The organism is Methanosarcina sp., assembly GCF_049706645.1.
In the GTDB taxonomy this organism is placed as follows: domain Archaea; phylum Halobacteriota; class Methanosarcinia; order Methanosarcinales; family Methanosarcinaceae; genus Methanosarcina.
On record NZ_JBNAKP010000001.1, the window covers coordinates 1 to 57671 of the forward strand.

Here is a 57671-nt window from a genome sequence, read left to right on the forward strand (position 1 = left end):
CTTTCTGCAGAATTAGAGCATACATTTCTACAATCAGAAAGAATAGTTTGCCTGTTATAGAGGGTATTCTTGCGGCGCTCAAAGGAGCGCCGCTAACTATACCCTGAATAGTTACAAATAAAGAATGGATCCAAACAGGACATGATGAAGCCAGGGAATTAAAAAAAATATATGAGATGATGCTTTTTATTGTTATTGGAATAGCCATAGTTTATGGCTTCTTACGACTCATTTTCAATATTTGAAAAGGTTTTTTACGCTATTGATTATTTTTCTTGGTTAACTTGTGTGATTTAAAGGGCTAAACTCTCAGGTTAAAGTATAGGCTTATTCTCGGGCTCTCGATACAATTTTTCCTTAAGGGTATAACGAATTTATAGTCTGGGGGTATTTTTAAAGCGTCTTAGATGGGCTTATAATTGTTCAGTCTCTTGATAGCAATTTTATTACAGTTTTACTTCATAGTTTACTATAAAGCATAAACTTATATGCTATTTACTAAATAGTATACTATAAAGTAAGATATAAGGAGCGCTACAGATGATCTACACAAGAGAACTGGCAAGGATTAAAGCGACTCAAAAAGCATGGGAATACAGACACTACGGAAGACCGACACAAAGATCGACTCCTGTGTAATTCAAAGAATGGCTCAAGCAGAGAATCGAGAAATGCCAAAAAGAGCAGGGTTTTACTTTTGAACTCCTGACCCCTGGACTAATCCGAATTAAGAGGCCTGGGCAAAATGCCTTACTTCGAACGGTTGCAGATTTTGCGAAAGAATACAGAGAGGAAAACCTCTATAAGTTCAATTCTTGTTTTTTCGAAAACGTCTTAAGTTGTGCTCTGAATGTTAAATGAAGGTACAGAGATGAGGTATCATAAAAATATAATATGCCCATATTGTAAAGAGGCGTTCACTAGATACGAGAAGTTAAAACAGCACATAGAAGAATCTCACAAAGGGCAACAAATACCGGAGTGGATATTAAAAGAGGTTAATAAATGACTGAAAGAAAACGAAGGCAAGGACAGAAGGGAGTAAAAACGATAAAAGAAATCTGCCCGAAGTGTGGCGAATATCTGAAACGAACTTATACACGGGAATTAGTGGATGGTAAACAGCGTTTTGTTAAATCCGGCTGGTCCTGTCCTTCCTCAGCCTGTGAGTATGTTGTGAAAGATTATGTAGAGCTTAGTGAAGGTGAACCTGTGGATAATGTAAAAAACTTTGCAGAAGCTTGCTGTGATCAGAACAGCTTAAAAGAGCTTAAAGCAGCTCTTGCAGGAGACGCAGACGAAACCGATATGAAAACATGGCACCTAACCGAAGATCAATGGCGCAAAGCTCTAGAAGTTGCCATAATTGCAATGGAGAACAATCTCAGTGTAGACGAGGCAATTAAGTGTATTTGTGATGAAGAGGACCAGGAGGCTTAAACCGTGCTTATAACAATTCAAGCTGGAGATATCTACCGGACGTATAACACCGAATCCCTAGATGATTATCATCAAAAATTACTTGAAAATCGAGTAATGGAACTTATAGAAATGGCGGATATTTGGTATGGGAGAGAAAGCACAGAAGAAGACCAGGAAGAATAAAACAGTAATTACTTTTTTCTTTCCTTTTTGTCCTACTGTTCATCTGCGGATCTGTGCAGGCCTGGCGGGATATCCGTCTAAAATCAATGTCTCGTTACCTTTCCTATTTACGATAATACTTTTATAAAGATTTGTGTGACGAATCGGATTCGAACCCACGAATACTTTCGTAACGGATATTAAGTCTGTCGCCTTTAATCTGACTTCTTGCCGTAACTCACAAGAAACGAAAACAAAATTAGTAAATCAAGAGAAAACGAGAAATAAGCGAAAATAGAAAATTCTAATAAGTTTAGTGCGGGAGAAGGGATTGTTAATTGGAGTGTAATCTATGGGGGCATGTTTATAGTTTCAGTTGTAATTCCTGTCTATAATAAAGAGCCACATGTTAAAAGAGCGTTAAGATCTGTTCTGAATCAAACAGTTCAGGATTTCGAAATGATTGTTATTAATGATAGATCAACAGATAAAAGTTTACAGGAAGTTAAAAGTTTCAGTGACCCTAGAATTCGATTAATTAGTCAGGAGAATTCAGGCGTTTCAATCGCGTGCAACAGAGGAATTGATGAAGCTAAATCCGAACTTATAGCTTTTCTGGATGCGGATGACGAATGGATACCAGATTATCTTGAAACGATTTTAAGGCTTCGGGAAAGTTATCGGATGCAGGCATGTATGTAACTTCACTGAAAACTGAGTTAACTGATAATGTGTTGATGGATAAAGATGAAGAATTAAGGAAGCTTATTCCGGACGAAGGGTTACTATTAAATTATTTTAAAGTATGCCTGAAAAAAACCGCATCCGAGCGTGAACTATTCAGTACCTGTTCAGTAACAGTTCCTAAAAAAGTGTTTTCAGAAATTGGAGGATTTCAGACCGTCTTCTGGTGGGGTGAAGAGTTGATATGTAGGGCAGGATTGCCCTGAAATGCCCCATTGCATACAGCAGTCAGGTGTGCGCCATTTATTATCAAAACATTGTCAATAGTGCTTCACAAAGAAAAAAGCCTGTAGAGATTCATCCTTTTGTAATAACGGGAAAAGAGTCTCTAATGCTTTGTGGGGTGCCACATGAAGTTATAACAGATTTAGAGGAATATATAAAACACGTTGAAATGTCTACAGCAAAACACAACAAGAGGCTGGTGATAGAAGTCTGGCTTTTAATCTTCTAACCAGAAATGATACCAGGTTAGCCTACAAAAAATCTTAATTGGAGTAATTCTCTCAACGACCATCGAAAGGAATTTCCCGATGTTTTCTAAATTTGTACTAAAAAATAGTATTTTTGTGGAGATCCTTTCCGGCTTGTGGTAGATGATACAAGAGGCTTAAGCCTAAAGGCTTAGGAATTCCTTTTATTATCAGCTGAGAAACAGGCGCAGACAATTAATTTTTATTGTCCTTCTAAGCAGTACACCGAAGAAGAAGCGGAAGAAGTAAGAATGGAAATATTAGAACGACTTTCAAGGATTAGAGAAGGGCAAAGGTTGCCAATTATCTAAATATATGATCCTGTTACAATTTCTCTAAATCGCCACGTTGATTATATTTACCACTATAGAAAAGTCTAATATCTTACTAACTGTCTATATGATATGAAGAAGTTAAATCTTGATGAAATTATCATTTTGAATATAACAATATACCTGATATTTGCTACAACGATAAAGGATTTTATGCCTTCTGATGCTGATTATACTGAATTTTCAAAACTCATGTCTAATTATTATGGGCAGGCGGTTGTGGCTTTAATATTTGCATATATGTATACTAAATTTGATTTTGACTATCTTAATTTGAAAAAGCGGTATTTTGATCGGGGTTTATTTCTCAATTTGATTTTAACTAACATTTTATTTTTTATTATAATAAAGTACCCTTCGGATTCAATTAAGCAGGTTGCGTGGCTAATTGAAACTGCTTTATTAATGGCTTATACTTTAGGAATACCAGGGTTACTTGGAGGATTCTCGTTTCTTATGATGATATCAATAGCAGTTAAGAATATAATTTCTCCACTATTTAGAAATAAAAATGTAAGAAAACATAAAATTAGACTAAAATGAGATCAGGTGTCACTGAGTAACCTTTTTTCATCTTCTATTTGTGGATATATAAGGAAGTTTCATTACGAAAACTTCCAGAAAGGCTTTTTTTTTCCCCGGGCACTTTAATGACCTTCTGATTAATCAATGTTTGAACCTGCAGGAGATAATTATTATAGGTGTGTTTAAGGTTATCTTCTCTCTGGCTGTCCTTCTCAATTATCTCTAAATATTTTTCTTTGTGGGCTTCTTCGAGATTATTTATTTGACAAATTGCAATTTACTTAATATTATAATTGTCTGAATAAAATAGAAATGTTTAATTTATTTTAAACATTGGAGTTAAACGGAGGGAATTTGACACGAAAAAGAAGGACCCCAATAGAACACACAGAGAACATTCACTTATTAGAGTTTTAGGAATAACAGTTCTGTTGCTAGTAACGGCAGTGAATATTGCAAGTGCAGAACAGACTATAATTGATAGTATAACCACAGATCCAGAGCATCCGAGATATGTTTTTCAAAGAACAGGGTTATATTACTCTTATTTTACTATTATAGTTCACGTTACTAATCCACCTCCGGGAGGACAATTGTATTATACTAACTATTGTCTCTATGGACAAACAACAATAGATGATAATGGGATGGCATCATTTCCTGCAACTTTGCAGATCAATATTCCATACGAGCATGAATGTCTACCTCATTTTCATCTAGAAGTCTCTGATGCTGCTGGAAATCTTGTAGCGAGTGCTGAAAAATCTATAACAATTTACAGGCCTGGTGAAATTCCTGAATTTCCTTCGATTGCTTTGCCGTTGGCTTGCATAATTGGATTGATTCTGGTTGTAGGACGTAGAAAAGAATGATTGATAGTTGATCATGAAATTATTTTCTTCTCATGTCACCAACATTTCCAAAATTGCTTTTTTTCTCCAAGCGCTTCTATCTGCTTAACCTCTACATTCTTGAAGTAATGGGCGAACATATCAAGCCTGCTTACTTCTCTTGTAAGGTCCTCTATTCTCATATCCCTCTCTCTTCTAGTAGTATTCGTTTATCCAGTACTCTAAAAAACCTCTCTAAAAGGCTCTAAATCTCACATTCTCTTATTATCGTTTTTATTTTTACAAGTAAAGTATATAAACTTTACTGCTTATAAAGTAAATAGAGGTAAAATAATGAGCGCAACAGGATACACAAGAGAACTCGCAAGAATTAAAGCAACTCAGAAAGCATGGGAATATAGAAAATATGGCAGACCAATGAAAAAGCCGGAACCAATGAGCTTTAATGAATGGCTCCGGGCTGGAATGGATCACTACAAAAAAGAATATGGGTTCACCTATGAACTATCGACCCCTAGCATGATGAGGATAAACAGCCAGGGCAAAGCAGCATATTGAGAACATGTGCAAACTTCAGAGAGGAATACGAGACTGACTACCTCTCTAAATTCTAAATTTTTGCCTTTTCGAAACTATCTTTGTTGCGCTCAATGTAGATAGAAAAGACGGTGTAGAACATGGCTAAACTAACAGCGACATACAATGGGCAGACTTTTAAGAGATCAACTGATAGAACTTACACACATGTACTGATTACCAGGGACGAAGGCGAAACCTGGGAAGCTAAATCAAGGGCTGGAAGCCTTACCCTTGAACAGAAAAGGATAAACGAGTTTACCAAGGAAAACCGGGAAGTAAAAATTATTTCGGTCAACTCCTAAATTTTGAGGCATGGATGAAAGATAAAAGGCGCGAACCCTACAATACTCCGAAGAATTCAAGGCGGCTGTCATGGCTGCCTTTCCCTCTTCTGAACGCATGCGGCGAATGCTGGAAGAAAACGCTTTTTCTCTCGGGTATTCCCTTTCCGAAGGCGGGATAAACTCCATAGATCCGTCTCTGGTTGATGCATGCCAGCAGGAAAAACTATTAAGGATTGCCCGTGATGCGGTGGAGAAAAGGCGATTATATGAGATGTGGCAAAACGAGGTATACGAATGACTGAACGAGCACCTAATAGACCAGGTAAAGCTGAACCCTGGCCAGCACGACAAAGAAAACTGACTATGCAGCTGCACCCATCGGATAGAATATTTTTCAGGTCCGTTAATGCTCGGGGTATCCCTGCGGGAGTCGGAGCCGGGAACGCGGGGAAGGCATGCACAGTGATTATAGGACACAAGCAGATAGAAGGGCTGGAGAAGGTCCGGAGCTTCAGGGACCTGGAAGAATTCTCAGGCTCTTCTGTGGAGATCTTCCCGGAAGACCTGGCGTTTTCTTGCCTGGTTGATTCTGTAGGGGCTCCCTATTCTGTGGGAATTCCGAATAAGGGAAAGGATGTTACAATTATAGTCCATGGAGAAGAAGAAACGGAGGAATAAAAGCATGAAAATGTCAATAATTGAAGCACTTGAAAAATTAGCAGAGCTCAACAACTACGAAGAAATTTTAGTAAAAATCAAAGATGACGAACCCACTCCAATTGATTTAGAAATTCATGATATCCGGAATTTCGCGGATGATCCGGACCAAAAATTTGATTTGATAGTCACAGAGTACACAATCCGAGAGCTAGATGAAAATGGAAAAGAAAAGTTAGGAGAACCTCTTTATAGAGTGGTTAAATAATCGATTCTTTCTTTCCTTTTTGTATTCTTTCTCTTGCTTCCTTTTTTCTCTTTCACCTGGTTGGATTCCCTCCGGATCCGTGAGGACCTGCAGTAAAATGTTATCCCTTTTGTGTTAAAATAGAAGGCATGTATCTGTCAGGCCTTGCAGTATATCAGGCTAAAAACAGTAAAGGCTTTCCAGATTGGAGAACGCTTTTAAAAAAGAGTAAATCATTTGTCTTATCAATCCGGTCGGAGTGTAACACAGGTTCTGTAAAATCGCAATAGAAGAGAAACTGAGAAAATGCATATGTCTTCGGGTAAAACCTATGCATATCTTTGCTTCTGAAATAACTAACCTTTTCACCATAAAGATAAACCAATTTTATAAAACTTTGAGTAAAATGAGAAAGTTTAAGACTGTAATACAGGTTTAAGTTATTAAGATATTACATATAAAATTAAATATATGAGTCTAGAATAATGGAACCCAACAATAATAGTGAAGAGTCCTCTATTGAAATATCTTAATACGAGTTGGTAACAAATTTTTAGGACTGGGGGACATGAGTGATAAAATACCAGTGCAGTTTGATAAGCCAATTGAAACAGAATTGAAAAAAAAGAGAAAAATGTCGTTTCCCGCTTTCATCTGTTGGCTCATAATTGATATTCTACTTTTAGGATCTGGGCATGCTATTTTATTTCTTCTGGTTTCGACGTTGTTATTGTGGGGGGTTGTAGCAAAAAAACCTCTAGACCAGTCAAATAATGTTTTAGTACCACCGGTAGAGTACACATTATCTAAAAACAAAAAATATGACGAAATACCAGCATACAGAGTAGGAAATACACTTGCAGCACGCCCAGCAAAATATAAAGAAGGTCCAGGATACAGATTAGTAGAAAAAGTACAGTAAAAACAGCACAATACACATTCGCTGAAATAGATGAAATGGATGGATTTAAATTCGAAAAGTATATGAAGCAGGTTTTTGAAAGCTTAGAATATTCAGTACATCATACCCCGTTATCAGGTGATCAGGAGTGCAGACCTTGTTTTAACATCAAACGAGGGAATAAGAACTGCTGTTCAGGTCAAAAGGTATTCAAGTAAAGTCTCAAATGGTGCAGTACAGGAAGTTGTAGCTGCAAAAGGTTTGTACAAATGCACTCAAGGCATGGTAGTTACAAATAATTATTTTACTGATTGTGCCAAACAATTGGCTAAAGCGAACGGTATTGAGTTAATTGATAGAAATGAGCTTAGAAAGCTGATCAATAAAATTTCACATACTGTAAATCAGGATCAAGAATGGTTACGACATTTTCATAGATCCTCATCATTATTAAACGCCTATTTGCCAAGAATAAAAACTGATTTTAAAAATCTTAGTTATACAACTCTCGCAAGCTTTGACAGCAAGATACAAAAAGCCATGGACGAGAATAGCGAATATACTGCTTCTTCTAGATTTGTAGATGCTAGAAAGGAGTGGGGGGCAGCTCTTCTAAATTTTAACGCTGCTGGAGTATATTCGACGTTACACCCAAACGGAGGGAAAATATGTGATGTAACTAATCCAGAAGCCTGTGCAAATTTGAAGGCACTTCTGGAATCATGCTTTAGCCATCTGAATAGGACAAATGCAGCCATAGAAGTTGCAGTGTTAGACAATCTCAATCTAAACGAAGAGAATTATTCTGAAGAGAGAGCCTCCTCTATAGAGGATACATTGAAACTTACTTTCAAATAAAAACATCTCTTTATTTTTAATAAGAAGTTAACTCTTTATCTAGCGGGCTACCTTTAATCTGACTTCTTGCCGTAACTCACAAGAAACGAAAACAAAATTAGTAAATCAAGAGAAAATGAGAAATAAGCGAAAATAGAAAATTCTAATAAGTTTAGTGCGGGAGAAGGGATTCGAACCCCTGAACGCCTGCGCGAATAGATCTTGAGTCTACCACCGTTGACCGCTTGGTTACTCCCGCCTGTTGTCGAGTTATCTGTTTTGTCTAAATATTATCCCGTCTTCCGGATATATCTTGAACCTACCACTGTTGACCGCTTGGTTACTCCGCTTTTTCCGGAATCCAATAAGGTAACGATAGAACTAGCATATAAAGCTAATCCTGTAAGTAAGCTATCCTGAAGTTATGTTAATTCTGTAAGTAATAATCTTTCCTGTAAAAACTTAAATTAAAAATTTAAATTCGGGAGATCTTGAAATACTATTAAGTTTTTAATTATTTTTTTCGGCTCAGAATTTTGGGCTCAGAATTTTCAACTTCGGATTTTTCGGCTTTAAATTTTTCTATTTAAGCCTTCCTGCTTAACACTTTAAGCCCGCCTGATTTTCAGGCCCCTTCTCCTGAACTGTTAACGTGAACCCAGTCAAGGTACTCCCGTTCTCCTTCAATTCCCCAGAATTCTATTGCAGGCATTTCATACGTGTGTAATGACTTTACAAGCCTTGTAATTTCTTCAAAGCGTGAAGAATCGGTTTTTACAAACAAAGCGATCTCGTTGTCTTCTTCGAGCTTTTCATTCCATCGGTAGACCGAAGAGACGGGAAACATATTCACGCAGGCTGCAAGTCTCCTGGAAACCAGTTCTCTTGCGATCTGCGACGCATTCTCCATATTTCCGGCAGTAATATATACAATTCCAAGCATGGGCAGAAACCTCACGGAAACCTGATATCGCGAACAATATAATGTAAAGCACATTATTCCTATGTAACTAGTATCTATCGCCTCTTGCTATAGTTATCTACCGCCTCTGGCCACAGAATTTATCGCTTCTGATCCTAAATATCGCCTTTAGCCGTAGAATTGGCTTTCAGGGCGGCCGGTTCATGCTTCCACAGCCATTTCACATAAACTTATACGATCATTTCACATAAGCTCATACAATCATTTCACATAAGTTTGTATAACCGTTTTATATAAACTTCCATATACGTTTTTATATAATTATGATGTATTACTATGTATTACTATGTACCTTTTTCCAGATAGGAGCCTTTTGAAAAAGGAATGGCAATATGTATCGATTTAAAATAGTAAGGCATACTATAACATTTTTATATCATATGGAGCACTAAAGCTCAACATGATGAATTAATTGGCGCAGACGCAGAGTTTTATATCAACCATATTAAAATTATAGATATATGCTCTCAACAGCTATAGACTTAAGCTAATTCAAAATTCATATTCATTTAGCTTAATTAATAGCCGGTTCAGCTAAATCAATAAGAGGCTAAACTTGATTTATAACTGACTCAACTTAATCAGTAATTGTCTAAGCTTAATTCATAACTGGTTGAGCTTAATTCACAATCGGTTAAGCTTAATTCACAATCGGTTAGGCTTAATAGTTTCGGAGAATTTCCTTGAGTGGCACAAGCATTGTACTGGGTATTTTTTTAATGTACTGGTTCCTTATCTCCTTTCTTGATAGAAAGGGGATTCTGGAGAAGTATAACATAAGCACATTCGGGCCGCTTCCCATCCTCATGATCAGAACAACAAAAGGGCTTAAACTGCTGGATGTTCTGGCCCGCCCGAAGCTTTACTGGAGGAGCTTTGCAAATCTCGGGATCCTGCTGATGTTCGCAGGCATGATTGCAATGTTCCTGGTCATAGCTCTCTCGGACCTTGCGCTGTATACTTCTTTCCTTAATGGAAACGTACCGGAGCCGGGAAAATACAATGCTCCGAGAAATATCCTGCTTATCCCGGGAGTAAACGAATTCATTCCTTTTACCTGGGGAGTTATTGCGCTCATAGTCACGCTTGTCGTGCACGAATTCTCGCATGCGATACTTTGCAGAGTTGAAGGCATCAGGGTCAAATCAATGGGTATCCTGTTTGCTCTGGTTCCTGTCGGAGGTTTTGCAGAGCCTGATGATGAACAGCTTTTCGGGACGAAGGAAAAAGCGGAAAGAGAACTTCCTCTGACAGCCACGATTGAGGAAATCGAGGAATGGGAAAAGGGAGAGAAAATAGGGCGAGACACTGAGGAGTTGAGGCCTGAAGAATCAAAGCCTAAAGAGGCGGATTCCGGCCCTGTAATAGGCGCTACAAGGACTCAGAGAGCCCGGATTCTTGCAGCAGGCGTTATGGCCAATTTCACTGTTGCTTTTATCGCTTTCCTGCTCTTCTTCGGGCCTGTACTCGGGGCAATTGCACCTTTAAGTGATGCCATGGTCTTAAACGTAAGTGAAAGTTCTCCGGCTGACCTAGCAGGGCTAGAGGAAGGTATGATAATAACACAGATTAATGATACGGATATCACAACAGCCGTAGATCTGCTAACCTATCTCGAAACAACCAGTCCCGGAGACACTGTCCGTATCTATGCTGAAAAAAACGATACTGTCTCCATGCATGATTTAAAGGTTGTTTCCGTCCCTCCGGACTACATTGGCGGAGTGCTTGTAGGAGGTGTTGTCCCGGAAAGTCCTGCAGATGATGCAGGAATTGAAACCGGAATGACAATGGTCAGGATCAATAATACGGAAATGCAGAACATTGCAACTTTCGTAAGCTTTATGGAAACCACTCAGGCAAACCAGACCGTAAAGGTAGAGCTGCTCCCTCCTGAAAACTATACAGGCAACCTCACTGAAAACGGCACTGTAGTTTTCGATGTGCAGCTGTCTTCCAATTCTCCGGAAAATGATCGAGGTTTCCTCGGAGTCATTTATGGGAATAACGGAGTTGCGGAATTCCCTATGTTCGGGGTTTCAATATGGATGCCGCAGGCAAAAGTGTATCTTGACGCCCTCAAACAAATTCCATCCCTGCTAACCGTGCCTGCAGGCTGGATTATTCTTTTCGGACTTCCTATCTACGGATTTGCAGGTGAGGGATTCCGGGGCTTCTCAGGTACCATCATGCAGTTTTATCAGCCTGTGGGCTGGGCAGAACCTCTGGGAATAGGGATCTTCTGGATTGCAAATACCCTTCTCTGGGTTGGCTGGCTGAACTTTTATGTCGGACTGTTCAACTGTTTACCTGCTGTGCCTCTGGACGGAGGGCATGTATTTAAGGACTATACCTATTCCTTTATATACCGGCTTACAAGGAACGACTCAGTCTCGGAAAAGATCTCAAACTCTATCACAGCGAGCTTTTCGATGTTGATCCTGTTCTCGTTTATTTTCATGATATTCGGGCCTTTCATAGGACAATGGATTTGACTGACTTCGAAATTTCCGATTAAACCCTGGCCTTCACAAAAACCATAAGGCTTTGGGTTTTTACTTCCTTTTCCGGTTTTTTTATTAAGGTCGGTTTCCTCAATTTCCTTTCCCTTTTTATTTTTTATCTTTATCTTTATCTTTATTCCTTATTCCCCCACATTTAATCCCGAGGAAATTGTTCTGGTAAAATTATTCTGTAGAAATCGGTCTATAGAAATTGTTCTGTAAAAAATTATCCTGCGTAATATTATTTTTCCAAAAAATTATTCTGTTAAACTGGAGATATATAGATCTATCAGTAATAGCTATAAGACGTTTCAGTTCAATCTTTATCAGGGAAACTCAGGCAGGACTTCAAAAATGTTTACTTCAGGGAGAAAGAGAGTCGGTTTCATAACAGGGGTTCGGAAAGCACTCCGCAGGCATCCCCATATTGCATACAAAATAGCGGCTATGCTCCTGTTTGTTATATATGTCCTGACTTTCGAGTATCTCATGATCCTTGAGAACCAGCCCGAAAATGCAAATCTTATTACCGCTATCTACTGGGCCACAACCACCGTTGCGACGGTTGGGTACGGCGACGTGGTCTTTACTTCCCTGGCAGGAAGGCTTTTTACTATAATCGTACAGGTTCTTGGCATAATTTTGATTTCGGGTTTTCTTGTAACTTATATTGTTACCCCCTGGATGGACAGGGTTATCAAGTTCAGGCTGCCAAGAAGGGTCTCTTCAGGCATGAAAGATCACATAATTATCTGCGGATACAATCAACTGGTTGAGACCCTTATAGACGAGTTGACCGAACAGGATATGCTTTTCGTAGTAGTAGAAGACGAAGAAGAACTCATCAGGGAACTTGTTTATAAAAACATTCCCTGCATTTTCGGATCTCCGAGTGATAAGCAAACCCTTAAGAACGCTGGTATAGAGAAAGCCAAACTGCTTATTGCAAATAAATCGGATGAAAGAAACGCGAATATTGTTTTGACGGCCAGGGAATTTCAGCATATAAACATTATTGCCATTGTTGAGGATCGATCGAACTCGAAATACCTCAAATATGCAGGAGCTGATACGGTTGTCTCTCCCAAATCGATGTTCGGGCAGTTTATCGGAAAAAAGGCAATGGACAGGCTTGTAAGCCGGGTTACGGGGGCTACTGAGGTTTTTGAAGGGATCCATATTGTTGAGTTTCCTGTTTACCTCAAAAGCCCTCTTATAGGCAAGACGCTTAAAGAAATTTCCAGCCAGCAGCTCACGGGTGCAAAGATTGTAGGAACCTGGAAAAGCGGAACCCTTTCCTTTGATCCCAAGGAAGAAGATATTGTCAGGGAGAACTCTGTTTTGCTGGCTGTAGGAACCCGTGAGGAGCTTTCAAAACTGAAGAAACTTACACATTAATCCGGTATCATAACTAAATAAATTGACATATTAATCCAGTATTCAAAAGTGAAGGAAATTAACAGACGAGAAGGAAATTAACAGACGAATCCGATAATTTGATATATACAATAAATTTTATCCGTATGGGCAAGTAGAAGAAGGTAAAATTCAGGAATAGGAATGAAAACTTGAACTGAACTTGATAAGTGCAATTCAGAGGATTCGGGGTCAAAAATGGAGTCAAAAGGACATCTGGTCGTACTGGGATATGGAGATGTCGGAAAAAGCATAGTAGATATACTCTCTGGAGGCCCTTTTCGTTTTGTAGTTGTGGATTCTAATGACAAGGTATTTGAGAATGTCGACTTCGAGCATCTGGTTGGGAATGGGGCGGATGAAGACGTATTGCTTGCAGCCGGAGTAAAAACAGCTTCTTTTGAATTTGTGGCTCTTAATGATGATACCAATGTTATTTTCGCAACTCTTATTTCCAGAAGCCTGAATCCGGAACTTACCATTGTGGCAAGGGCAAACTCCGTAAAATCCATTGACAAGATCTACAAGGCAGGAGCGGATTATGTAGGTTCCCTTTCCATAGTAGCTGGCCAGATGCTTGCCAAAATGACTGCAAACTGCATGGGAAAAAGCTGTAGAATCGATGAGGATATAATGCTCTACGAGGGCATAGAAATCGAAAAATACCGTGTTGACAGGAGTTCTTTCCTTGATGGTAGGTCAGTAGAAGAACTTGATCTCGAAGGGCAGATCGGGTGTACTATAATAGGCATCGAACGCGGAAAGCTCGTCATAACGGCAATTAAAAAGCAAACAACAATAAGGGCAGGAGATACCGTTGCAGTTGTGGGAAGCAGCAAGCAGATTTCAGAGTTTAAGAAAAGGTACACTAATTAAAGGGACCTGTTTTTAAATTTGTTTAATTCTTTACTTCTAACTTACTCAATTCTGTTTTCAAAACTTATTTAGCTCTTGTTTAAAGCTTATTTAGCTCTTGTTTAAAGCTTACTAACTCCATTTTAAAACTTATCTAACTATTTGGGGAAGAGTATATCACTTAAGACATATTATAATAAATCAGAAACTTACCTGCGTTTAAGATGTGATAATATGGAGAGTTTGTCTACAGGGATAGAAGGGTTGGATACGCTAATGGATGGAGGTTACCCTAAAGGAAAAAGTATTCTGGTTACGGGCCCTCCCGGTGCCGGGAAAACTATTCTCAGCATTCATTTCCTGTACAGGAGCTGCAAGAAAGGCAAGAAATGCATACTGATCCTTACAAGAGAACTTACGGAAGATATCCTCAGTCAGTCCCGAAGCCTTAACCTTGACCTCAAACCTTTTCTGGAGAGCGGACAGCTCAGTATTAAGAATATCTTTGAAGACAAAATGAACAAAATCAAAAGCGCTTCCAAATTCGGAAAAGGGCTCTGTGCTGTGGACACGGATATAATCGAGTACCTCAGTTCCATATCTTCACAAGTTGATGTCATGGTTATCGACAATATAGGGGTAATGGCTATAAGTCACGATATAAAAGAGTTTGCCGATGAATTCAGTTCTATAAGTATTATACTTCTAAAGAATGGATGTACAAGCCTTTTTATCATGGATGAGGATTCTTACAACCTTACCCACAGGCTTACCGGCTATATGGTCTTCGGGCTGATCCGGCTCACCTCACAGGAGAATTTCAGCTCTGGAAAGACAAAAAAATATCTTTACATTGAAAAAATGAGGGATAAAGCTGTCCCTGTCAAGTATTCTCTATTTGATATTACCCCTGAAGGAATGAGAATAATTACGAGCATAAAATGAACTATTAACAAGCATAAAATTAACTGTTAACAAGCATAAAATTAACTGTTAACAAATAAGCATAAATTAGCTATTAACAAGCATAAAATGAACTGTTAATAGGCATGAACGTTTATTAGAAGCACGAATTAGTTAATGCGAAAGAAATAAACAGAGTAATAGAGGAGGCATCAATGTCTATAAAGGCATGAAATAACCTGCTTTAGGGATCTGGTCGTTTTTCAATCTGATGCTTCTGGAAAAAGCAGGTTTAAGAAGCCTGAGTAAAATTAGGTCTTACACTCCCTTTATAAGAAACTCACAGCAATCATTCCTGTTCCCTATAGTCTTCAGCGCTTCAACACTGAAATCAGGATCCACTTTAAAAGTTACATTTGAGAGAATTTTCCTGGTCAAAGTGCACAAAATAGGATTTTTGCGGGCTTCTTCTCCTCTCCAGGGACATTTTGTCCCCCTTACTATCCAGGAACTTTCTCCTTGACCCCTTTCTGAAGAAAAGTTTCCACCCAGCTGGTTCATAATTTCGGCACAGATCTCGCCTGCATAAGAGAAATCCATCTTCCTGTTTTCAAGGTGATACAGCTCAAGCAGCGTTTTTTCGACCATGCCTGTCATCTGGTTAATTATGACTTTCTTTTCCTCATTGGAAACAACCTGGAGCAAAGTGGGAATGATTGCAGTAAGGATATTCTGTATCCGGTTTTTTATCTCAAGGTTGTCGCGGTCAGCCATCAGCCGATCATGCAGGCATTTTACCCTGAGTAGAGACTTTACTCTGGTCCTGAGCTCAAGCCTGTTTATGGGTTTTGTAAGGAAGTCATCAGCGCCGACTTCAATTCCCTTTATCCGGTCTTGAAGTTCGGAAAGAGCCGTAAGCATCAAAACCGGAATGAACTGAGTTTCGGGATCGTTTTTGATAATTTTGCAAACATCATAGCCGCTGATCTCAGGCATCATCACATCCAGGAGAATCATATCGAGTTTCTCTTCCTTTAATTTCTGGATAGCTTCTTTTCCGCTACTGGCAGTACTAACTTCATAGGGTTCCATTGAAAGGTAGGCTTCCATAAGCTCTACATTCTCAGGCATATCGTCGACGATGAGGATTTTTGGTCTGCTATTTTTATTCTGCAAGGTTTCCTCCCCCAGACTCATGAATTTTAATCCCTTCGGATGTGATTTCAAAAATAGACATTTCAGGAGAAATAGGAGTGCTGCGCATTTTTGGTATGCTCAGGTAGCGCTCCATTTTTCCAAGATAAGAATTTTCTCTTACAAGCAGGCGGATCGTCCCATAAACCGAATATTCAGCGAGCTGGTGGGTTATATTGTGTGCAGATTCGTCCATAATTAAAAGAGCAGTGCAGCCTCTTTTTCTCACCAGGTAATTCAATGCGTCAAACTGATCCCTCAACTTCTTTATAGAGATTTTGAGAGCAAAGGTGCCTATGTTATCTATAACGAGGCATTCCGTTCCCTCCTGTATTAATTCTATAAGACTGGGAATTTCGATATCCAGACTTTCAGGCTTGAATCCGTATCTGGTCTGACCTATCATCTGCGAACGGTTCTCAAAGACTTTTTCTATAATGAGCTGTCCGCTCTCCAGAAAAGGTTTGAGGTCGCGCCCCAGCAGGCTTGCCTGGTAGAGAATATCCTCAGGAGTTTCCTCAGTTGCGATTATCATACATTTCTTGCCTTCAAGACAATTTTTATAAATGAAATGGATCCCGAAGATTGTTTTCCCACTACCTGCTATACCTGTTATAAGTGTTACTTTATTTACAGGATAACCCCCAATAAGCTTCCTGTCCAGCTCCCCTATGCCTGTCGAAACCCTCTCCATTTTTTTAGACCCTCTTTCGTTCTGTATTCTATCTTTATAGCTTCCCGCACTATGAAGTTATATAAGATCATTAGCTTGAAATTGTTAGAGCAGTTTCCAACTGACCCTGGTATTTCGAAACTGCATATAAAGAGAAAAAATATTTTCTATGTAATTCCACTTTATGGATAAGGCCCTGTCAGCCTTATGGTTTGGCCTTAATCCCGTCTATCTGACCAGTCCGGAAAATCTTTTTCCATTCTGTTTTCATTAGTTTGATATTACTTTTTATGAAATATTATCTGTTCAACTCTCTTATTTAATGGACACTGTTATTCTGTCAGACGTACTATATATTTTTATTTACTCTTCTGTTATCCTTGTCCAGTTGGAACAGTTTATACGGAAGTTTCAGGATAATCTCTTCCAGTTTAGGGTGTTTAAGATCAAAACTTTACTTTCTACCTTCTTTCATCTTCTTTAATTCCCTCCAATCTCTTCTGTCTCTTCTGTTCTTTATGCTCTCTTTCTTTAACTTCTATCTTCCTTCTATCCTGTTTCTCTCCCGGCTTCTATTTCCTGCGGCCTTAATTTTGAGAGAAAAGTTTAATATGGATAGCTTCTATCAATAGTGCTGCACCGCGGGCTCGTGGGGTAGCCAGGATATCCTAATGGGCTTCGAAGTAAGATTATTACGAAGATACCCATTGACTCGTGTTCGAATCGCGGCGGGCCCGCTAACCTATCTTTATCTGTCTCTTTTATTCCGCGAAAGTAGTGATTCTTTTTAGTTCATTTCTATCAGAGACGCAACACACGATCCCTACCCTGGAGTCAGGCGGTAAACCGGGTATCTCTTACTAGGGACGAGCGTGAGCAAAGAACGCACCCGATGGTGGCGAAACTGAAAAGCTGGTACATACGCCGCTTTGTAGAGTTTCTTTATGATTTCTTTCTTTGCACCAGGTGGTATTAAGGAGAGGCTTGAAGTCGTCTAAGGCTTTGAAGCGCTGTCCCGGTCTTGCAGTTCTAACCGCTGCTAAAGCAACATGACCCAACACTGGTCCTGGACAAAGCGAGAAACCCGAAAAGTAGTCCCACGGGACCTGAGAAGATCATGAAGCTTCTGGAAATAATTAACTTGACAAATAAATTTTGATGTTTGAACACGCTTAAATTTTTTGAAAATCTCAAATCGTATTCTCTGGATAACTATTTATCATCTGAGTAAAATTCTATATCATGAGCTGGTACGGAATAGATGCAGCAGACAGAGCTCTCTCAAGGACAAGAAAAGCTCTTTTTGAACCTTTTGATTTCTGGAAATGGGCAAAACTCGCAATTATCATTTTTCTGTTAGGCGGAGTTGTCTCGAATTACGGAGGTTCGACCAATTACAGGATGGGGTCGGAAGATTTAGAAGATAATTTTCCGGTTATTGAGCCTGGCCAGATACCTGTATTTCCTTTTGGCGCGGAGGAGCTTGGGATCAGTTATATCCAGTCTGTATCTCTCTCGGCAGTTATAATAGCAGCAATAGTTTTTATTTTTCTCTTAGCTTTGATTTTCTCGTATATTTCCAGTGTCATGGAATTTGTTTTTGTAGAGTCCCTTGTAAGAAACGAAGTGAAATTCTGGGCTTATTCACGGAGGTTTATGGAAAAGGGATTTTACCTTTTACTGGTGCGTCTAGCCCTTGGGCTGGGATTTCTGGCACTCTTCGGAATAGCCCTTCTTCCCCTTATCCCCGCTATCCTCGAAAGTTCCTCAGACTTTACCTGGCCTGCCCGGCTTGGAGGAATTTTATGGGTTGCAGGAATAATTAGCGTGCTGTTCCTGCTCGCAGCTGCAATAAATTCCCTTTTAAGCCTTGCAATTCCGGTTTCCATCTACCGGGATAAAGGAATTCTTCCGGCTTTCCGCATGGTCTATCGAAATTTCAGAAAAAGCTGGCAGGAAGTTGTTGTTTACTGGTTTATCAGGTTCTTGCTCGGGATAGGAGTGGCCATTCTTGCAATTTTCTTCTTTGTGCTGGTGATGCTGGTTTTAGGGCTCGCTTTCCTTATCTTTGACGCGGTTCTGTACTTCCTATTTTCGTCCCTGGTATCGGAACCCCTTCTCTGGATACTCCTTATACCCTTTATCGTTATAGAACTGGCTCTGATCCTGGGAGCCCTGCTTTTCCTTAATGTACCCCTTGCCGTTTTCCTGAAATACCATCTCTTGAGCTTCCTTGAAGCCTGGTTTCCAGATGCAGATATTCCTTTTTTTGATGCCTCTGCCCTGGAGCCTAAAACCGGGTTTAATGAACCTGAGCCGAATTTTTGAGCTAAAAGGCGGAATATTTAGAGCTCTGAGCAAGTAGGAAAGCTTTAGGGCTCTGAGCCAAGCTTTTAAGAGAAAAAAGACGAAGCTCGGGACTTTGGGGACTTTGAATTGTTGCCTCAGCCGATTTTCCGGTTTTCGGATCAGGTTTTCGGATCATTTTAAAATAAACTTTAATAGCCGCACCCTTTAACTTCCGGATAAAGAAACTGAGTTCAGAAACCCTGTTTTTTTAAATATAATATAGTTCCTGAAACTAACTATATCCTGAAAATTGTTTCTCCGGGATTCATCCGGAAAAGTAAAAATCGGGAGTTGAAAATAATGAAGCAGGAGTTCATTGAAAAGTATTATCTGGGTAAAGAAGTCGAAATTGATATTGGAGGGAATACCACATACAGGGGAATTGCCGCAGAGTGTAATGATGGAGTCCTCAGCCTTAAATGGACTATAAAAGAAGAAGGCTATACCCATATAGAGATAGAGAAAATCGCTGCCATGTGGAGAACGCTGAAAAAATAATAAATTACTTCACCAGGGCTTCGGGCCCAGGTTCCTTTTGTACCGGTTGCTTCTATAGTTAAGCTTTAAATCAGGAGAAAATCCTCTCCTTTTTTTCCTAGAATTAACCTGTTCTTATCCTCATCTGCCTATTAACTTCAAAGTTCACTGTCTTTAGACATAAATTACCCCTCTTGAGCAAACAAAGTGAGCGAAACGGCTCCGTGCTGTTGCACTTGCAGTGCAACTCCCCGAAAATCTTCAATTTCCTGTGCTCCCGAAGCGGAACTCGGGCGAGACAGAACTCGGGTGACAATTCGGGCAATTAGTCCTTAAGCATCATTAATAAGGCAACGGAAAGAAACAGAATAACGTTTTTCTGCCTGCGTTACAATAAAGCTTAAATCAAGTACCGCAATTACTGAATAAAATGATTGGCGTGCGGAAGATCCGTTTCTTTCAGGACAGGCAAAGGTTTTCTTTCCCGAGTACGGATATTGTGTTCGTTAAATACTTATTTGAAGTTTAATATATAAGCGGCCGGTAGTAAAGTTTTCCAACAGTCCACCGGTTAGAAATTCATTACTAATACTCGTCGGGCAGCTGCAGGATAGGACCGCACTGACCGCACTGATCGCACTTTCACTTCAGCTAATCTTTCTTCAGGGAGACCCCTATATGATAAAAGAAATCACTGCCAAGTATAACGCAGAGCAAATCGAAAAAAAGGTAACGCAGCTCTGGGAAGATAGCGATGCTTATCGAAAAACTCGGGAGCACCGCAAGACCGGAAAAAGGCTTTTTTTTGTTGACGGACCCCCATATACGACCGGACATATCCACCTGGGGACTGCCTGGAACAAGATCATTAAAGACTCTATTCTTCGCTATTATTCCATGAATAACCGTAATATCCTCGAGCGCCCTGGCTGGGACATGCACGGCCTGCCAATCGAGGTTAAAGTCGAAGGCGTGCTCGGTTTCAAATCCAAAAAGGACATTGAGAGCTTTGGGGTAGAGAATTTTATTGAAAAATGCAAGGAATTCGCCATTACCCAGAAACAGGCAATGACCGGGCAGTTCCAGAGGCTCGGGGTCTGGCTGCAGTGGGAAGACCCCTACATGACTTTAAAAGATGATTATATCGAGGCTGCCTGGTGGACCCTCAAGCAGGCCAATGACAAAGACCTCCTGGAAGTGGGCAAGCGCTCAGTCAACTGGTGCCCGCGCTGTGAGACTGCAATTGCGGACTCCGAGGTTGAATATGCCGAGAGGACCGACCCTTCGATCTATGTGAAATTTAAGATCAAAGGTGAGGAAAATACCTTCATAGTTATCTGGACAACAACCCCCTGGACGATTCCTGCAAACGTGGCTGTAGCCGTACATCCGGATTTTGAATACTCGAAATTCAGGGCAATCAGGCAGGACGGTTCTGAAGAAATCTTGATTACAGCCACAGAGCTGATCAAGAATGTCCTTAAGCAGGGCAGGTATGTCGACTACGAAGTGCTTGAGACCATGCTAGGAGAAGAACTCACAAAGCTTGAGTATGAAAGCCCTGTCTGGGATCTTGTGCCTGTGCAGAACAGGATAAAGCATGGGGTTTATCTTGCCGATTTCGTAACCGTGGAAAATACGGGCTGTGTGCACATTGCTCCGGGGCATGGTATGGACGACTTCAACCTTGGTGTAAAGTACAAACTCCCAATTCTTTGCCCTGTGGGGCCGAACGGTTCCTATACCGAGGAAGCCGGGGAATATGCAGGCAAGAATGTCAGGGAAGCAAACCCTATTGTAGTTGAAGATCTCAGGGAACGCAACAGGCTGCTCGCAGAAGGGACAATCACGCACAGGTACGGGCACTGCTGGCGCTGCAAAACGCCTATTATTTATCTGGCAACCGAACAGTGGTTCCTCAAAGTCACCGAGATCAAGGAGAAAATGCTTGAGGAAATCGATGCCGTAGACTGGTACCCTGAATGGGCAGGTTCAGCCCGTTTCAGAACCTGGGTAGAAGGTGCCAGGGATTGGTGCATCTCCAGGCAGCGCTACTGGGGAATTCCGATCCCGGTCTGGAAATGCAGGAAATGTGGTAAGCTTGAGGTAATAGGGACCAAAGCTGAACTGCTGGAAAAGTCCGGATCAGGCGGAGATATCGAACTTCACCGCCCCTATGTGGATAAAGTCACTATTCCCTGTGAATGCGGCGGAGAGAAGAAGCGCGTTGAAGACGTTTTTGATGTCTGGTTTGATTCGGCTGTCGCCTCCTGGGCTACCCTGAAGTTCCCGCAGACCACGGAGCAATTTGATGAATGGTGGCCTGCAGACTTTATTACCGAGGGGCATGATCAGACACGCGGCTGGTTTTATTCCCAGCTCGGAGCAAGCATGGTGGGTTTCGGACGAGCTCCGTATAAGAGTGTGCTCATGCACGGCTTTACGCTTGATGCAGGCGGAAAGAAAATGTCCAAGAGCCTTGGAAACGTCGTTTCCCCACTTGATATTATCGACAGATATGGGGCTGACACCCTGCGCGCCTATGTGCTTTCTTCAAGTGCGCCCTGGGAAGACCTGAAATTCAATCTGGAAGAGGTGGAGACCATCCACCGCTCAATCAATATTCTCTGGAACGTTTTCAGGTTCCCTTTGCCGTATATGGCTCTCGACAATTTTGATCCGCTGAAAGTTAGCCTGGATTCCGTAAAAGACGCGCTCAGGGAAGAGGACAGATGGATTCTTTCAAGAGTTCAGTCCGTTGTCAAAGCCGTAGACGAAGCAATGAGCGGGTACCTCCTGCATAAAGCCATGCGCGAGATCCTGGAATTTACTCTGGAAGACCTCTCCCGCTGGTATATCCAGCTTATCCGTCCAAGAACCTGGACCGAAGCCGACGACCCTGACAAGCTTGCAGCTTATTGCGTGCTTTATGAAATCTACGTAACCCTTACAAAACTGATCTCTCCTTTTATGCCATACCTGGCTGAAGAAATGTATCAGAACCTGATCCGAAACGTAGACCCGAATGCATTGGAATCGGTTCATATGAGCGACTGGCCGACGGTCAATGAAGCCTATCTTGATCCGGATCTCGAAGCGGCCATGAATACCGTGCGTTCTATTGTAGAAGCCGCCTCAAACGCCCGCCAGAAAGCAGGAAGAAAGCTCAGGTGGCCTGTATCCCGAATAATTGTCTCGCCTGAAAGCGAGGGTGCAGCAAAGGCTGTCGAGAGCTTAAGCTCAGTCCTTATGGACCAGACCAATTCCAAGGCGATTGTGCTGACGCGCGTCGCTGAGAGCTGGGATGAGCTCGGGCTTGAAGTGATCCCTGATCCGGGCAAAATAGGCCCTGTTTTCAAGAAGGACGCAGGAAAAGTCATCCCTGCCCTGCAGAAGCTTGACGGCTTTGCCCTGAAAAAAGCCTTTGCCGAGGCCGGCGAGTTTGAACTCTCCCTTGCAGACGGAACAACTGTCACAGTAACTCCTGGCATGGCAAATTTCAAAGAGACCCTGCCCGAAGGTACCGCAAGTGCAGAATCCGATGCCGGGCTTGTCTATGTGGATGCGAACCTGACTCCCGAACTGGAAGCTGAAGGGTATGCAAGGGAAGTCATTCGCAGGCTTCAGGATATGCGGAAGGAACTTGACCTGGTAGTGGATGAAAATATCCGGGCTTCTGTCCGAATCGAAGATGAAAGGGTTTTGAAGCTTGTTGAAACCCTCAAGGACCTGGTCGCAGAAGAAGTAAGAGCCGAGATCCTTGACCTTGGCAGTGATGTCGATGTTTCCGGAGCTCTTGTAAAGGATTGGGATGTCGAAGGCATTGCCATGAAGATGGGTATCGCAAAGAAGTAAACTCTAAAAGGGTTGAAAATCAGAGAAAATTTAGAACTCAATTAAAAATGGGAAAGGAAGTTTTGGTATGGATTTTGCTGCCTGGGAACCGATTTATGAACGAATACTTGAAGATTTCGGATTCGACCGAGCAGGTGATGAAGAGGCAGCTCTATTCCTTTCCCACATGCTGACAGAAGAAAATACTGTCAGTCCATCCGAACTTAAAGCCTTAGTTTCCGGAAAGCCTGTTCTGGTGTGCGGAAATGCTCCTAAGCTCAGGGATGACCTTTCGGAAATCAATTTTTCGGATTTTACGGTAATTGCAGCCGACGGAGCAGCCGCAGTCCTTATGGATATGGGCGTTGTGCCTGAGGTCATATGCACCGATCTTGACGGTAATTCCGAGGCTGATATTGAAAAAGAGATCCTTGCCTGTGAAAAGGGCTCAATAGTCCTGATCCATGCCCACGGGGATAATATTGATAAGCTAGAAAAGTATGCGCCCCGTTTTAAGCGCTTTATTGCAACTACACAGGCAAAGCCTTTCGATAGGGTGTATAATTTCGGAGGTTTCAGTGACGGAGACCGATGCTTTTTTATAGCCAGGGATTTTGGAGCTAAAAAAATTAGGCTGGCAGGTTTTGATTTTGAAGATAACGATGTAAACCCGATCAAGAAAAAGAAATTGAAATGGGCAAAGAAATTGATAGGGATTCTGGAATTTTAAAAATCAAATAATCCAGCTAATAATAATATAAGCATAATAAATTACAGGTCTTCCTATTTTCATTAAAAAGCTGAATCCAAAAATTTAGTTTACTAAATAGACGCCCTTTATATGGATATTTTACTTAGAAAGGAAAGAACTGAAGTTTTGAAGTCAAAAAATAAAAAGAGTTACACAACTTTCTCAACCAGATGCGCTTCTTTTAGGGCCTTAAATTGGATTTAGTCAGGCAACAGAGTTGTGGATATTGCTGAGAGTATATTTTTTGCTTAAATAATGAATTACAGATCAGTTTCAGGTCATTATTTCTGATCTATTGAGAGTCTTATTAGAATTAGAAATTGTTGAATAAATGTAAAAGTGAACTTATTTTATTGACAGAAGGTTTATTCAGTTTTCTTAAGACTATTAATATTAAGAAACAGTTATTCCACGTCTTTTATATAATTTATAATTCTATGTTTAATCGTACTTTCATGGCAGAATTGCTCCTCTCCAACGGAAGTAAGTCTGATGATTTCTAAAAGTTGCCGTGAAGTATGAGTGGGGGTGTTGAAGACTTTTGATTAGAACGTGTAATTCTCTAATCTAAAAAGTCCACCTCTACAGCATCTGAAAGATAAAATAACATGGCAAAATCGTGGAGGCAAACACAATGTGGTGGAATGGTTTTGGCTGTGGCAGCTGGGGCGGCTGCCGTGATTGGGGCTGGCGTCGCTGGCGACACTGTGGCTGGTGCTAAGAATAAGCGCTGAGTCCAGAACTATTGAGTATGGATGAAATAATAATAGCAACCAATTCAAGACAGGAAGATAACTTCTTAGTAATTGTCTTGAATTGATGGCTATATATTTTATTACCTGGAGTTAGCAACTACAATCCTCATGTGTTTGAAGGCGAAGGGTTTCTATCCAGGCTGATTTGGGTGCAGTGGATTGAAAAATATTCAAATTTGTTCCTGAATCAAGTCGAGAATTCGCCATTGATAGGAATTATCAACTTTTAGCAACAAACTTTTAAACAAAGACCTTAGAGTGTCAAAGTTTAAAAACAGAATATGTAATAATATTTTTTCTCACTAGATGCATCTTTTTTGAGCCTCCAAACTGGTTATAATTAGAGAATATAGCATATTTATACTATACAGGTTTTATTTTTGCCTAAATATTAAATTGCAGACTAGAATTCCTGATTTTATCGAGATATTTAAAAAATTAAAATTTGTAAATTAAATATAAAATTAAACGTACTTCGTCAGCCCAGAGTTTACCCGGTTTTTCAATGACTATTTAATATTAAGAATATATTATTCTATTGGTTTTATATAATTTACAATTATATATTTAATTGTACTTTCTGTCAATTAAAGCTAAATCTGTTCTCTCTAGATGAAATAGATTAACTTAATTGTCAGGAGTAATTATAAAATTCAAAATTGGGGAATAAATATAGATTTTGATTAGAGAAACACAAACTCTGATCTTAAAAAATTCATTTTCTCCAACATACAAAACGAGTATGAAAAGCAAGACAAAGAGAATATACAATAAAAACTAGTATAAAAATATAGTAAACGTGGAGGTAAATACAATGGGAGGATTTAGTGGATTTAGAGACTTCGATCGTTTCAAGGGATTCGGCTGCGGCTGCGGTGGCGGCTTCGATGGCGGCTGCGGTGGCGGCTGGGGCGGATGGGATCGTTGCGGCTTCCGCGACAATTTCAAAACCAAATTCTTTAACATCCGCGGCTGTATCACAGAAAAATGCGGCAGAGGCCGTGGCGACTGGTGGGACTAAGCGATTTTTTCGCTAGTAATCCCAATTGCTGAATGCTGACTAATCGAACCACGGATTCGATATACAACATAAAATGTAAAACCGATGACAGCTCATTCGTACATCCTTTGCCGAACTACAGAAGTAGGAGAACCTTGATTGCATCAGATCTTAAATGTATTGAAGGGTCTTTCCTAAAGTTGACCGGCATCATCAAAAAGGGCCAACGAATGAGCCTCATCTCATTTTATTATTATCCAGGACTAACGCAGTTTAACTGAAAAACCAGTCGCATAGGAATTCAAAAGATTTAAATCCGAACATTTATGACAGATCTGCAGACAGATCTGCTTTTACTTTATTTCCCATGAGTACCACTAACTTCTTGTCTTAGAGCTCATCCCAAAACTTTATTTATCTCATATCTATCAGAGTTTCAGAACTATTTTCCATGATCAAAGACTCATTGATTATTCCGAATTTGAGATTCAGAGAAACACTTTTGAGTTCGGGGATAAGCTCAATCACTAATTATATACTTGAGCCCATTCCAAAGCTTGGCATAACCTGTCGTCTCCGTTAACTTTACAATCCTCTGATGTGATGTTTCTTTCTTTTTTCTGGCTCTTTATGTTTACTGGAGTATTATGTTTTATTTCTCTCATTCTGTCGTATTTTTCGATATAAACCGTACCTGGAATATTATCTACTGGCCTTCCTACAGGTCTCTATACTGAAACTTTTAATTTCAGGCACGTTTTTTCAGATTTTGGCAATCACTAACCTTTACTACTGGAAATGCAAAATGAGAAAAGGATGTGATTCATGCGGACTTTGCTGCCTGGGAACCGATTTACTAACTGATTATAGAGTTCTATTGCTTAATTGCACAGTGATGAAGAAGTAGTTATTACTCCTTTTCCGCAGGCTGACCGAGGAAATAATGCCAGCCTGTCCGACTCAAAACCTTAATTTCCGGAAAGCCTGTTCTGGTATGCGGAAACGCCCCAAAGCTCAGGGGTGACCTTTCGGAAATCAATTTTTCGGATTTTACGGTAATCTCAGCCAATGGTGCAACCGCAGTCCTTATGGATATGGGTGTTGTGCCTGAGTTCATCTGCGCCGATCTTGACGGCAATTCCGAGGCTGATATTGAAAAGGAGACTGTTGCCTGTGAAAAGAGCTCGATAGTCCTGGTTTACGCCATGGGGGTAATATTTATATGCTAGAAAAATACGTGCCACGTATTAAGCGCTTTATTGCAACTACGCAGGAAAAGCCTTTCGATAGAGTGTATAATTTTGGTAGATTTAGCTATGGAGACCGATGCGTTTTTGTTGCAAAGGAGTTCGGGGCTAGGAGTCTCAAGCTTGCTGGATTTAATTTTGATGATTCGGGAGTGAACACAATTAAGAAAAAGAAGTTGAAGTGGGCGAGAGAATTAATCGGGAAGTTCGGAATTTGAAGGGGAAGTATTCTTCTTCAGGATGATTGAAGTGCAAAAAGTAGAAAAATCTTCTGATATCCATTTATAGAATAAATTAAGCTCTTACGTTTTTGGGAAAAAAATACACATTTAAACAGAAAATAAAATGAATTGCGTTGCATATTTAAAAGTATATATTTGCTCATTTCTGATAATCAAGCATTTTTAAAGGTATATAAATGTATTTGGGTAAGAAAACAGGCTCATTTCGTTAAATAAATATCATTTCCATCTATTCAGTTGAAAACAATAATATAAATCCTTATTTTACCGCTTGCTTGAAGTAACCAGATGCTATGAATAAAATATAAAAGTATGCCCCTGTATTCCGGGGAAATGAGTGCAGATTTTCGAGGACTATTTAATAGTAAGTAAAAATTATTCTATCAGCTTTATATAAACTAAAACTATATGTGAATATATACTTACTAGCAATTAAAATTTAGGTGTGTCAATCTTAAAATTAAGATGGGCTCCCAAAACATTTTGGGGAATAAATTGCTAGGGGTATTACATAATAAAACAGGCTGGAAAAATAATCATAATAGCCGCCTTTCGAGATATAATGGACAAATCCCGTGAATTAGTTTGGTCTCGAAACGGTGTCTATTCTAAAAGTATCCAAAGAAAAGAACGAATCTGAACTGAAAGATAGGGGGGAAAATTGATGTACATTGGAAATTTTGCAATTATTCTCTGCCAGAAGTTCAAAGTAATCTTCAATGACTACTTCTAAGCAGATTGCTAAAGTAATCCTGAATAGCCACCTTTTCGAGATAATATGGACAAATCCCGTGAATTAACTTTGTCTTGAGTCGGTGACTACGTAACGAGATGCAAAAAGCGTAAAAGTACACTAACGAGTGGAGGGAAATACAATGTATATCGAGAATTTTGCAATCATTCTGTCCCAAAAATTCAAAGTAATTTTCAATGACTGGTTCTGAGCAGATTGGATAAATAAATAGTTGTCATAGCCGTCAGTTTCGGCATGTAATCCCCAGGATTCACTTTGCCTTGAACTGGCGGCTATATAAAAATCTGCGAGAAGGAGTACAACGTTAAAAGGTGGAGGGAAGTATGTTAGTGTTACCACGTTTTAATATAAATATGCAAATATTAATTGCTCTATTTAAAGAAAACTTCACAATGTTTATCTCTTAAACTGGTTGTCTCTAAACTGGCAACTATGTAAAGGGGAAGCAAAGAAAAGATAGAAATACAACAAGTAAATGGAGGAAAATACAATGATTGCATGGCAGGACTTCAATATAAACATTACATTAATACTCATAGCACTTTCCCAGAAATTCAACGTGATTTTCTATTAAAATGAACATTATTAAAAATGTAAGAAAAAGTCCAGGAAAATAGCCCGAAAGACGAATAGATAAACACATTATGGCACTTATTACGGCACTTTATCGTCTTTCTGGCCCAAAAATCCAGGATGGTTTTCATGACAATTTCTGACCAGGCTGGATAAAAATCATAATAGCCACCTTTTCGAGATAATATGGACAAATCCCGTGTATCCTTTTGTCTTGAACTGGTGGCTATAGCGAGTACGCAAGAAAAGCGTACACATATAATTAAAGAACGGATTGGAATATAACGGTAACGTTTCCAATAAATATATTCATGGTAATTACGGTATTTTCAGAACATATTATAATTTATACTTCAGAACATATTTTAATTCATACCTTAAACAGGTATTGCTAAAAGTAAGCAAAGAAACTGAAATAAGCCGAGAAATCTAAACCGCTTCTGGTAATTAGCTCTAATAACTTGAAAAGAGATCGTTTCTGTAGACATTCTTAAGGGCATTTCTTCAAGACAAGAAGTATTCCTTTGATTTTTTGTCTTGAGTGACGGCTATCTTTTTCTTGTGACTAGCAATAATGCTAACTTTTTGCAGGAGTCTCAATTTAGTCTCGAGGCTATTATTGAGTTTAAGTTTACGGCTCTCTTCTTGAAATTCAATTTAACTTATATCCTGTTTTCTCCGAATTTCGATGAAATATAAAATAAGCTCAATTTACTGCCCCTGTCTATCTTAAACGGATAATCTCGGAAAACCTGGTTTTGCGGATCAGGGCGTAAAAACAGAAAAATTCACCGGGATATGGAAAATTGGCCTTGACGTCAATAAGTGGAGGCAAAATGTTTCCGTTAAGAATAACAGGCTGTATAGGGCTCAGGGTTACAACTTTTTCATGGAATAAGCTTAAAACTCGCCTCGTAAGCTCTTATTTTTTAAGAAATTTTATATATTTTAGAAAAAGGTTGAAGTTACATAATTTGTAAATAAAAAAAGTAATGCATTATTTTTACTAAAACTCTGCTCTTTAAGGACCTTTAATCTTATTTAGGGGGATAAAAGAACCTATTTTATGCCTAGAAGTTATTTTCTTGCTTTATTAATTAATACAGGGTTCTAAAGCTCCTTTAATCAGGAATGTTAAAAAAATTAAAGTTCGTGAATTAAACCTGAAAGTATCCTCCTTTTCTGTGCTGGAATTTCTCCATATTTTCAAAGCCTGTTCCCGGTAAAGCTCATCTTAATAAAGAATTACAGATTACACTAAAAAAGGCTAGAGTTAGATCTCATATTAATCGGAAGAGTTAAAGAGATTTTTCAACAAAATCATTATGTTTTAAAGCTTTTAGTTAGTTTCTATAGACGTTTTTAGCTTACTTCCTCTTTTGAAGCCTCATTTGAGCCTTACTGATTAATATGAAGCTCAGGATTTTATTTAGTACAAAATAAATAATATTTATCTGTAAGTTTAATGGGAAAGTAAATTACTGAATTGCCGTCAAATTTAGCCGGATTTTCAGAGGCTATTCAATAGTAAGGAAAATTTATTCTATCGACTTTATATAATTTACAGTTATAGATTTATTTGTATTCTCAGGCAATTAAAATTTAGAACATTTATTTTAAAGGAAAAATGCATGGCAAAATTAGTTTCTTACAGTACATGCCTGGAGTATAGCCCAGACCTGGAGGTGGGTAAAGGGTTTGTGGTAATGAAGAATTGCATGCATGAATTCGAAAACACGGTGCCCTCATGGAAAGTAAAAAAAATGGCAGATAAGTAAAATAGCAAAATATATAAAAAGCTTAAAAGAGCGGAAGAAATCAAATGTTCTTTAGTATTTACTATTCAAAAGTCTGCTGCTATTATGAAAAGGTCTGCTTCAGTATTAAATACTGGTGCTGATCGGAAAGGTGGAGGGAAATATGTTAGTGCTACCACGTTTTAATATAAATATACAAGTAATAATGGCCTTATTTAAAGAATATTTCACCATATATATATAAAGAAGGTTTCGCGATATATTCAGGTGATTAGTCTTTAAATTGGCAATTATTTGAAAGAAAGCAAAGAACCGATAGAAGTATATTAACGAGTGGAGGGAAATACAATGTTTGCATGGCCAGATTTTAACTTCAACTTTACATTAGTACTCGTACTGCTCTCTCAGAAATTCAATATGATTTTTAATTAAAGTGAGAGCATTAAAGAATTAGAACAAGCACTGAATATACTTAGTATGTAATAAAACCGCTACATATATAAGTTAATGAACGGCAATAAAGGAAAAGAGTGGAGGGAATGAAATGTTCTTCAGTATCTACTATTCAAAGGTTTGCGTTTCCTACGAAAAAATCTGCCTTAGCATCAAATACTGGTGCTAATTAGCCCAGGTCAACCTAAAAAAAACTATTCAACCCGAAGGAAAATCGCATAAATAGGATAATAGCCATCTTTTAATGCATAGAGGACAGGTTTATAGAGACTTTTTTTCTCAATTGATGGCTATTTATTTTTATTTTTCCCTAGCTGTCAATTTTATTCCTTTAAGAGCATAGCTTTTTACCTTGCAAACTGAGCCAAGAATTACAGGAAACGGTGTACTCTTTTTCTAAGATGCCTGATCTGCTGTATTTGTTCTATAAAAACCTAAACGTTTTCTCGTTTTTTAAAGGGCCTGAAATCTACCTTGGTCCAGGTGTCGTGAAAATGAAAAAGCTGCCTGGAAGGCAGGAAACTGAACACTGTCAATATGGAATATCTTTCATATAAAGGAAACAAGTGCAGTTATGTATCTTATAATTAAAAAGAGTGATCCAATATTTTCAATAAAATCCAGAGCTCTGGAAATCTGTAATCGAGTTTAGCCAGAGGAAACGGATTATTTATGCTAAAGTAGCTTCATCTTTGCCTGACCAGTAAGTTACAAGCTAAAAAATCCTGACTCTATCGAGAAACATAAAAAATCAGTATCTGTAAACTAAATGCCAAAGTTATCTATTTTTTTAGCTGAAGATCTATCCAGATTTTCAAGGTCTATTAATAATAAGGAGAAATTATTCTAGTAATATTATATAATTTTGAATTATATGTTTATTTATACTCACCGGCAATCATAATTAAATAAGTCTTTACTTAAATGAAAACCAGTAATCGGGGTATTTACTGAAAACAATTGCCTGTGAGTTTATAACTGATCTGGGGAGTTGATAAAAAGCTTGATTCGAAGATTGCATATCCTCATTTCAAGAATCTCATCTTCTCAGATATTCAAAACCAGTATGAAAAGAATACAGTAAAACCATGGAGGCAAATCTAATGTTCGGAAGTTTTGGATTCAGAGACTTTGACCGTTTCAAGGGATTCGGCGGCGGCTGTGGCGGCGGCTGGGGCGGCGGCTGGGGCGGCCGCTGGGACTGCGATGACTGGGGCGGCAAATGGCGCAGGAAATGGCGCTGCAAGCGTGACTGGTGTTAATAATAGTGCATTACATATGAAAAGAATACAGTAAAACAAAGGAGGCAAATCTAATGTTCGGATTCTTTGGTGGATTCAGAGACTTTGACCGTTTCAAATGCGGCTGCGGCGGCTGGGGCGGCTGTGGCGGCGGCTGGGGCGGCCGCTGGGACTGCGATGGCTGGGGCGGCCGGCGCAAATGGCGCGGTAGGCGTGGCTGTGACTGGTGTTAATAATAGTCAGCATCGCTGAACCCGGAAATCAACAGGTATGAAAGGAAACAGTATCATGGCCATGTTTCAAGGTATAATGACCTATTTCCGATAGATCATTGTCTCTTGAAATGATGGCTATGTACTTCCATTTTTCCGTGAATTAGTAATTAGTTCTGCTTTTCAGAATGATTTCTCAATAAAATGTTTTTCAATAAAGGGTTTTTCAATAAAATGCTTTTCAATAAGGAATTTTAAATCGAAGATGATTCTTTACATAAAAGTATTTTTTAGAGGAGTCTATCCTTTGCTTCGTTTGTTTATATAACGGATTCATATCGCTCTGATATTGCTCCTGTTTATTCTTTCAGTTATGGATATAATGTTTAACCAGAGAGAAAGACTGAGAGGGCGCTCGATGCTTTAAATTATTTAATTTGGATCTGAAATTATTTAATTTGCCTCTGGTGCCTTCGCTCAATGCTGTATGGCGATGAACTGTTGATTGCATTTTCTAGGGATTATAAATTTACTCTGGCTTATGTACTCATAGCCTTCCGACACAGTAATGTTTGAAAAGGGCCGCTGATAAAAAACTTATAGAAATGATGATGCCTTGCTGCTCCTGTTTCCCAAAGTTGTTAAGCATTTTTTTCGTAAAAAATCAGGATCAATCGATCTGGATTAAATTTTTCTAGATCCGTGTTTGTTCTTATCGTTGCCCTTTTTATGTATTCTATCCTCAATTTCACTGGAATCCTGTTCAGAATGAAACTGAGATTAAAAACGTTTTTAAGGGTTCTTTTCATCTCTGAGCGATAAAAGCGATGCCGGTGTGCTTATTGAAGAAGGTTTTGTGGACACACAGAGATAAGAACCCTGATTCTCCTGATTGGTGGGAATGCGGTAATTTATTACCTAGCTCATATTATTTTAGCATTTTTTTTAATTTCTTTTTTAATTTCTTTTAAAATTCTTATTTTCCGGCTCGCGAATTTTAGAGGAAAACGGCTTTCGGGCTTGAAAAGCAACACTAGGATTATAAAAACAATAAGAAGCTTATTTATGTAAAGTTAAATGAAATATAGTTTTATCTTACTCATAGAACCGATTTCCTTTTTAGTTCCAGGAAGTCAGGCAGGAGTGAAATTCTTGGGTTACAGAGCTCCGTATCAGGTTTCCGGAAAACCTCAAAGAAAAAATATTCTATGCCTTATAGGATTGCATAAATGGAAAAGAAGCGGCGGTTTGAATATTTATGCTTCTAATGTGAGAGAAAAGTATTTTGTATGTACCCGCTGCGGGAAGACAAAAACCGTTTATGAACCAAAAAAGGAATGAAGTTTTTGCGATGCTCGAAAAATAACCGGATCTTTACCTGCCGGCTGGATTCTTACTTACTGACCGAACCCTTACCTATTCATCGGAATCTGTCTGTTTACCAGATCCTGACTGTCGACTGGATCCTGCCTGTTCACTGAGCCCTCTCTGTAGAATGGATCCCTACCTGTCCTCTTTTACATTCTGACTAAATCGTTGCCTTCTGACTGAATTGTTACCTTCTGACTAAATCGTTACTTTCTGACTGAATCGTTACCTTCTGACCCGTCTCTTGCTTATAAGGGGGTCATATTGACTCCTTTATTTATATGTTTCTATTAATTTATTTTAACCCTATTGTATTAACGCCCTATTTACGCAGGCGCTTATAGAATACGCTCTCCGTGGACGAAAATTCTAGGCTCACGGGCTTGCAAGGCGATCCTCGCTTTTTGTTAATTTCTCAGCTTTATGCCCCAGAGTTATTATTGCATAAGGGTACTTATTCATGCCAGAAAAACTATATAGTCCCATTTCGCAAACTATTGTGATAATATGCAAAAATTAGAACTTCTCCCCCTGATATTAAGTCACCAGACTTTTTTTCAAAATTTCTCAGATTTAATTCCCCGTAGCATTTCCCCCTGCTGTTCCGTGGAAAGCAGTGAAATCAAACTTATCTCCGGACCTCATCATGCGGGCAAAACTTCTTTGCTGAGTCAGATTGCCAGTTCCCTGAATGGAGCAAAGCTTTATATTGATTTTGGAGACAGCCGGATGCAGGGTATCGGACCTGGAAGTTTGCAAACTATCGAGGAGATTGCAGCCGAAATTTATAAAAAAGAAACTGAAGATGGAGCAGGCCGGATTTTTTACTTTCTTGATGAAATCCATAACCTTCCGGAATGGAAAGACTGGGTTGACAGGCTTCACAGCCAGGGGGCAGGAATTTTTTTAACCTCGTCTAAAGCAAAACTGATAAATGAGTTTTCTTCAAGGTTTGCAGGAAGAGGCAAGACTTTAAAGCTTTTTCCACTTTCTTTCAAAGAATACCTGCTGATTAAAGGTACCGGGATACCAGAACCAAGCTTTCTTACGCCTTCCAGAAGCGATGAATTGTTATGTAAGTTTCTGCAGTATTTTGAAAGCGGCGGTTTTCCGGACGTAATCAAAAACGGTGATACCAGGCTTTCTCGGAAATACTTTGAAGAGGGGCTGCAAAAAGGGGCTGCAGCCGGGTATGATATACAGAAGTTAAAAGAGCTTGCCATATTCCTGATCTCGAATATGGCTTCGGAATATTCCGTCGATACCCTGAAAAAAGTGAGTGGAATCGAGAGCGAAGACGTCATAAACAGTTATCTGGACTATCTCGAAGACATTTTTTTGCTGTACCGGGTCCCAGAACTCAATAGTATCCAGGAAAATGGCCGTGTAAAAGATATTCCATGCAAAATTTACGCAGGTGATACCGGACTTTTCAAGGCGGTATATCCCGGTTACCCGGACAGCCTCGGGCTGAGATTTGAGAACCTTGTTTTCCTTGAGCTGCTGAGGAGGGAAAAACAGGTATTTTATTTCCGGAACAAAAGGGAATGTGATTTCGTTATTAAGGAAAAAGACAGCCCGAAAATCTCGGCTGCAATTCAGATCTCGGTTTGCTTTGGAAGCCCGGCAGTCAGGGAAAGAGAAATTCTGGGGCTTACGGAAGCCCTGGATGAGTATGGCCTTGAAGAAGGCCTTATTCTGACAATGGATGATGAAGAGACCGTGAGAGTTGAAGGCAAAAATGGGAAGAAAATAATCACGGTCAAATCGGTATGGAAGTGGATGATGGAATAATTTTGCAGACGGTGGTTGCGGCCAGAATGCAAAAATAGAGTACAAGTCTGAGCTGAAAAAAATACCGCATAAGTATCCCTCCTTAACTCTGGTCTGAAGCTTAAATAAAACTGAGGGATTCCCTAATAAAATATCAGGCTTTCCGCAGGTTAGCTCTGCTTAAACCTCTCTCCTGCAGATTTAATTTATTTTATTTTTTGCCTTCCTACTTTTCTAAGAATATGAGACGAAAAATAAGAATTTGCAATTTTTAACTGGTGAGTCTTTCCACTTAATAAGAGAAATTTTGTTGAATTCTTGCTATTTGTAGTTTATTATAACTGCGGATTGCATTCCTGCGGAAACACTACTCTCGCCAGGATGCATATTGTATGCAGGTTTCCGGCTTAAGAATTCTTCAGTGACATTATATTTTCAGGGATCAAATATATATTACATTATTAATTAGAATTATTAAGGGTGGGTGAAGAGAAATAGTGTACTGATCTTAAGAAAAAAGGGTTTAAGATCTTTCTTGAAGAAAACAGAATACACTATTTTTACCGTTTAAATTAAAATAATTTGGAAATTTCTTGTTATTTTAATACAAATTAATATAATTGATTACCAGGATATCTGTTAAAGTATAATTTAAAGAATAATACGGGGAGAAGGGGTATGGAAGTAGAAAGTAGCAAAAGGATTGAAAAAACGCATACGAAGCCAAAGAATATCTGGGAAGACTTTTTTAAGGATAAGACACACGGAGGGCACAGGTATTCGTCTGAGGAGTTTCTTGCTATGGAAGCCAGGGAAAAATTATTCCACCTTGACGGAGGTAAGACGCTTCTTGACTTCGGATGCGGCTCCGCAGAACTCCTGACTTACTATGCTCCGGAATATGAACAGCTTGTAGGAGTGGATTTTTCCTCATCCATGCTTGACGAAGCGAGTAAAAGGATCAGAGAAAGAAAATGCATTAATATTGACCTGATCCTGGCTAACCATGAAACCCTCTGGGAGAAACTGGACACTTCTTTTGATCGGATAACTGCAGCCGGAGTAATCCAGTACTTAACGTTTCAAGAAATTGACGCCTTTATTGCTAATGCATCAAAACACCTGAATAGGGGGGGCAAAATAGTATTTTTTGACATACTGGACCCCCGTCTGTATCCATTATGGAAATTAGGGGTATTTGCACCTAATGCAGGGCTTTTAAAAGCAGTATACAGAGTAGGTTGCGATTTTCGTAATTCGGTATTCGCGACCTTAAAAAACCGTCCAAGAAATGTTTATGGTTTTTCCCATAATCCCTATAAATTCCAAGAAATCGCAAATAAACACGGTTTTGAAATGCGCTATGTACAATCAATGTATTATGAATATAAGTACCATGCAATAATGTCCCGGGCTTAAACGGCAGTGAATTATAAGTTATGAATCGTTCAATAAAGCTCTAGACTTAAGCAGCTGAACCATGAAGGTCAGAATCTCCTTCTTTACGATTTTGGTTTTTATCTGAGCGATTTTCCCCCTTATTTTTAAGTTTTATATCATTTAATGCTTTCTTTCCTGATTACATAACATCTTTGGTCGTATCTCCTGATTCAGGGCGACTATCTTGTTTTTCAGTTTCAGTTTTTTCCCCCGATAAATCTTCTATTTTTTTACTGAATTTTTTAATATCCTCTTCTGAACCTCCACATAATATTTTGTAAAGTTCTTTAATATCAATATTTTTGCTTTTTGCCAATTCTTCTGCTTCTTTTTTACATTCATAGATTTTCTCAAATATTTCAGCTGGATCGCAGTTTTTCAGGTCTTCAAGGGTTTTTATACTGGCAAAATAAGAAATACAGTCTGCTTTTTTCTTGAGTTTTTTAATATCTTCTTCCGAATATCCGCACAATTCTTTATAAGCTTCTGAAATCTTAATCTTTTTACTTTCTACTAGTTCTTCTGCTTCTTTTTTGCGGTCGCAGATTTTCTCAAATACATTAGCTGGATTACAGTTTTTCAGGTCTTCAAGGTTTTTTATACCGGCAAAATAGTAAAGCTTGAATGCCAGGTCCCTGTTCATATTGAGTTTTGTGATAAATTCCGATTTACCGATATTCATGTAGGTCTGAGCTCTGTCAATATACATTTTAACCTGCTGTTTGGAATAACTGTCAAATTTCTCTTTTTGCTCCGTAAGTAAAAGTCCCATATGTTCTCCCAGGTTTCGGGAATCGAAATTTAATCGATTTTTCAGGTTCTCAGGCTCAGATGCTGCAAGCTCTTCTATGGACCTTACTTTTGCATTGTATAGCGAATACACCAGGTCTTCGTCAAACCGAAGTTTCTTGACAAGCTCAGATTCTTTAATCTGGTATTCAGTCCTGGATTCAAATTCGCTCTTCTTATCTCCTGGAAGAAGTTTTTGAACCCATGCATAAATCCATTCTTCTATAGTTTTGGTGAATACCCCTGCAAAAAAAGAAAATAAGAATATGGAATAATGGTTTAAATCAGTTACGTCTCCTGTGTTTCGCAGTTGATTAAGGATATAAAAGCCTATTAACGATATAAAAGGCGCGATTGTAATCCTCCTGAGATACGACCAGGCGATACTTATCCTTTTATATTCCGGAATGAGCTGGCAAAAGACATCTTCAATACTTAAGAAAAGATATGAGAGGATACCAATAGACGATGCAACTATTATGTAAACCGGGAATTCCAAATCATCTATTCCATAAAATGTAATATAATCTATTTGTTTTAGATGAAAATAAAGAAGCATTGTAGGCCACATGAGGCCCAGAAAAATTATAAGAAAATTTCTTAATATATCGTGAAGGTTGACTATTAGCTCATTTTCGTCTATCAACACGCGACTTTTATATCTTATGAAGTCTTTTTTGTCAATTTTCACTCTCTTTTCGTCTATTTTTACGTGATTTTTGTCTATTATCACGTTATCTTTATTTACGGTCACATTATCTTTGTTTATTTTCAGGTTACTTTCATCGTCTCTTTTTTTGAAAAGTGCACTGTATAAAACAGTAATAATAATTAAAGAAATTATTATGGAAACTATAATAGAAATTATCAAAAAAAAGTCGGAAAAGATAGAGGAATCGTCTCCTATTTCTCGGATAATCTGTGAATATAATGTAAAGTTGGAGGAATTATTTATTTCTATCAGGTCTGCCTGAGAATAGAGCAACGAGAATATCACGATCACTAAAAGTGCTGTAAGTACAAAGAGAACAAAGCAAAAGTTCATTTTGTCAAAAAAGCGTGAAATCCAGCTTAGAAAAAGAAGGTTCCCATAAAAAATCGGTAATAAAAGAATCCATTCATAATTTTTTTCATTATTCAGTCTGCTACCTGATCCAGTATCTACTGTATTATCTGTAGAGCTATTTATCGTGCCAGTTATTGTGCCAGTTATCGTGCCAGTTATCGTGCCGTTTATTGCTTCAGGACTCGCGTTATTTGAACCTGCTCCTCCATTATCTAATGCTGTCGCAGAGCTTCCCTGAACTGCCAGATAAAAAATAAAAATTATCAGTATTAATTTAAAAGTTCCTCTACCCCTCCCCATAGACAGCTATTTGAATGTTCGGTTATATATAATTAATTTATAAATTATTGAATATTATCTCAAAGTAAAAGCAATTTACTATTTCATTTTCTATAGTAGCAAATCAATTTACATTTGATATTAAGTTAGCAAATCCTCAATCCCCGCCTCTCTTACAATCTCAATCGCCTTAGCCTCTTCTTCCGGAGTCAGGTGACGCCCAAGTTCCGGGTATTCCATAGCCCGGTAGCATGGCCTGTACTGGAACATGAGGTTGAACCTGATTTGCGGGATATTGTTTGCGACCCATTCCGCAATAGGTCGCGTGCAGCACTCCAGGTGACCGGGAAGAACCAGATGGCGAAGGAGAACTTCTGCGGTTTTGTAGGCAAATTCGAAATTGGGTTGCACGATTTCCAGGTAATTTTTTATCTTTGAGTATTTCCGAGCGCATACATTGTTCCCGTACTTGAAATCCCCAAGGTAGACATCTACAACTCCTTCGAGGATTTCTGCAATTTCCGGGGAATGATACATATTTGAGTTCCAGATTACAGGGGTGTTTACAGAGATTTCCCTGACGATTTTCAGCACGGTATGTGCGTGTGGAGTCGGGGTCACGAAATTTACGTTCCTGGCTCCATGCATTCTCCGAAGGTCGATCAACTTTGCAAGTTTTCTGGGCTCAATGCGGGTTCCGGCCTCAGGATTAGTTGAGATATCCCAGTTCTGGCAGTAAACACAGGCAAAAGCACAGCCCGTAAGAAAAATCGTGTGAGAAGGCACAAGCTCAGGCTCTTCCCCCATATGCAGGAACTCCGAGGCGTAATTTGAAGTGTCGGCCAGCCTGCAGAAGCCTTTTTCGCCGGCTTTCCTGTCAACTTCGCAGCGCCACCCGCAGCACTGGCAGGCCGAAAGCATTCTGTCTACAAGCTCAACCTTAAGGTCAAGAAGGGAAGGGCTGGCTTTCGGAACTTCCAGGAAGCTTTCAGTAAAAAGTGTCAACCTGTCAGCCGTATCCTTATAGGCAAGGGCTTCCGAGACTTCGATTTCAAGATTTTCCCTGAGTTTTCGGTATTCTTCGATTTCTTTCCCATGAATTTTCCTGAGTTCTTCAAGCTGCATGCCTGGATCAAACCGGACCGGAATTCTTTCGGTTATCTTAAAAAGGGCAGGCATTTCATCTTTCTGCACCTTGAAGTAACGTTTCAGGTACTTCGGGGCTGCCATACTTGAATATTATCCCACATGGGTTATAGGCTTATTGTTTTCTTCTTCTGGTTTTCAGTTCAGGTTCTTAGTTGCGGTTTTTAGTTCGGACTTCTGGTTCTGATTTTTGGTTACAATTTTTAGTTCAGATTTTTAGTTCAGATTTTTGATTTATGGTTTTTCCTGTTTCCTGGCTGTAATTTTACTATTCGCTATTGTATTTATGAAAAATTGAATGGGCTTTTCACGATTTTTGCGGGAAAGGTTATAAGAAGAAGAAAGCCTGTAACATTTTTTAATTGCTTCTTCATAGCAACCCCGTAAAATTTGCATAAACATGGAGTGGAACAAAAATGGAATGGACCTTCCTCTTTATCGCTGGTCTTTTTGAGGCAGCCTGGGCAATAGGATTGAAATACACAGAAGGTTTCACGAGGCTTTATCCCAGCGTATTTACCATCGTTTGCATGTTCCTTAGCTTTTATTTCCTATCCCAGGCCCTGAAGACCCTGCCAATAGGAACCGGCTATGCAGTCTGGACCGGAATCGGGGTTATCGGCACCACTATTCTCGGTGCCCTGCTCTTTAATGAGGTTCTGGATCTAGCCAGAGTTTTCTGTATTCTGCTGATTTTCTCAGGAATAGTCGGGCTCAGGCTGATTTCTGCATAAAGCTGTGCAAATTTCAAATTTTTTCTTTTCTATCTCTTTTTCTCTTTCCCTTCTGCATTTCTTCCGAATACTTTCCTCTTTGCCTGTTCGATTTTCCTTTCAGATCTCTTTTTTTCCCTATTTCTTCCCTATTTCTTCCCTTTTTCTTCCTTTTTTCTTCCTTTTTTCTTCAGGGTCTTTAAATTTTTCTTTTCATATAGGTTGCCTTTTTCTGGAGGGCATATAGTTAAAAATTAAAAGCCTGCAGGACTATCTATATTAGGATAAAGCCCGGGGGTTAATTTCGCCTTCCAGTTAGCTTTAGCAGCCCGCGGGAGATTTTCGGGGGAATATTCTGGTTACAATTGACAGCACGACAATTACTCTCTGGGATTTGATGTCCCTTTTGTTTGTACTTCTGTTTCTCTATGCAGTAATCTACCCACAATCGCAGCTAAAACAAATCCGGCTGCGGCGCATGGCAAGACTGAAAGCTATGGAAAAAAGCCACGGCTGCAAGGTGCTCACAATGATTCACAGGCGGGAGGCAATCTCCGTTTTCGGGCTGCCTGCCTACCAGTACATAGATGAGGAAGATGCCGAGCAGGTCCTGCGCTGGATAAGGCAATACAGGGATTACCCGCTTGAGTTGATCCTGCACACGCCCGGCGGCCAGCTCCATGCCAGCATCCAGATTGCCCGTGCCCTCAGGCGGCACCCGAAAAACACAAAAGTTATTATCCCGCACTATTCGATGTCAGGAGGTACAATTATAGCCCTTGCCGCAAACGAAATCGTGATGGATAAAGATGCCGTTATCGGGCCTATCGATCCGCAGATAGGGGATTTCATGCGCGGGATGTTCCCTGCCCCCTCCTGGATCTATGCCGCAGAAACTAAACAAGAAAAAGCCGATGATACCACCCTTGTTATGAGCGACATCTCGAGAAAAGCCCTGAAACTTACCCGGAACGTTGCAAGAGAACTGCTCGAAGGCAAAATCCAGTCAGGCCCTGCCGGGGAAAGCAGGCTTGACGAGGTGGTAGAAAAGCTGGTCAGCGGAGAAATGATCCACAGCACACCCCTCTCGGCTGGTGACGCAAAAGAAATCGGGCTTTCCGTAAATATGGATTTTCCGGAGGATGTGCATGAGTTCATGAAACTCTTCAAGCCTGTAAAAAAGAATGTTGAATACGCGGAGTAAGCTGGAATCAGAATTAGCCTGAAGGATGAAATTTAGAGGGTTTAGAAAGTGAGAAGAAGTTCAGTTAACCCGTTAAAGTCGTCAGCTTCTTATTTAAAAATTTATTCAGCATCCTGTAAATTTATTCAACTTCCTGTTTTTTTCACCCTCGCATCCTCTTCACTCAACCCTGTCCAGATAACCTTATATCCCAGTTGCTCAAGCAAAGGATAGTAAAGGCTGCGGTCAAGCCCGAAACCCTCAAAAACTTTTACTGCATCGGCGTATGTCTCTACTGCGCCCGGTTTTTCAAGTTCCAGACCAATTTTCTCAAGCAGCTGCCTGTGAATCAGGTAGTTTTCAAGGAGCACGTAAGCTTTATATTTCTCCATATTTTCGAATTTTCCGAATTCGTCGGCTTTTTCTAATTTCCCGGCTTTTTCCGGTTCTCTGGCTTTTTCCGGTTCTCCGGCTCTTGAAAGCCTGTCTGCAATTACTTCTTTTAAGGCGTCTGGCAGGACTCCTTTTCCGGCTGCAATTTTTTCAAGATTTATAAGCTCTCCTGAAAGCGGAAATTCCATTTCCTCCAGTCTTGACCGATCTTCTGAAAGCTTTTTTTCCTCGTACCTCCGGAGTATCTGCATAACTTCGTTTGCCGGGATTTTTTTGTCAAAGAAGATTACTTCCTGCGAAGGAAAATCTTTTTCAGAACATTTGAGTTTTCTGTCAATCAGGAGAATTACAGGTTCTTTTACCTGCTTGAGTTTCTCAATCTTTTTTTCGAGGTATTCCGGGGTCCAGAAGCCCACGATTTCCAGATACACCTTTATGCCGTTCCTCTGCAGAGCGAAATCCGGGACGAAAGCATGTTTTCCGGCTTTGAGTATCGTGGGTTCCCTTTTTACCTTCCAGCTCCCTAAACTTAGGCTACCGAATGCCTTTTCAAGCGTGCTGTCATATGCTTCAATTTCAGCATCTGTTTCCTGAGCTTCAGCTTCTTCCTCCGCAAATCCGCTTTCATCTTCTTTCCCGGTTTCTTCCCTTTTTCCGGCTTTGTACCCTTCCTTTGCTTCTCCAAGTTGAAGTTCCGGGGAGAGGGTTTCCGGGTACAGGGCTGCTTCAGGTGTTAATTTGAAAGCCTCTTCCGAATAATCAAGGGTAAACTCCAGAATGCGTTTTCCCTGGTAACCTTTGTGAAGAATGCCTGCCTTAAGCCTCCAGCCTTTTGACCTCAGCAGGGCAGGAAAGATTTTTGCAAAGGAATTGCCATAGCGTTCCGAGATCCGAAAAAGAGAGGCTGGCCCATCAAGATGCAGGTGGACTGCTTTTAACTCGCCGGGCTTTTCTTCGTATTTTTCTTCAGCCTGGAGCTCTTCTTTTTCTTGATCATTTTTGCTTTTTGCCTCTTCAGCATCCTCCAGGGAATACATAAGCCCCGAACGAAGGATTTTCCAGAGCAGCTTTTGGAAATCGCCTTTTGTCCAGATATCAAGGTCAACTGCACGGAAAAGCAGGGTCTGGGTCAGGGAAATGTTATATTGCCGGATGAGTTCTGCGGGTGAAAGGGGAAGAAAAATTTTGACAACCTGATTCTCCTCAAGGTCAGCCCAGAGTGCTTTTTCAAGTTCCCCGACCGAAATTGAAAGTTTTTTTGCGGCTTTTTGCAGAGCCTCTTCTCTCTCGACAGGAGAAAGGGCCATACCTTCGCATACCTCAAAAACGGTTTCCCTGGCCAGAGAGGGGTCAACGGCTGCATCCGTTTCGATTACAGTGCGCCTTTCAAGCAGCTGGGAAAGCCCTCTGATAAAGCGGTAGTTCATTTCCTCATAGCCCTCTAGCTCGGCCAGAAGATTCCCATAAGTTTTTCCGATATGCTGCTCGAAGGTTTCTATCAGGAGCCCTGCAAGTTCCAGGTTTTCGGGATCAAAAGCTGCGTACACAGGCTTTATTTTCCCTCCGGAAATGCGGGTTACAAGCAGGTCAGATGTGAGCAGGTGAGCCGCCTCCAGGGCTTTTTCCTTTCTTCATTCGGCTTTCCTTTCCTGTTTTTCCAGCCCCTGTTCGGGTCGAAATAGCTTCTTTTCGTCTTCTGGCAGTTCCGGCTTCAGTCGTTTCCTCGGTTATAATCTCGTAAAGTATGGCTTCTTTCCCTTCTTTTTTCCTGAGGATCCTTCCGAGGCGCTGGATGTATGCTAATTTGCTCCCTGTCCCGCTTGCTATAACCCCGATGTTTGCCTCAGGAACGTCAATGCCCTCGTCAAGCACCTTTGAGGTGACCACAGCCCTGTATTTTCCTTTCCTGAACTTCTCGAGGATAGAATTCCTTTCTTTAGCAGGCGTCCTGTAAGTAATCGCAGGGATAAGAAATTCCCTGGAGATCCGGTGGACAAGCCGGTTATGTTCCGTAAAAATAAAGATCCTGTCTTCCCGGTGTGAGTTCAGGATTTCTTTTAACTTTTCAATTTTTGAGCTCGTATTGAAAGCAAGGTCTCTTGCTGCGTTTCTTGCAAGAAGGGCTTTCCTGGCTTCAGGGTCTCTCCCGCTTTTCATAACCAGTTTCTGAAAATCCCTTGGCCCTCGGATCACCATCCCGGTTTTCCTGAGATAATCGATATAGACGGAATAGTATCTGTCATACTCTTTCCGTTCCTCTTCCGTAAGTGCAGCAGCTACCCGTTCGATCCTGTAAGGGGCAAGGTGGCTGCCTGCAAGCTCCGAGACGTGCTTTTCGTATACTTTTCCCCCGACAAGCCTGTTCAGTTCCGAATGTAACTCGTCTTCCCTCTCGTAAGTGGCTGTCAGCCCAAGCCTGTAAGGCGCTGCGGAAAACTCGGCAATGCTCCTGTATCCCGTTGCAGGCAGGTGGTGGACTTCGTCAAAAATAAGAAGGCCGAACCTGTTTCCAAGGGTTTCGGCGTGAATATAGGCAGAGTCATATGTGGAAACGGTTACAGGAAGAATTTTCTTTTCCCCGCCCCCAAGCTTTCCGATTTCCATGGAAAAGGCATCCTCAAGCTGTCTTTTCCATTGCTCAAGCAGGTCAAGTGTCGGGACAACCACAAGGGCAGGAGTATTGCACCCTGCAATTGCCCGGATCCCGACAAGAGTTTTTCCGCTTCCTGTAGGCAGGACAAGCACTCCCCATCTATCGTTCTCTCCCCAGGACACAAGAGCCTCAGCCTGGTAATCCCTTAACTTAAGTTTTTTTCCCGAAGCTTCATATGCTGCCGCCAGATCAGGACAGGGGAGAAGATCAAGCACTTCATCTTTATACGAAATTTTAGAATTTTTCAGGTAATTTATAATATCTTTATAATAAAGGGCAAGAGCCCTGAAACTTCCGCTTCTTTCGTCCCAGACTGCATTGGGAACCCTTACATTGCCCTCTATAAGAAGTGTTCCCTGCTTGAAGCTGATTTTGATCATTGTTTATTAAGAGTCTGGACGTTATATATAATAATTGATTTATCAATCCCGCAACCTTTTCAAAAAAGGCTTGTGGCTTGCTAAAAGGCTTGATCTAAAATAGGTTTAAGTCAATATAATCATGATATTAGTGAAAGATAAATATAAAGGGAGTTTAATTTGAATTCAGACAAGGGAGTTTAATTTGAATTCAGAAGACGAATTTTCAGGGGCTGGCCAGTCCGGGGAAAGAGTACTTCCTGAGCCTTTGCCTCTAGAGGACCTTTACCATATCTATGGAATTGAACGCAGCCATGCCGACAACGTGGCCAGGAACGCACTTGAGCTTTTTGATATCCTTAACTCCGTACATGGGTTGCACCCTGAAATGAGAACCCTTGTGGAGATAGCTGCGCTTGTTCATGATACAGGGGCGGCTACGGATTTTGAAAACCATCACAAAGCAGGAAGACTCATTTTGCTCCAGCACCCACCCTCCGAAGTGCCTGAAAGGTTCTGGCCAGTTGTTTCCTGGACGGCTTTTCTGCACAAAAAGAGGATTGGAAGCGAGAAATTTGAAAAGCTTAAAGGAAAGGACTTCGGAAAAATGCCTGAGCAACTTCAGGAGCTTACCCTTAAAGTGGCTGCCCTTATCCGGCTTGCCGACGCCCTTGATTACAGCAGAATGGAAAGTAGGCTCGGAAAAGTAACCTTCGGGAAGCGGAGTATCAGGTTCGAGATCGAGGGGCAGGGAGCTGTGATTGATGCGGAAAGAATGGAAAAAAAAGGCGACCTCTGGCACCTTCTCTACGATACGAGGCTTGAATTCAGGCCTGCGCCAAAGAAATAAGAAAACCTGAGTGTTTACTGGTTTCTGGTTACTGGAACTAATCTATGGAATATAACTTTTATAGAGTATAACTTCCTATGGGGTATAGTTTCCTGTAGAGTAAAATTTTCCACGGAGTATAGTCTTCTACGGAGTATAGTTTTATGGGTCACCTTATACTTGTCAGGCACGGAGAACCGGGTTTAAAGCCTGAAGACAGGCTTGCCGGCTGGGTAGATGTCCCTCTCAGCAGGAGGGGAATCGAAGAGGCTCTTGAGTGCGCAGTAGAGCTAGAAAGGCTTGAACTGGACCTTGCTTTTGCCTCAAACCTTGTCCGGACGCAGGAAACTCTTTTCATAATATTGTCCGGGCAGAAGAAAACAGGGGTTATTGTTCATGAAGGAGCAGGCAACGGAAGGGATGGAGGGAATCCGGGGAAAACGGATTGGTACTCGTACCCTGAAAAGCTCGGGAAAAAACTTATCCCGATTTATTTCACGCCTTCCTTAAACGAGCGCTACTACGGAAAGCTCCAGGGCAGAAAAAAGCAGAAAATTGAAGAGAAATACGGGGCAGAAAAACTTGCCTCCTGGAGGTGGAATTTTGAGCCAGGCCCGCCTGAAGGAGAAAGCCTCAAAGCCGTGTATGGACGCGCAGTGCCCTATTTCGAAGAAACGATCCTGCCTGCAGTGAAAGCAGGGAAAAACGTGCTGGTCTGTGCCCACCAGAGCAGTCTGAGAGCACTGGTTAAATACATAGAAGGGATTTCTGATGAGGAAATCAGGGAAGTCAGGTTCTCCACAGGCGAGCTTGCAATATACAGTTATTCTGAAGGCAAGCTAATCCGGGAGAACGCCGAGATGAGCCCTGAGACTAAAAGGAACCTCTGAATCTTTTCGGAAAGGAGTTTGATACCGGAAAGTGATATCTGTAAAGGGATCCGGTACCGGAAAGGAATTTATATGTAGCCCAGAGGCAGTATATAGAGCGGATCTTCATTTCCCGGCAGTTTAAGCACGTTTTTTACCTCTTCGTCCTCAAAAGCACCTACTGCACAGGTTCCTATCCCAAGTTCCACTCCCAGGAGATAGATATTCTGCGCAGCATGCCCTGCTTCCATATGGGTATAACGAAGGCCTCTATTGCCATATTTGCCTGTTATCCGCGCATGGACTGCAGAGATCACAAATGAAACGGGAGCGTTCCTGATCATAGGCTGGGAGAGAGCGGCTTTTGAAAGCCTCTCCCTTATATCGCCTGAAATTTCCCGAACAAGGGTATGGTCTTCAGGAACGTATCTGTAAACCCCGGGTTCAAGCTCGCCGCCTCCTCCAATAACAACATGGATTTCAAGCGGATAGAGTGCACCTGCTGAGGGTGAGGTTCTCAAACCGTGCTCCGAACTTATGCCCTGAGCTGCCCATAGCAAACGAGAAATGACGGACTCGGAGAGTTTTTCGTCTTTATATCTCCGTACGGATCTCCGCTTTGCAATGAGCTCTTCAAGCTGGCTCCTGGCTGAAGCCTCCGGCCCGGGTAACCTGACTTTCATAGGCAGGTCTGCAGGGCTCTGGTTTCCAAGATTTATCCCCATAATTATTACCCCTTACTTGGTTTTATATAATTACTATAAAAAAGAAAGTTATTAAATAAATAAGGTAACTTTTGAGGGTAAATTAGGAGTCGGGGCTAATCCCTACAATTTTTGAGATTGGAGCTGGAGCTTCAGCTTCCAGGGAGCAGGGGACTTTGCCCTTTTGAAATGCTGCCACTGGAATTACCGTCGCCGGAATAGGATTTTGGATACGGATCTTCTTCTCGGGCCGGGGATATGGTCAATTCTTCCTGAGCCATACCTGCGAGCCTTCTGTCTTTTTCATATGCACCTGCAAAAAGCCAGTATTTTCCTGGAGCGAGTCCGAGACTGTTTACGGAAAGGTTGCTCTGGTTTTCCTCGCCTATACTTATCGTACTATTGCCTTCTCCAATAAGGGCCTGGAATTTGCTCTTAAGATTGTCTTTGCCGGTTTCGGACTCGGAATTTGTTGAGTTGAGCCCGAAATCCCTGATAAGCTTGAGTCCATTTGCGAAAGTTCCGGCCACGGCATTTGTGCCACTTGTTTCGGAGCCTGTATTCGCGCCTGTTCCGCAGGCATCTTCGCTTATCAGTACAGCCCAGTAAATGTAATCTTCCTGAGCAGGCACATTCTTGAGGCTCAGGTTGACTTCAAAATTCTCGCCTTCTTCAAGTGTATGCGGAGCTTCGGCTTCCATTTCGTACTTCAGAACTTCGAAATAGTTTGCTAAAAGTATATTTTTTTCCGGCTCAGGAGCTTTCGTTTCGCTTCCGGCAAGCGTTATAAGAACCCAGTAACTGCCTTCAGGGAGAGGGCCAAGTGTCAGAGGAGACAGGTTTCCGGCTTCGTTCAAAGTCGCAGGTATCTGAATATAAAACTCGGTATTTTTGTCGAAGATGTCTTCAAAGCGAACTGTGTTGCCGTCCGTAATATTATTAACGGTTTCTTCGGAAAAACCAGGGCTGCGTGCTTTGACAAGGTATACGTCCACCTTCTGCCCTCTGAGGGCTTTGGAACCTCTATAGTTTATTTTCACGCTTTCGTGTGTGTTATAATATGAGCGAAGGGAGCAGGGATATGACAGTATGAATTTCAGATTGTTCCAGCTGCTTTCTCCTGATTCCTCAGATCTTAATTCCTTATTCCACAACCTTTCCAAGGGAAAGCTTAACCAAAGGTTGGATTCACTCTCAGCTTTTAACTCCCGACTCCCTGGAACGTGTGTCCAGTTGATTCTTCCGATGTTTACCTGAGCCTCCATATGGTCGCTTTTCAGATTTTTTTCCCCGCTGAAAGCTTTTATTTTAGTTTCGGGTTTCAATCCACAGCTCCTGAAACTTTTTATTCTGCTGCATCCTTCTTCTTTGAGTTCAGTTTCAGCTTCAGTTATTTTCAGGTGTTTTGACCCGTCACGTGATCCTGTTTTAATTTCAGTTTTCGTCTGGGAACTTCCTGAACTGCATTTCTCATTGTCAGTGCTTGTTTTTAGTTTCAGGTTCGATTCCGAATTTACCTGGCTCCGGGGGGTTTCTTTTGTTTCTTCTTTCTGTGCCGGGTTCTCGTAGGGATATTTCCGGTTGTCTGTGCTGCAGCTTTCGACTTTTTCGGTCTCCGGATCCTTTCTGGCACTTTCATGATTGTCCGTACTTTTTTCAGACCTTATTCCTGTCTCCGGGTTCTTTTCAATATTCTCCTTATTTTCCGTATCCCTTTCCTCTCCTATTCCTGTATCAAGATTCCTTTCAACATTTTGCTGGTTATCTGTATCCTGCTCGATCTCGGTTTTTGTTTCCGGACTGGCTTCAGGACCTTCCTGATTATCTATGCTGTTACTCTCTACTTCTTTTATCTCCGGGTTTTTTTCAGGGTTTTCCTGACTGCCAGTATCCTTTTTTATCTCTGTTTCTGCCTTTAGACTTTTTTCGACACTTCCCAGGTTATATACACCTTTGTCTAATCTTGCTCTTGATTTCGGAGCTTCCCCTGTAATTTCCTGGTTATCTGTGACGTCTGGCAGCCCTGATATTTTCTCAAGATTATCTACGGTATTTTCCCGGTTATCTGTACCGTATCCGATATCTGCTTGTGTTTTTAGATTTTCTCCAGTACTTTCCCCACTGTTCCTATCTGTATCGTCCGCTATTTTCGAATCCGGATTCATTCCTGCAATTTCACGGCTTTCAGTGTCGTTTCCTGATCCTGCTGCTGATAATGAAATTAGTGATAGGATAAGAATTAAAACCGCCCAGGTCACTATACACCTCTGGCAGTGTGTCCGATTATGCCTGACTATTCCTTTTTTCAATTAATGCACCCCTTAACCATCTTTCTTACTGCTTAATATTCGATTTTAAACTCCGGTCTGGGATTCGATCCTGCTGGAACATTGGGTTTAAAATTCTAGCTGCCTGGAGTCTATTTTTCAGGATTCCATCTTTTTCAAGGCTTTAGAAAATATCAATTCCTTCTAATTTGCATAATTCGCCATTCTCTATATTTATTAGAATAGATAACTTTTATGAAACCGAATAAGCGTCAATTTATATGCAAATTTCTCTTTTCCCGAGAGAAGAATACAGCCTTTGAAAAAGCACCCGAATAGTTGCCCATCAGGTTCCATTTTTCGATATAAATTAAGATTTACAGAACTTTATACATAATCAAGGAACTGACGTGCTTAAAAAGTCGTTTTCGAATGTTAAATTATATATAAAAATCCTCTTAATTACTCTTATTGTGAAATAAACACAATGGGGGAGTGAAGAATAGCCGATAATACAGATAAAGTTGCTGAAAATATTCCAGGACCCTATTATTGTGACTATAGCTGCATAGCCTGTCATCTTTGTGTGGATACCTCACCAGCGAATTTCAAGATGAATGATGACGATTCCAATGCTTATGTATATAAGCAGCCCGAAAACGATGAAGAAAAAGAGCTCTGTGAAGAGTCATTGGAACTCTGTCCGGTAAATGCAATAGGAAACGACGGCTGAAGTTATTTATTTGATTTAAGCCAGTTTTCCTGGCTTTTTACAATTTTTATAATTTTTATTACTTTTTATTACTTTTTATTACTCTTACTGATTTTTAACTTGTTTCTAATTTCTTTATCCCTGCTCGATTTCGGAATAGATTCTGGAAAGCCCCTGCAGCGTGGAGTAACCTTTTCTCGTAATGATATAATCTCCCCGTTCATTTCGCTGTAAAACCATACCTGTTTCAAGCAATTTCTGGAGGTGGAAGAGCAGGTTTCCGCCGCGCAGGCCTGTAAGTTTGGAAAGTTCCGAAAAGGTTTTGCTTTCCCCTGAAAGCGCCTTGAGCATAAGGAGACGCTGTCGGTTTGCTACCGGCTCGCAGACTTCGGAGACCAGCTTTTCAGGCTCAATTTTGCTAATATCGATTTTTTTATCCTCTTCTTCCCGGTCTTCATAGATCTGGAGCGAACGCATGAGTTTGACCTGCTTTTCGAAAAGATTCGTAGCTTCCGAAAAACACCTGCTGCAACTGGAGGTTTTTGCTTCCTTTTTTAACTCCTCCAGCCTGTCCCGGTACAGCTTTATGGTTTCAGCTTCGATCCTGCCCCTTCCAACAAGCCCTGCGGTTTCCTGCAAAAGCTCCCGAAAAGCCGTTTCACAAAAATCTCGCATCCCGCAGTCCGCTGTCATTCGGGTATGAATCCTCTCACTTGCGTCCTCACAGAGGTAATCCACCATAGGCTTCATGAAGTTCTTTCTCATCTCCTCAAGCATTCCTTCAATGTGCTGCTGGTTTGCCCGCTGTAAAAATCGTGAGAACTCATTCCGCAGGGACCTGACTTCTTCCTTAATAGAGTGCAGTTCGGTTCTGTAATTAATCTCGGTATTTTCGTAAGCTGTCTCCATTTTCTACTTGCCTCGGAAACTTTTCAAAAGCTGGGAAATTGATTAGATTCAATTAAAATTATTTTAATTAAAGTTTATTGTAATCACGGCCAATAATTAACACTGTTAATAAAGCTGTTAGCTTAAGGCACTATAAAGCTTGCCTTAAAGGTCATTTTTCTGTACAATCAAAAACCTGTACATAATTCTGACGCTCATGTATATAAATATACACAACCTTTCAGATTCTGGTGATAAATCATGGAATTACAGGACATAAACAACTTCGTGCAGACCGCAAATGAAGATCAGCTCAAAGCCTTCGGCTTCCTCGGACAGTGGATGATGGAAAACGTGCCTAAGTACTGCACCTGCGCCTCAAAGTGCTCCCAGAACTGTGAACTTGCAAAGGCACTCGGCGGAGCTCTTCAGGCTGCCGGACAGAAACTCCAGGGACAGTGAGCAGGATAAGCGCGCAGGAATACGCAGAAATAAGAAGAAATGAGTAGAAATAAGCAGAAATAACCAGATTCCATCCGGATCTGCTGCTCCTTACTCTTTTATTTTTATTTTATCTCTATTTTTATTTTTTTTCTGTTGTCGTTTGCCCTACTTTTCGAAAACTCTTCCTGTGCTTGCCCAAAACCATGTTGTAATTTTTATATACTTCGGAGAATATATTTAATTCAGAATCTAATTGGGGAGTTCAAGATGGAACCAACAAAGTCCGAAAGGGAAAATTTCTGGAACGCAAAAACCTATGCATTCATCACTGATAATACAAAACCTGCAATAAAGTGGGCCATATCCGAACTTAAAAACCGGGGCAAAAATGTCTATGTTATCGACCTTTCCGACAAGCTGGAACCCGGCTCTTTAAGAAAAGTATCCGAACTTCCAGCCGGTCTTGATCACGCCGTCCTCGGCGTCACAAAAACCGATCCTGGAGATCTTATCCCTGGCCTGAAAGAGAAGGGCATAAGCAAAATCTGGCTCCACTGGAATACGGAAACCGAAAAAGCCCTGGCAGCCTGCAAGGCAGAAGGACTTGAATGCATGACCGAACAATGCCCCATGATGTATCTCGGAAGCGGGTTAAGTATACATGGGATGCACAGGGCGATTGCGAAGATGACAGGGAAGTATTAAGTTAAGTTCGTATAATTAAATGATTTACATTGTATAAGGTGTTTTTCGGTTTATATTTATAACAGTTATGTAGTATTCTCACGAGCCTGTAGCTCCTATTCAAGTTATTTTAATCTATACATTTTTGAGTTTATATATTCGCGAGCAAGACCCACGAACACAAGATTGAAACTTACAACTAACGAGTTAAATAATGGTGGCATTACATGAACTATAGTAAAATGACAAAGGACGATTTTGACAGAATTCTTTACACACGTCTTAACGAGGAAACTGTTCAATCAATAGTAAATATTCCAGGCATTTATGAAATAATATCCAAACATCTCAAGAATGATGTACATCTTAACGAAGAAACCGTTCAGTCAATAGTTAATATTCCAGGCGTTTATGAGATAGTATCCAAACACTTCAATAATGATATACTCGAAACGTGGGAGTATGAGCAGTATATAAAAGTTAAAGAGATCGCAGAAAGAATCGGTTTGTGGAATCCAGAATTCCAACGAACCCTAGTGCTATTAAATTTACTAAACGAATTAACCGAAGTGCTTCATGATACGCTGGATCTGAAACTGGACAAATATGTTAATCTTCGTGCACTGCCAGTTAGGGAGTTTTTTAAAGATGTCGTGGACAAATACTCGGCATATCCTATCTGGACATGTGATTTTGAAGGGTCATGTCTTGTTGGTGCGGAGAAGCTTGAAATTGAACCTATTGATTTAATTCTCCACCGCTTTGAGGATGAGTGAATGACCAGATAAATAACTTTTATAGGTTTATGAGCAATTTCGATTCCGGCTTCCTGAAATTCATCTCCGCCAGCTTCGTTCCATTTTTTCGTACAGGCCCAGTAAGTTGTTTCGTGTGATTTTGAAATAGGGATGTTCCGGGCCGTATTCTTTCTCAATTATATCGAGGGCTTTTTCGTAGAGGTCAATTGCGGTCTCGTATTCGCCCATGCTTTCGTGGAGGCCTGCGAGGTTGTTCAGGGTTGTGCCGTAATCTGGATGGGTCGGGCCGAAGGTTGTTTCGTAAATCTGGAGGGCGCGGGTGTACAGAGGGAGGGCTTTTTTGTGCTGGCCGAGTATCCTATAGAGTTCGCCCAGGTTATTTAAGGTCTTGGCAACGTCAGGGCTGTCAGGGCCAAGGACGCGCTCCCGGATTTCGAGGGCGCGGGTATAGAGTTCCAGGGCTTTTTCGTGGCGGCCTTTCTGGACATAGACGCCTGCAAGGTTGTTCAGGGTCGTGGCAAAGCCCGTGTGCTCGGTTTTTCCGAATTTTTCCATAATTTCCAGGGACCGGGTGTAGAGGATTGTGGCTTTTTCGTACCTTGTGGTCTGGAAATAGAGCAGGGCAAGGTTGTTCAGGGTCTGGGCCACCTGCGGGTGCTCAGCGCCGTATACTTTTTCCTGAAGTTTTAAAGCCTGCCCGTACGTGTCTTCAGCTTCATCAAGTTTGCCCATTTCCGAGAGCAAAACGCCCAGGTTATTCAGGGTTCCGGCTTTATATACCAAAACCACGCGACTGTCAGGCTCCTGCTCCAGAAGCCTCTCAAGAAGTTCGAGAGCCCTCCGGAAGCATGCTTCAGCTCTATCGGGCTTTTCCATCCCCTTATAAAAAAAGGCTATCCTGTTCAGGGTTCTCACGGCGCCAAGGTTCTCCGGGCTCAGGAACTTCTCCTGGATCTGCAGCGCCCGGGTATAGAAAGAAAGGGCTTCTTCGCGCTGCTCCATCAGATAGTATAGAATGCCAAGTTCACTCAGCGTATCCCCAGTCTCAGGCCGGGGCTGGCCGGAAAGGTTTTCACGGATTTTTAAGGCTCTTGAAAAAAGCCTGAGGGCTTCTTCATAATTGCCCATATAACGGTAGATTCCTGCAAGCCCGTTCAGTGCAGATGCAGCCCCCGGACTCTCAGGCCCAAGCTCCTTTTCCGCAATCCTAAGCAGTTCTTCATAGAGGGGTAGGAGTACTTCCCAGGATCCCGATCTATAGAAAGGTTCGGCTATAACTGTAAACCAGCTTACAAGTTCCCCAGGCTCAAAGACTTCTTTTGCGTGTATAAATGCTTCCTTTAAGGCGATTTCGTCTTCAGGGGTGATAAGCTCCGGATCCAGATATTTCAGCCGCTGTTCGTACCTTTCAAGCAGAGCCCGGTGGTTTTTCGCTTTCGTTTCCACTCCTTCTTCCATCTCTTTTTCTTGATTTTTATCTTTAGTCTTAATAGAGGTATTTTCGACAGATACCTCTGTTTTTCCTGAAGGTCCCTCTTTTCCTGAAATTTCTTCTCCTGAGTCTTTCCTGAGATCGCTCGTAATTTACCCCTCCTGAATCAAAAACGGGATAATAAAGGTCCCTATTTTAAGATTTAACTATATCTAACTCTAAACATCCGCGATGCTCCTATATTAAATAAGCTTGTCCAAGAAAATATGTTGCCAGAGTCATCTGAATTATATTCAATATTATGAATTATATTCAATATCACGACGGCTAGCGGAAAATAACAAACACTCTGACAGTCTCAGGTTAATATATGAGGTTCAGGTAATCTAAAGAATAATTTGAAAAGTTTTCAAGTTATTCTTGATTTCATATATTTATATTGATTATGCTCCCTGTACCTCTTTTTCGGCTGCATAGTCCTGAAAAAAGGATTCACTGAGATTTTAATTTAATTTCAATCAAAATTAACTTAATTCTTTATTATGAACTCTATATGTCATAATATTACTGTAAAATAAGGAGCCAGTCAAGCAGTAGAGACACAGAGGCAAAAAGAAGAGAAAATTAGTATAAGTCTTGATAACTTATAGAAAACTCCCCACTCCTCATTAGTTTAATCTCTTTTTCAACTAAAAATGTTTATTTATTTTTTAAATTTTTTTTCACTATAATGCATTGAGATACCTTTTTAGTGTCGTTACCGACAGCATTTCCTACAGTTAAGCTAACAGTATACTTTCCTACTTTGTTATATGTATGTACAGGATTTTGAGCTGTTGAAATGCTTCTATCTCCAAAGTTCCAGGACCATGAAGAAGGTGATTCCGTACTCTTATCTGTAAATGTGACTGTCAATGGTGCTTCTCCTAAACTAGGAGATGCCGAAAAGTCTGCAACCAGAGGTTCTGGTTTCAATCCATCCTCCGAGACAGTAGCCATATAGATATCCCAGTTCCCATTGCGGTTATCCATCCACACTATCCTGTCACCATAGATAGCAGGATTCATCTGAGCTGCTCCGATGTTGGTTATTCTAGTTTCCGCGGAGGTAGAAACGTTGTATATATATATCTCAGAGTCCTCATTGCGATAATCGTACCAGATGATTCTGTCACCATAGATAGCAGAGCCATGTGAGCATCCGTTATCAGTGAGTTGAGTTTCCTTTTTATCGAGAAAGTCGTACACGTAGATATCAGGGTTCGTTTCCTCTTCACCTTTATTGCGTTCATCCTCCCACGTGATTATTTCACCATAGATAGCAGGAGATCTCTTATCATATAGGCTGCTGGTTATTTGGAATTCTTGTTTAGTGGAGAGGTCGTACATGTAGATATCATATACATAGTTTCTATCACGGTCATCCTCCCATACTATCCTGTCACCATGGATAGCAGGACATCCCTGGTATGATTCATCATTGGTTATACGAGTTTCCTTGCAAGTAGAGAGGTTATACATGTAGATGTTCCTGTCTCCATTGCGCCAATCATCCCATACTATCCTGTCACCGTAGATATCAGGAGCAGTCTGATCTGATCCATCGGTAGTTATTCTGGTTTCAGTGGAAGTGGAAATGTTATACATGTAAATATCCCAGTTCCCATTGCGCAAATCGCTCCAGACGATCCTATCACCATAGATAGCAGGGCTTCCCTGTTGTGATCTATCGTTGGTTATCTGAGTTTCCTTGGAAGCGGATAGATCGTACATATAGATATCGGAGTTGTCATACCCATTGCGGTTATCATCCCATACTATCCTGTTGCCATAGATTGCAGGCCCCATCTGATCCAATTCGTTAGTGGTTATTCGGGTTTCAGTGATTGCAGGCGAAACGCTTTCCGCAGCGGTTATCAATGCCGTAGACGAAATCAAAAGTAATGCAAGAGTTCTTGAAAATAAACTCATTTTACAAATAGTCCTTCTTTTATTCACTATATTCATCTCTGATTTCTAATTAGGAGGTTTGACTCAGTTACTCAGGTTTCAGCATAATACTTAATTTTTTTCTTTTAGTTCTTATATATAAAAGCAAACTTATAAAATAATTTTATATGGTAAGTACCTTTATGAGTTAGAGATGTTTTACAGTAGAGTAACTTCTAATGCAAAAATGTAAATAAGATTCTTTGTAGAAAATCTGTATGAATCAACTGCAAGAGAGAGAAATAAATACGTAATAAGATATCAGACCGTTTAACAAAAACTAATATAATTCCGATTTAGAGGATTTGCTACAGATGTGAGGTCAGTAAGCGTACCATGTGCTTATGCACAGCAGCAGTTCAATTTACAGAATTGGGACTTAAGTCGGGTATCCGGAAAAGAGAAGTAAGAATAATCGAAATAAAGATCAGAAAAGGAAAGTAAAAAATCAGACGCAGGAAAATAAAAAGTCAGGGTACCGGAAAATAAAAAATCGACATCCGGGAAAGAAATTAAAAATAGGTGCTGGCTGAAATTTTTCCTCTTACCAGACAAGACTGTTTTTAAGAGTTGCCAGAATATTTGTGAACTCGTTGCTGAACCTGCACTTCCCGAAGTCCGGAGAACTCAGGATGTTCTTCTTTATTTCCTGCAATCCGATCAGGAGATTTATGTCGTCGCTGTATTCAAATCCTCCATCAGATGCCGTGATGTTTTCTGCAAGAATCTCAAGAAGCTTCGGGTCAA

Annotated in this window: 50 protein-coding genes and 2 tRNA genes (1 of these 52 running past the window's edge); 36 read left to right on the plus strand and 16 right to left on the minus strand. The window is 40.5% G+C overall.

Annotation, left to right across the window (positions count from 1 at the left end):
• Positions 1-208: hypothetical protein (locus ACPK8D_RS00005; protein ID WP_424715868.1), on the minus strand; the 208-nt coding region annotated here is incomplete at its 3' end.
• A gap of 797 nt (positions 209-1005) precedes the next feature.
• Between ACPK8D_RS00005 and ACPK8D_RS00010 the strand changes: the two genes are divergently transcribed.
• The 6 genes from ACPK8D_RS00010 (at position 1006) to ACPK8D_RS00035 (ending at position 4530) form a co-directional block, all read left to right on the plus strand.
• Positions 1006-1440, plus strand: coding sequence for a hypothetical protein (locus ACPK8D_RS00010; RefSeq protein WP_424715790.1), 435 nt, complete (start codon positions 1006-1008; stop codon positions 1438-1440).
• Between the two features lie 3 nt (positions 1441-1443).
• A complete protein-coding gene (locus tag ACPK8D_RS00015) occupies positions 1444-1605 on the plus strand; it encodes a hypothetical protein (protein ID WP_424715791.1) in 162 nt (53 codons plus the stop codon).
• 339 nt (positions 1606-1944) lie between these two features.
• Entirely contained in the window at positions 1945-2286 is a 342-nt protein-coding gene (locus ACPK8D_RS00020; RefSeq protein WP_424715792.1) for a glycosyltransferase family 2 protein, read from the plus strand.
• A 35-nt stretch (positions 2287-2321) separates the two neighbouring features.
• Positions 2322-2534, plus strand: coding sequence for a hypothetical protein (locus ACPK8D_RS00025; protein ID WP_424715793.1), 213 nt, complete (start codon positions 2322-2324; stop codon positions 2532-2534).
• Positions 2535-3205: 671 nt separating this feature from the next.
• A complete protein-coding gene (locus ACPK8D_RS00030) occupies positions 3206-3676 on the plus strand; it encodes a hypothetical protein (protein WP_424715794.1) in 471 nt (156 codons plus the stop codon).
• Between the two features lie 413 nt (positions 3677-4089).
• A complete protein-coding gene (locus ACPK8D_RS00035) occupies positions 4090-4530 on the plus strand; it encodes a PEF-CTERM sorting domain-containing protein (RefSeq protein ID WP_424715795.1) in 441 nt (146 codons plus the stop codon).
• 35 nt (positions 4531-4565) lie between these two features.
• On the opposite strand, the gene ACPK8D_RS00040 is transcribed toward ACPK8D_RS00035, so the two are convergent.
• Positions 4566-4691, minus strand: coding sequence for a hypothetical protein (locus ACPK8D_RS00040; RefSeq protein ID WP_424715796.1), 126 nt, complete (start codon positions 4689-4691; stop codon positions 4566-4568).
• Positions 4692-4842: 151 nt separating this feature from the next.
• Between ACPK8D_RS00040 and ACPK8D_RS00045 the strand changes: the two genes are divergently transcribed.
• The 7 genes from ACPK8D_RS00045 to ACPK8D_RS00075 all read left to right on the plus strand — a co-directional run bounded on the left by ACPK8D_RS00045 (position 4843) and on the right by ACPK8D_RS00075 (position 8035).
• The gene (locus ACPK8D_RS00045; protein ID WP_424715797.1) at positions 4843-5067 is read left to right on the plus strand and encodes a hypothetical protein; all 225 of its coding nucleotides are present in this window, start codon (positions 4843-4845) and stop codon (positions 5065-5067) included.
• Positions 5068-5186: 119 nt separating this feature from the next.
• Positions 5187-5390 carry a hypothetical protein gene (locus tag ACPK8D_RS00050; RefSeq protein WP_424715798.1) on the plus strand — a complete coding sequence of 68 codons (204 nt, stop codon included), beginning with the start codon at positions 5187-5189 and terminating at the stop codon, positions 5388-5390.
• 70 nt (positions 5391-5460) lie between these two features.
• The gene (locus tag ACPK8D_RS00055) at positions 5461-5670 is read left to right on the plus strand and encodes a hypothetical protein (RefSeq protein WP_424715799.1); all 210 of its coding nucleotides are present in this window, start codon (positions 5461-5463) and stop codon (positions 5668-5670) included.
• Entirely contained in the window at positions 5667-6050 is a 384-nt protein-coding gene (locus ACPK8D_RS00060) for a hypothetical protein (RefSeq protein WP_424715800.1), read from the plus strand. The genes ACPK8D_RS00055 and ACPK8D_RS00060 overlap by 4 nt, the downstream gene beginning before the upstream one ends.
• A gap of 4 nt (positions 6051-6054) precedes the next feature.
• Positions 6055-6297 carry a hypothetical protein gene (locus ACPK8D_RS00065; RefSeq protein WP_424715801.1) on the plus strand — a complete coding sequence of 81 codons (243 nt, stop codon included), beginning with the start codon at positions 6055-6057 and terminating at the stop codon, positions 6295-6297.
• A gap of 547 nt (positions 6298-6844) precedes the next feature.
• Entirely contained in the window at positions 6845-7198 is a 354-nt protein-coding gene (locus ACPK8D_RS00070) for a hypothetical protein (protein WP_424715802.1), read from the plus strand.
• 117 nt (positions 7199-7315) lie between these two features.
• On the plus strand, positions 7316-8035 hold the full coding sequence (locus tag ACPK8D_RS00075; protein WP_424715803.1) for a restriction endonuclease: 720 nt from the start codon (positions 7316-7318) through the stop codon (positions 8033-8035).
• A gap of 155 nt (positions 8036-8190) precedes the next feature.
• Here the strand turns inward: ACPK8D_RS00075 and ACPK8D_RS00080 are convergent.
• Both ACPK8D_RS00080 and cutA read right to left on the minus strand, forming a co-directional pair.
• A tRNA-Leu gene (locus ACPK8D_RS00080) sits at positions 8191-8273 on the minus strand.
• A gap of 366 nt (positions 8274-8639) precedes the next feature.
• Complete coding sequence (gene cutA, locus ACPK8D_RS00085; RefSeq protein ID WP_424715804.1) at positions 8640-8957, minus strand: divalent-cation tolerance protein CutA; 318 nt, start codon at positions 8955-8957, stop codon at positions 8640-8642.
• 722 nt (positions 8958-9679) lie between these two features.
• On the opposite strand from cutA, the gene ACPK8D_RS00090 reads away from it, so the two are divergent.
• The 4 genes from ACPK8D_RS00090 to ACPK8D_RS00105 all read left to right on the plus strand — a co-directional run bounded on the left by ACPK8D_RS00090 (position 9680) and on the right by ACPK8D_RS00105 (position 14716).
• Positions 9680-11491, plus strand: a complete 1812-nt coding sequence (locus ACPK8D_RS00090) for a site-2 protease family protein (protein WP_424715805.1) — start codon at positions 9680-9682, stop codon at positions 11489-11491.
• Between the two features lie 363 nt (positions 11492-11854).
• Positions 11855-12898: a potassium channel family protein gene (locus ACPK8D_RS00095; protein ID WP_424715806.1), complete on the plus strand. Its 1044-nt coding sequence runs from the start codon at positions 11855-11857 to the stop codon at positions 12896-12898.
• A 216-nt stretch (positions 12899-13114) separates the two neighbouring features.
• A complete protein-coding gene (locus ACPK8D_RS00100) occupies positions 13115-13792 on the plus strand; it encodes a potassium channel family protein (RefSeq protein WP_424715807.1) in 678 nt (225 codons plus the stop codon).
• A 213-nt stretch (positions 13793-14005) separates the two neighbouring features.
• Entirely contained in the window at positions 14006-14716 is a 711-nt protein-coding gene (locus ACPK8D_RS00105; protein WP_424715808.1) for an RAD55 family ATPase, read from the plus strand.
• Positions 14717-14992: 276 nt separating this feature from the next.
• On the opposite strand, the gene ACPK8D_RS00110 is transcribed toward ACPK8D_RS00105, so the two are convergent.
• Both ACPK8D_RS00110 and ACPK8D_RS00115 read right to left on the minus strand, forming a co-directional pair.
• The gene (locus ACPK8D_RS00110) at positions 14993-15850 is read right to left on the minus strand and encodes a response regulator (protein ID WP_424715809.1); all 858 of its coding nucleotides are present in this window, start codon (positions 15848-15850) and stop codon (positions 14993-14995) included.
• On the minus strand, positions 15840-16562 hold the full coding sequence (locus ACPK8D_RS00115) for an ATPase domain-containing protein (RefSeq protein WP_424715810.1): 723 nt from the start codon (positions 16560-16562) through the stop codon (positions 15840-15842). Before ACPK8D_RS00115 ends, ACPK8D_RS00110 begins: the two co-directional genes overlap by 11 nt.
• A gap of 622 nt (positions 16563-17184) precedes the next feature.
• On the opposite strand from ACPK8D_RS00115, the gene ACPK8D_RS00120 reads away from it, so the two are divergent.
• The 11 genes from ACPK8D_RS00120 (at position 17185) to ACPK8D_RS00170 (ending at position 36746) form a co-directional block, all read left to right on the plus strand.
• Positions 17185-17278, plus strand: a tRNA-Arg gene (locus ACPK8D_RS00120).
• 505 nt (positions 17279-17783) lie between these two features.
• Positions 17784-18869, plus strand: a complete 1086-nt coding sequence (locus tag ACPK8D_RS00125; protein ID WP_424715811.1) for a DUF7544 domain-containing protein — start codon at positions 17784-17786, stop codon at positions 18867-18869.
• A gap of 321 nt (positions 18870-19190) precedes the next feature.
• Positions 19191-19388: an MM0924 family protein gene (locus ACPK8D_RS00130; protein ID WP_424715812.1), complete on the plus strand. Its 198-nt coding sequence runs from the start codon at positions 19191-19193 to the stop codon at positions 19386-19388.
• Between the two features lie 657 nt (positions 19389-20045).
• The gene (ileS, locus tag ACPK8D_RS00135; RefSeq protein WP_424715813.1) at positions 20046-23222 is read left to right on the plus strand and encodes an isoleucine--tRNA ligase; all 3177 of its coding nucleotides are present in this window, start codon (positions 20046-20048) and stop codon (positions 23220-23222) included.
• Positions 23223-23289: 67 nt separating this feature from the next.
• Positions 23290-23931, plus strand: coding sequence for a 6-hydroxymethylpterin diphosphokinase MptE-like protein (locus ACPK8D_RS00140; protein ID WP_424715814.1), 642 nt, complete (start codon positions 23290-23292; stop codon positions 23929-23931).
• Between the two features lie 1590 nt (positions 23932-25521).
• Complete coding sequence (locus ACPK8D_RS00145) at positions 25522-25728, plus strand: hypothetical protein (protein WP_424715815.1); 207 nt, start codon at positions 25522-25524, stop codon at positions 25726-25728.
• Between the two features lie 968 nt (positions 25729-26696).
• Positions 26697-26936 (plus strand): 6-hydroxymethylpterin diphosphokinase MptE-like protein, encoded by a 240-nt coding sequence (locus tag ACPK8D_RS00150; RefSeq protein WP_424715865.1) that lies wholly within the window; start codon positions 26697-26699, stop codon positions 26934-26936.
• Positions 26930-27172, plus strand: a complete 243-nt coding sequence (locus ACPK8D_RS00155; RefSeq protein ID WP_424715816.1) for a hypothetical protein — start codon at positions 26930-26932, stop codon at positions 27170-27172. Before ACPK8D_RS00150 ends, ACPK8D_RS00155 begins: the two co-directional genes overlap by 7 nt.
• A 2982-nt stretch (positions 27173-30154) precedes the next feature.
• Positions 30155-30301: a hypothetical protein gene (locus tag ACPK8D_RS00160; protein ID WP_424715817.1), complete on the plus strand. Its 147-nt coding sequence runs from the start codon at positions 30155-30157 to the stop codon at positions 30299-30301.
• A 3760-nt stretch (positions 30302-34061) separates the two neighbouring features.
• Positions 34062-35348, plus strand: coding sequence for an ATP-binding protein (locus tag ACPK8D_RS00165; RefSeq protein WP_424715818.1), 1287 nt, complete (start codon positions 34062-34064; stop codon positions 35346-35348).
• Positions 35349-36005: 657 nt separating this feature from the next.
• A complete protein-coding gene (locus ACPK8D_RS00170) occupies positions 36006-36746 on the plus strand; it encodes a class I SAM-dependent methyltransferase (RefSeq protein WP_424715819.1) in 741 nt (246 codons plus the stop codon).
• 160 nt (positions 36747-36906) lie between these two features.
• On the opposite strand, the gene ACPK8D_RS00175 is transcribed toward ACPK8D_RS00170, so the two are convergent.
• Positions 36907-38922: a hypothetical protein gene (locus ACPK8D_RS00175; RefSeq protein WP_424715820.1), complete on the minus strand. Its 2016-nt coding sequence runs from the start codon at positions 38920-38922 to the stop codon at positions 36907-36909.
• A 120-nt stretch (positions 38923-39042) separates the two neighbouring features.
• On the minus strand, positions 39043-40131 hold the full coding sequence (locus ACPK8D_RS00180; protein ID WP_424715821.1) for a radical SAM protein: 1089 nt from the start codon (positions 40129-40131) through the stop codon (positions 39043-39045).
• Positions 40132-40463: 332 nt separating this feature from the next.
• Here ACPK8D_RS00180 and ACPK8D_RS00185 point away from each other — a divergent pair, with 332 nt between their 5' ends.
• On the plus strand, positions 40464-40781 hold the full coding sequence (locus ACPK8D_RS00185; protein WP_424715822.1) for a DMT family transporter: 318 nt from the start codon (positions 40464-40466) through the stop codon (positions 40779-40781).
• Positions 40782-41157: 376 nt separating this feature from the next.
• On the plus strand, positions 41158-41964 hold the full coding sequence (locus ACPK8D_RS00190; RefSeq protein ID WP_424715823.1) for an SDH family Clp fold serine proteinase: 807 nt from the start codon (positions 41158-41160) through the stop codon (positions 41962-41964).
• 125 nt (positions 41965-42089) lie between these two features.
• On the opposite strand, the gene ACPK8D_RS00195 is transcribed toward ACPK8D_RS00190, so the two are convergent.
• Together ACPK8D_RS00195 and ACPK8D_RS00200 are read right to left on the minus strand one after the other, a co-directional pair.
• Positions 42090-43883: a DUF790 family protein gene (locus ACPK8D_RS00195; RefSeq protein ID WP_424715824.1), complete on the minus strand. Its 1794-nt coding sequence runs from the start codon at positions 43881-43883 to the stop codon at positions 42090-42092.
• A 40-nt stretch (positions 43884-43923) separates the two neighbouring features.
• Positions 43924-45369 carry a DEAD/DEAH box helicase gene (locus ACPK8D_RS00200; RefSeq protein WP_424715825.1) on the minus strand — a complete coding sequence of 482 codons (1446 nt, stop codon included), beginning with the start codon at positions 45367-45369 and terminating at the stop codon, positions 43924-43926.
• A gap of 184 nt (positions 45370-45553) precedes the next feature.
• On the opposite strand from ACPK8D_RS00200, the gene ACPK8D_RS00205 reads away from it, so the two are divergent.
• Together ACPK8D_RS00205 and ACPK8D_RS00210 are read left to right on the plus strand one after the other, a co-directional pair.
• Positions 45554-46198, plus strand: coding sequence for an HD domain-containing protein (locus ACPK8D_RS00205; protein ID WP_424715826.1), 645 nt, complete (start codon positions 45554-45556; stop codon positions 46196-46198).
• 143 nt (positions 46199-46341) lie between these two features.
• Positions 46342-47067: a histidine phosphatase family protein gene (locus ACPK8D_RS00210; RefSeq protein WP_424715827.1), complete on the plus strand. Its 726-nt coding sequence runs from the start codon at positions 46342-46344 to the stop codon at positions 47065-47067.
• A 68-nt stretch (positions 47068-47135) separates the two neighbouring features.
• Here ACPK8D_RS00210 and ACPK8D_RS00215 read toward each other — a convergent pair whose 3' ends face one another.
• Together ACPK8D_RS00215 and ACPK8D_RS00220 are read right to left on the minus strand one after the other, a co-directional pair.
• Positions 47136-47771, minus strand: coding sequence for a SagB/ThcOx family dehydrogenase (locus ACPK8D_RS00215; protein ID WP_424715828.1), 636 nt, complete (start codon positions 47769-47771; stop codon positions 47136-47138).
• A gap of 131 nt (positions 47772-47902) precedes the next feature.
• A complete protein-coding gene (locus ACPK8D_RS00220; protein ID WP_424715829.1) occupies positions 47903-50059 on the minus strand; it encodes a TIGR04279 domain-containing protein in 2157 nt (718 codons plus the stop codon).
• A gap of 526 nt (positions 50060-50585) precedes the next feature.
• On the opposite strand from ACPK8D_RS00220, the gene ACPK8D_RS00225 reads away from it, so the two are divergent.
• Positions 50586-50750, plus strand: coding sequence for a ferredoxin (locus ACPK8D_RS00225; RefSeq protein WP_424715866.1), 165 nt, complete (start codon positions 50586-50588; stop codon positions 50748-50750).
• Positions 50751-50864: 114 nt separating this feature from the next.
• On the opposite strand, the gene ACPK8D_RS00230 is transcribed toward ACPK8D_RS00225, so the two are convergent.
• On the minus strand, positions 50865-51638 hold the full coding sequence (locus tag ACPK8D_RS00230; RefSeq protein ID WP_424715830.1) for a winged helix-turn-helix domain-containing protein: 774 nt from the start codon (positions 51636-51638) through the stop codon (positions 50865-50867).
• Positions 51639-51878: 240 nt separating this feature from the next.
• Between ACPK8D_RS00230 and ACPK8D_RS00235 the strand changes: the two genes are divergently transcribed.
• The 3 genes from ACPK8D_RS00235 to ACPK8D_RS00245 all read left to right on the plus strand — a co-directional run bounded on the left by ACPK8D_RS00235 (position 51879) and on the right by ACPK8D_RS00245 (position 53521).
• Positions 51879-52079 (plus strand): hypothetical protein, encoded by a 201-nt coding sequence (locus tag ACPK8D_RS00235; protein ID WP_424715831.1) that lies wholly within the window; start codon positions 51879-51881, stop codon positions 52077-52079.
• 249 nt (positions 52080-52328) lie between these two features.
• Entirely contained in the window at positions 52329-52766 is a 438-nt protein-coding gene (locus ACPK8D_RS00240; protein WP_424715832.1) for a CoA-binding protein, read from the plus strand.
• Between the two features lie 221 nt (positions 52767-52987).
• Positions 52988-53521, plus strand: coding sequence for a hypothetical protein (locus ACPK8D_RS00245; RefSeq protein ID WP_424715833.1), 534 nt, complete (start codon positions 52988-52990; stop codon positions 53519-53521).
• A 60-nt stretch (positions 53522-53581) separates the two neighbouring features.
• Here the strand turns inward: ACPK8D_RS00245 and ACPK8D_RS00250 are convergent, their stop codons facing one another.
• The 3 genes from ACPK8D_RS00250 to ACPK8D_RS00260 form a co-directional block, all read right to left on the minus strand.
• On the minus strand, positions 53582-54961 hold the full coding sequence (locus ACPK8D_RS00250; protein ID WP_424715834.1) for a tetratricopeptide repeat protein: 1380 nt from the start codon (positions 54959-54961) through the stop codon (positions 53582-53584).
• A 673-nt stretch (positions 54962-55634) separates the two neighbouring features.
• Entirely contained in the window at positions 55635-56906 is a 1272-nt protein-coding gene (locus tag ACPK8D_RS00255; RefSeq protein WP_424715835.1) for a PKD domain-containing protein, read from the minus strand.
• A 562-nt stretch (positions 56907-57468) separates the two neighbouring features.
• Positions 57469-57671 carry the end of a hypothetical protein gene (locus ACPK8D_RS00260; protein ID WP_424715836.1) on the minus strand. Its footprint extends 892 nt past the window's final position, so the window shows 203 of its 1095 coding nt (coding positions 893-1095); its start codon lies beyond the right edge, outside the window — the gene reads right to left on this strand; it ends in the stop codon at positions 57469-57471.

Bases quoted from the DNA above. Each gene is read 5' to 3' on its own strand.
- ACPK8D_RS00010 (WP_424715790.1), top strand. From the start codon at position 1,006: ATGACTGAAAGAAAACGAAGGCAAGGACAGAAGGGAGTAAAAACGATA.
- ACPK8D_RS00020 (WP_424715792.1), top strand. From the start codon at position 1,945: ATGTTTATAGTTTCAGTTGTAATTCCTGTCTATAATAAAGAGCCACAT.
- ACPK8D_RS00025 (WP_424715793.1), top strand. From the start codon at position 2,322: ATGGATAAAGATGAAGAATTAAGGAAGCTTATTCCGGACGAAGGGTTA.
- ACPK8D_RS00030 (WP_424715794.1), top strand. From the start codon at position 3,206: ATGAAGAAGTTAAATCTTGATGAAATTATCATTTTGAATATAACAATA.
- ACPK8D_RS00040 (WP_424715796.1), bottom strand. From the start codon at position 4,691: ATGAGAATAGAGGACCTTACAAGAGAAGTAAGCAGGCTTGATATGTTC.
- ACPK8D_RS00045 (WP_424715797.1), top strand. From the start codon at position 4,843: ATGAGCGCAACAGGATACACAAGAGAACTCGCAAGAATTAAAGCAACT.
- ACPK8D_RS00050 (WP_424715798.1), top strand. From the start codon at position 5,187: ATGGCTAAACTAACAGCGACATACAATGGGCAGACTTTTAAGAGATCA.
- ACPK8D_RS00055 (WP_424715799.1), top strand. From the start codon at position 5,461: ATGGCTGCCTTTCCCTCTTCTGAACGCATGCGGCGAATGCTGGAAGAA.
- ACPK8D_RS00060 (WP_424715800.1), top strand. From the start codon at position 5,667: ATGACTGAACGAGCACCTAATAGACCAGGTAAAGCTGAACCCTGGCCA.
- ACPK8D_RS00065 (WP_424715801.1), top strand. From the start codon at position 6,055: ATGAAAATGTCAATAATTGAAGCACTTGAAAAATTAGCAGAGCTCAAC.
- ACPK8D_RS00070 (WP_424715802.1), top strand. From the start codon at position 6,845: ATGAGTGATAAAATACCAGTGCAGTTTGATAAGCCAATTGAAACAGAA.
- cutA (WP_424715804.1), bottom strand. From the start codon at position 8,957: ATGCTTGGAATTGTATATATTACTGCCGGAAATATGGAGAATGCGTCG.
- ACPK8D_RS00095 (WP_424715806.1), top strand. From the start codon at position 11,855: ATGTTTACTTCAGGGAGAAAGAGAGTCGGTTTCATAACAGGGGTTCGG.
- ACPK8D_RS00100 (WP_424715807.1), top strand. From the start codon at position 13,115: ATGGAGTCAAAAGGACATCTGGTCGTACTGGGATATGGAGATGTCGGA.
- ACPK8D_RS00105 (WP_424715808.1), top strand. From the start codon at position 14,006: ATGGAGAGTTTGTCTACAGGGATAGAAGGGTTGGATACGCTAATGGAT.
- ACPK8D_RS00115 (WP_424715810.1), bottom strand. From the start codon at position 16,562: ATGGAGAGGGTTTCGACAGGCATAGGGGAGCTGGACAGGAAGCTTATT.
- ACPK8D_RS00125 (WP_424715811.1), top strand. From the start codon at position 17,784: ATGAGCTGGTACGGAATAGATGCAGCAGACAGAGCTCTCTCAAGGACA.
- ACPK8D_RS00130 (WP_424715812.1), top strand. From the start codon at position 19,191: ATGAAGCAGGAGTTCATTGAAAAGTATTATCTGGGTAAAGAAGTCGAA.
- ileS (WP_424715813.1), top strand. From the start codon at position 20,046: ATGATAAAAGAAATCACTGCCAAGTATAACGCAGAGCAAATCGAAAAA.
- ACPK8D_RS00140 (WP_424715814.1), top strand. From the start codon at position 23,290: ATGGATTTTGCTGCCTGGGAACCGATTTATGAACGAATACTTGAAGAT.
- ACPK8D_RS00145 (WP_424715815.1), top strand. From the start codon at position 25,522: ATGGGAGGATTTAGTGGATTTAGAGACTTCGATCGTTTCAAGGGATTC.
- ACPK8D_RS00155 (WP_424715816.1), top strand. From the start codon at position 26,930: ATGCTAGAAAAATACGTGCCACGTATTAAGCGCTTTATTGCAACTACG.
- ACPK8D_RS00160 (WP_424715817.1), top strand. From the start codon at position 30,155: ATGGCAAAATTAGTTTCTTACAGTACATGCCTGGAGTATAGCCCAGAC.
- ACPK8D_RS00165 (WP_424715818.1), top strand. From the start codon at position 34,062: ATGCAAAAATTAGAACTTCTCCCCCTGATATTAAGTCACCAGACTTTT.
- ACPK8D_RS00170 (WP_424715819.1), top strand. From the start codon at position 36,006: ATGGAAGTAGAAAGTAGCAAAAGGATTGAAAAAACGCATACGAAGCCA.
- ACPK8D_RS00175 (WP_424715820.1), bottom strand. From the start codon at position 38,922: ATGGGGAGGGGTAGAGGAACTTTTAAATTAATACTGATAATTTTTATT.
- ACPK8D_RS00180 (WP_424715821.1), bottom strand. From the start codon at position 40,131: ATGGCAGCCCCGAAGTACCTGAAACGTTACTTCAAGGTGCAGAAAGAT.
- ACPK8D_RS00185 (WP_424715822.1), top strand. From the start codon at position 40,464: ATGGAATGGACCTTCCTCTTTATCGCTGGTCTTTTTGAGGCAGCCTGG.
- ACPK8D_RS00190 (WP_424715823.1), top strand. From the start codon at position 41,158: ATGTCCCTTTTGTTTGTACTTCTGTTTCTCTATGCAGTAATCTACCCA.
- ACPK8D_RS00200 (WP_424715825.1), bottom strand. From the start codon at position 45,369: ATGATCAAAATCAGCTTCAAGCAGGGAACACTTCTTATAGAGGGCAAT.
- ACPK8D_RS00210 (WP_424715827.1), top strand. From the start codon at position 46,342: ATGGGTCACCTTATACTTGTCAGGCACGGAGAACCGGGTTTAAAGCCT.
- ACPK8D_RS00215 (WP_424715828.1), bottom strand. From the start codon at position 47,771: ATGGGGATAAATCTTGGAAACCAGAGCCCTGCAGACCTGCCTATGAAA.
- ACPK8D_RS00230 (WP_424715830.1), bottom strand. From the start codon at position 51,638: ATGGAGACAGCTTACGAAAATACCGAGATTAATTACAGAACCGAACTG.
- ACPK8D_RS00235 (WP_424715831.1), top strand. From the start codon at position 51,879: ATGGAATTACAGGACATAAACAACTTCGTGCAGACCGCAAATGAAGAT.
- ACPK8D_RS00240 (WP_424715832.1), top strand. From the start codon at position 52,329: ATGGAACCAACAAAGTCCGAAAGGGAAAATTTCTGGAACGCAAAAACC.
- ACPK8D_RS00245 (WP_424715833.1), top strand. From the start codon at position 52,988: ATGACAAAGGACGATTTTGACAGAATTCTTTACACACGTCTTAACGAG.
- ACPK8D_RS00250 (WP_424715834.1), bottom strand. From the start codon at position 54,961: ATGGAAGAAGGAGTGGAAACGAAAGCGAAAAACCACCGGGCTCTGCTT.
- ACPK8D_RS00255 (WP_424715835.1), bottom strand. From the start codon at position 56,906: ATGAGTTTATTTTCAAGAACTCTTGCATTACTTTTGATTTCGTCTACG.